Genomic DNA, 46,572 nt, shown 5'->3' on the forward strand with positions numbered 1-46,572 from the left:
CCCATGATTTGCTCCTTCCTATGCTCTAGCATATTTACTAGAGCATAGTCTATGAGAAAACTCCGGAAAAAGCAAGAGAAAAAAGAAAAGACCGCGCCAAAATCTAGTCAAGGGCCAAACACCAGCGTGACGCCGCTGGTGCGGCGTCACATCATTTTGGGGTTTTGAATTCCTGCGCGTGGGCGCGGGAATGGCCGGTTAGCTTGACCTGCCGGGTTCCCGCTTTCGCGGGAAAGACGATGGGGGCAGTGGCACGGGCGTCCCGCCCGTGCGGGTCAATGACAGGGGTTTAGGAGCATGGGCAAGATGCCCATGCCACGGTGGCACGGGCGTTCCGCCCGTGCGGCCTTGGGATGCGCAAGGTCTTGTCCGTCGAACGTTATGCGAAGGCGGATGCGTGCGTTTTTGGAAAGTGGCGGCAATCCGCCGCACGCATGAAATGCGGCAATACGTTAGTGAGCCTGGAAAACACCCCGCGTAGGGGCGGATTTCAAACCCGCCCGTACCAGACCCGCCCGTACCAGACCCGCCCGTACCAGACCCGTCACGGGGGCGGGTTTCAAACCCGCCCCTACCATTTTATCAGGGGGAGGGCTTCAGCGGTCCCGGGTTCCGGATTCGGGTCTTGGCTTATGTCCAGACTCGTTTTCGCGCGCAAGCGGTATCGCACGCCGGCGACGGGTTTCAAGGTCCGGACTGCGGATTACGGCCGCCACGTCTTCTTTCGGGGTTGCACCCGGAACAAATCCGGAACAAGAGACTGCCGCCGACACGTCTTTTTCAGTCCCCGCCGTATTCCCGGCTTGAGGGCTCAGTCTTGCGGAATCCCCAATGTTTACGCCGTCTTGTCCCCCGGAATGTCGCGGCTGCGGCGGGCGTATAATTGGTGGGCGATACTGGGCTCGAACCAGTGACCTCCGCCGTGTGAAGACGGCGCTCTAACCAGCTGAGCTAATCGCCCACAGGCTCGCCGTTATGCTAGCATAGGCCCTGCTCGAGGTTCAATCCGTCTGGAATCGTGTGGAATCGTCCTGTCTGGAATCGTCCTGTCTGGAGTCGTCCTGTCTGGAGTCGGCCTGTCTGGAGTCGGCCTGTCTGGAGTCGGCCTGTCTGGAATCGTCCTGTCTGGAATCGTCCTGTCTGGAATCGTCCGTCCGGAGTCGGCCTGTCTGGAATCGTCCGTCCGGAGTCGGCCTGTCTTTCACGGGTTTGTGTTGCCTGGCGGACATGTGGCAGGATTTTTGTTCGCATATCGTCCTGGGTGCCGCCGGGAAATATCGCAATCAGGAAGGGGAATTGACATGCCGGAGCGGGATTCGAAAGCGCAGGGCCATTTTACGTGGCGGTTTATGAAGGAAGTGTTTCGCACGACAAAGACCACGGGCGCGGTGGGGCCGAGCAGCATGGCGCTGGCGGAGGAGGTCACGGAACGCGCGCAATTGCAGCGCGCTGACGTTATCGTCGAGTTCGGGTCGGGTACGGGCGTCTTTACGGAGGTGATCGAGCGTAAGAAGAAGCCGGGCGCCTATTTCCTGGCGCTGGACGTGAATCCCGAGTTCGTAACGGCAACGCGGGAGCGGTGTCCGCAGGTGCATGTGGTGGAGGGGAGCGCGGAAGACACGGCGAAGTTCCTGCGGGAAGCCGGTTACGATCATTGTGATGTGATTGTCTCCGGGTTGCCTTGGACGCTGTTTCCGGAAGAATTGCAGGACCGGATTCTGGGCGCCGCGCATGATGTGCTGGGGCCGGGCGGGCGTTTCGTGACGTTCGCATACACGTTGAGCCCGCTGTTTCATTCGGGCAAGCGTTTTTTCAAGGGCAAGCTGCCCGCAAAGTTCCCGCGCGTGACCCGTTCGGGCGCGATCTGGAAGAATTTCCCGCCGGCGCACGTGTATATTGCCGACAAGGACTGATTCTAGAGCAGCGTTCAGCGCTCGTGGCGCTCCTTTGGCGCGGGCACGTGGGAATTCGTAATGTCCAAGAAATCCGCATTGATGGTCTGGGGCGGCTGGTTGGGGCACCAGCCGAGAGAGTGCGTCGCACTTTTCGCGGCGGAACTCGAGCGCGAGGGTTTCGAGGTTACGGTTTCGGATTCGCTGGCATCGTTTGAAGATAACGCCGAACTTGCAAGCTACAGCCTTATCGTGCCGTGCTGGACCATGGGCGAGTTGTCGGGTGCTCAGGAGAAGGGCTTGCTTGATGCGGTCCGGGCGGGAACGGGGCTCGCGGGCTGGCACGGAGGGATGTGCGACGCGTTCCGCAACAGTCCTGCGTATCAGTTCATGACGGGCGGGCAATGGGTGGAGCATCCGGGCGGTATCGTCGAGTACACGGTGAATATCGTACGGAGAGACGACCCGGTAGTGGCCGGGCTGGACGACTTTCGGATGCGTTCGGAACTGTATTACATGCACGTTGACCCTTCGAACGAGGTGTTGGCTTCGGTCACGGTGGATGGGGCGGTGTACCCGTGGATCGCCGGTTGCGTCATGCCCGCGGTCTGGAAGCGGGCCTACGGAAGGGGCCGGGTCTTTTATTCGGCGTTGGGTCACCAGGTTTCGGATTTCGACGTGCCGGAGTGCTTCGCGGTCATGAAGCGCGGCATGTTGTGGGCGAACCGCTCAGCGGAGACGGAGCAGACATCATGAAACGTGTAAGGGCCGGCATTATCGGTTGCGGCAATATCTCGGACATTTACTTCAAGGCCGGAAAACGGTTCGACAATCTCGAGATCGCGGCGTGCGCGGACCTGGTCAAGGAGCGCGCCGAGGCCAAAGCGAAGCAGCATGGCGTTCCGAAGGCGGTCCCGGTCAAGCAGCTTCTGGCGGACCCTTCGATTGAGGTCGTAGTCAATCTGACCGTACCCAAGGCGCATGCCGAGGTGGCGATGGCCGCACTGGAGGCGGGGAAACACGTATACACGGAGAAGCCGCTGGGATTGACGCGCGAAGAAGGCGGGGCGATACTGGCGCTCGCGGAGAAGAAAGGACTGCTCGTTGGTTGCGCGCCGGACACGTTTCTCGGCGCGGGCGGGCAGACGGCGCGGAAGGCGCTGGACGACGGCTGGATCGGCGCGCCGGTCGCGGCGACGGCGTTCATGCAATGTCACGGGCACGAGTCGTGGCATCCCGATCCGGAGTTCTACTACGAGTTGGGCGGCGGCCCGATGTTCGACATGGGTCCGTATTATTTAACGATGTTGGTACACCTATTCGGCCCCGTGAAACGCGTGGCGGGCTCGGCGCGCGTCACGTTTCCCGAGCGGGTCATTACCAGCGAGAAGAAATACGGCAAGCGCGTTTCCGTCGAGACGCCGACGCATGTCGCGGGAACGATCGAGTTCGCGTGCGGGGCCATTGCCGCCATGGTAACCAGTTTCGATGTCTGGCGCGCGACTCCGCCGCCGCTGGAGGTCCACGGCACCGAAGGTTCGATGCAGGTCCCGGACCCAAACTGTTTCGGCGGCGCGGTTCAGGTGTTCCGGCCCGGCGCGGATGACTGGAAGGAACTGCCGCATTCGCACATCTATGCCGACAACTCTCGGGGCCTGGGTGTGGCGGACATGGCCGCGGCCATTCGCACGGGCCGTCCGCACCGCGCGAGCGGCGCGTTGGCCTTCCACGTATTGGATGTCATGCAGGCGTTTCTTGATTCCTCTCAGAAGGGGCGCCACGTTGCGGTTCGCAGCACCTGTGCGCGCCCGGCGGCGTTGCCGCTGGGGTTGCGCCCTGGCGCGGTGGACTGACCTCGCCGAAGCGGCCGTCCGGCTGCTATACTTCCTCGAGAAACCGGCGGGGAACAGGCCATGCAGGCAGAAGACAGAATCATCCATTTTTCGGCCGAATTGATTCATGCGCCGAAGCCTCAAAAGAAGGACGTGCTGCAGGGGTTGTATTACGAACTCACTCGGACGAAGGCCGCCTATGACAGCACGGATTTCACGGTGCCGGGCCAGGCGCGGTTTTATTCCAGGCGTGATTCTAGGTCGCAGTCGATATGTTTGTTCCTGCCGGACCGCGTGCTTCTTGTGGAGGAATGGGCGGATATTCCGCTGAGCGGTTTTCTGGACAGAGTGCATGAAGTGGCCGAACGCACGCTTGCCGTGCGCGGGATCGAAAGGTATCTGGCCCATGCGTGCACTATCCGGTCTACCTTCGCGCTGACTCACTTTGACGACGCGCGCGTGTTTCTTCTCGATCATGTCTGTGGCCAGGAGGGGTTGATCGGCCCGCATTTTCAACGCCCGATTGCCGTGGGCGGGCTGCGGTTCGTGCTGCCGGAAACCCACGAGCACGACGGCATGTTGACCATACTCATCGAGTCGTGGCGACACAGCCGCAACGAAGTCTTTGTGGAGGTAAAGGGCGTATTCGGCCGCAAGGCGGTGGGGGTGGGCGAAACGCAGACCATATTGAATAGTATCCGCTCGGTTCGGACATTCATCGCGACGAATGTGTACCCCTACTTGAACCAGCACGACGTGCCGAAAGAAGCGGAGAATGAGTGAGGCGGCCATTCACCTCTGGCCGGGCCGTCCGCAGGCGCGGATATCCCCGAATCTATATGGTCATTTCGCGGAACATCTGGGCCGGTGTGTTTACGAGGGGATTTGGGTCGGTCCTTCTTCACGCGTGCCGCACGTGGACGGCGCGCGCCTGGACGTCATCGCGGCGCTCAAACAGTTGCGCGCGCCGGTGCTGCGCTGGCCGGGCGGCTGTTTCGCCAACAACTACCACTGGCGGCAGGGCGTCGGGCCTGCCGAAAAGCGGCCAGAGACCGTGAATCTCTGGTGGCGGCAGACGGAGCCGAATGCGTTCGGCACGGATGAATTCATGCGGTTCTGCCGGGCCGCGGGTGCGGAGCCGTACCTCTGCTGCAACGTCGGGACGGGCTCGCCGCGCGAGGCGCTCGAGTGGCTGGAGTACTGCAATTTTGGAGGCGACTCATCGCTTGCGCGCTTGCGCGGGGGGCGGGGTGCCGCTCCGTACTCCGTCCGTTATTGGGGCATCGGTAATGAGGCGTGGGGTTGCGGCGGCCGGTTTTCCAGCGCCGATTATGCAAAGGAATACGTGCGTTTTGCCGGTCACATGCGCGCATCCGACCCCGCTATCGAACTCGTCGCCTGCGGCGCGTCATTCGGCAACCGCGAGAATGAGGCGCTGAACGCGTGGAATCACGACTTCTGCCAGGATATGCGCCATGCCGACCTGATCGACCATTTGTCCATCCACCGGTATTTCTCGCGAGGCGGCGGAGTGTTGTTTTCCGACGCGGAATATCGGGGTGTGTTTGCCGACTTGCTCACGCTCGAACGCGACTTGACGCTCACGGAGGCGGTGCTTCGCTATTTCTACCCCGGCAAGCACGTAGGGATCGCGGTTGACGAGTGGGGGATGCGGCACCCGGAAGCGACGGTCGAGAACGGCCTGGAGCAGGCCTGCACACTGCGTGATGCGGTCGTGGCGGGGGCCGTATTGAACCTGCTCAACCGCTGGGCGCATCGGGTGACCATGGCGAATATCGCGCAGATGGTCAACGTGCTGCATTGCCTCGCCGTGACCCGGGACGCGAGCCTGTACCTGACGCCTACCTACCACGTTTTTGACATGACGCGGCGACATATGGGCGCGAGTCTCGTCACGCATGACGTCGATGCGCCGTCCTATGATGCGCATCCCGTGGGATTCGGCAATGCGCGCAGCGTATCCGCCTTGAGCGTAAGCGCCTCCGTTTCGGGAAAGCGAGTACACCTGAGCGTCGCCAATCAGACGCCGGACCGGGATGTCGAGACGGCTATCGCGGTCCACGAGGCCAGACTGGCCGGTGTTGCGGTTCGGATGCTGCACGCCGGGGACCCGCGCGCGGTCAATACGTTCGATAATCCGAAACAAGTCGTTCCCCGCAGGGTCAAAGTCGAGCCCGTCAAGCAGGAACTGGTCTTCGCGTTCCCGCGCCATTCCTTCACGGTCTTTTCCTTGACGTTGGAGTAGCTCAAAGAGGGCCTATGAGCGCCAGCCCCGCCATTTCCGTGCTGTTGCCTTTCCATAACGCTGAATCTACGCTCGACGCGGCGTTGCGTTCGATCATCGCGCAGACCTGGCGCGAACTTGAGGTGATCGCATTCGACGACGGTTCGGAAGACGGATCCGCGGCGGTGGCCGCGCGCACGGCCTCGGCAGACGCGCGCATCCGCCTGTTTCGCTCGCCTCATATCGGGATTGTCGCGGCGCTCCAGGCGAGCAGCGTCGTGGCGCGCGGCGCATTTCTCGCGCGTATGGACGCCGACGATGTGTCTCATCCACGGCGCTTCGAACTGCAAATGGCGCTGATGCGGGCCCAGCCGTCGCTGGCGGTGTGCGGTACGCGCGTGCGCATCGTGGGCGCCACGGTTGGCCCGGGCCGCCGCCGGTACGAGCGATGGATAAACCGGCTGACTTCGCCGGAAGAACTGGCGCGCGAGCTTTTTGTCGAATGCCCGATTGCGCATCCAACCTTTCTGATGCGTTGCGCGGCTTTCGAAGCCGTTGGCGGGTATGAGGATCACGGCTGGCCCGAGGATTACGACCTGCTCATGCGCTTTTTCTTGGCGGGCTTAGGAATGGGCAAGACGCCGGAGGTGTTGTTCGAATGGCGCGAACGGCCGGGACGCCTGTCCATGACGGACAAGCGCTATTCGGCCGCCTCGTTTCGTGCGCTGAAACGGCGTTATCTTTTTCAGACGTGTCTGAGCGAGGGCCGTGCTTTCTGGCAGTGGGGCGCGGGCGAAGTCGGCAAACGCTGGCTGCGCGAATGGCAGGACAGGCGCCCGGAAGCGGTCATAGATGTTCACCCGCGGAAAATCGGGCGCAATATTCATGGTTTCCGGGTCATGGCCCCGGAGCAGTTACCCTGCGCCGGTGAGGCTTTCGTAGTGGCGGCGGTGGGTGCGCGGGGTGCACGCGATGAAATTCGCCTGCAATTGGCGGGGCGCGGCTACGTGGAGTTACGGGATTTCATCTTTGTGGCCTGACGCGTGGCGACGCCGAGTAATGCGCAAGTACGCGCGGGGGATAGGAGATGCGAAGGAAGAGGGCCTGCGTCACGATCGTGGGGATTATGCGGCCCTTTTTCCCCAGTAGTCCTCCTGGCGAAGGAAGACAGGATATTGCGGCATGATGCCGCCGTTGTTTATACTGACCGCCTGTGCAAATCTCCGGGATTCGGGTAGTAAGGGGCGCGGGTGAACACGGTTTGGGACGGGCTTCCGAGTAGCGTGTAGTTCGTTGGCGCTCAGGAACAACAAAGGCCGCATGGCGCGGACTGCGGAGAGAATTATGTCCACGGCCAAGCTGATTCTGGACGGGAAGGAGTATGAATTCCCGGTTATCGAAGGCACGGAGAACGAGCGCGCCATCGACATAGCGAAGCTGCGCAGTGATACCGGGTACATCACGCACGACCCGAGTTATGGGAACACGGGCTCCTGCAAGAGTTCGATTACCTATATTGACGGAGAGCGGGGTATCCTCCGGTATCGGGGCTATCCGGTCGAGGACCTGGCGGGGAAGGTGCGTTATTCGACAGTGGCGTATCTGTTGATCCACGGCGAATTGCCCACGCGCGAACAGGCCATCGAGTGGCGCCGCCTGCTGACGCAGAACAGCTTGATTCATGAAAGCATGATCAATTTCTTCGATCATTTTCCGGTTACGGCGCACCCCATGAATATCCTGGCGTCGATGATTTCCGCCATGTCCTCGTTCTATCCCTACGACGCTGAGGACGAACAGCACGTATACCGGAATGTCGTGCGCCTGATTGGCCAAGTGAAAACGATAGCCGCGTTCGCCTTTCGAAAGTCGCGCGGCGAACCGGTGGTCTATCCGCGCATGGGTTACAGCTATCCGGCGAACTTCCTGCGCATGATGTTCGCCAGCCCCGCGGAAGATTACCGCGTCCCGAAGGTGCTCGAAGAGGCGTTGCGCGTCTTGCTCATTGTGCACGCCGATCACGAGCAGAACTGCAGTACCTCAACAGTGCGGATGGTCGGCAGCAGTCTCGCCAATATATACGCGGCGGTTTCGTCCGGAATCAACGCATTGTGGGGACGTCTGCACGGCGGCGCCAATCAGGCCGTAATCGAGATGCTTCAGAAGATCCAGGCGGACGAAGGGGGCTACAAGAAGTACATCGAGATGGCGAAAGACAAGAATTCCACCTTCCGTCTGATGGGGTTCGGGCACCGCGTCTACAAGAACTTCGATCCGCGCGCGATCATCCTGAAGAAAGCGTGCGACGACGTCTTGAACACGCTGGGTATTTCCGACCCGTTACTCGACGTTGCCAAGCATCTGGAAGATGCCGCCTTGCACGACGATTTCTTCATCGAGCGCAAGCTGTATCCCAACGTCGATTTTTACAGCGGTATTCTCTATCGCGCGATCGGCATTCCAACGGATATGTTCACGGTCATGTTTGCCATGGGACGCACGCCGGGCTGGATTGCGCACTGGCTGGAAATGCGGAATGACCCCGAGACGCGCATCCACCGCCCACGGCAGATCTACGTGGGCCTGACGGAACGCCGCTACACGCAGCGCCGCCAGATCGACTAGACGTCAGGACCTCGCGAGACAGGCGTCGGGCCGCCCGGAAGATAATCAGATTCGCGTGTCGCATCGCTTCGTTTCCGCTGTGCACTGTGGGTCTGACCGGGGCCCCGCGCTCACAATGGATGCGGCCATTCGAAATCCTCGGCGGGAGGTTCGGCGATGGGGGTCTGCGAAGGGGCGGCCGCGAGTTTGTGCCGTGCTCGCAAGGCGCGGCGCTTGCGCAGCAGGCGCTGGATGCGTTCGTGCTTGGCGTCGGTCAGAGGCATGAACAGGAAGGCGATGGCCGCGAGGATGAAGCACACGCCCACCACGGGCCCGTAGAGAATGGCAAGCCCGCGCGCCGTCTCGGGCGTCTGCTCAAACTGTCCCTCCTGGAGTCCGATGGTGCGCAGCAGGATGCCCGTGCTCGCCAGCGCGGACGCGCGCGCGAACTTCGTCATCATGGTCCAACAGCCGAAATACAAGCCCTCGCGCTGCACGCCGGTCTTCAGTTCGTCGTAGTCCACAATGTCCGCCACGAGCGACTCGAAGATGATGATCGAACCGACGAGAAACCCGCCAAGCACGGAGCCGAGGAGCATCGGCGGGAGCACCTGCCCGGGCGGCAGCAGGGGATAAATGACGACCGTCGTGAGGCCGAGCCCGAGCGCGCCCCAAAAGGCGGGCATCTTCTTGCCGTAACGGCGCGAAATCACGACCCATGCCCCAATGGAAAAACAGATGACCACCGTAAAAAGGCCGAGAATATTGATATGGATCTCCCGCTCGCTCAGGCCGAGCCGGACCTGGTAGTAGTAGATCGCGGTGGACGTGTTGATCGTTCGCCCGATGTAGGCGAGAACGTACGTGATGAGCAGGGGCAGGAACGCCCTATTCGTGGCGACCGAGCGCAAACCGCGGAGAAACCCCCGCAATTCAGCCGCGGCCGAGCCGCGTGGGGTCCGGCGGAGTCTGTCGCGCGGGTGAATGGGCCGGTCTATCTTGCGCACGCTGAGAAACGTAATCAGGCCCGTGGCCAACATGGCGATGCCGACCCAGCGGCTTGCGAGCGTACGCGAAACGCCGAGTCGTTCCTCGAAGTAGATGACGAGCAGGCCAGGCAGCAGCACGGCGACCATGAAGCCGAGCGTGCGGAAGAGCAAGCGCCAGCCGAAGAGTTCAGTGCGTTCATTGCGGTCGAACGAGACTTCGCCAGCGAGCGCGGCATGCGGCACGGCGACAATGGTCATCGACGTGTTGACGAACATGTACGCGGCCAGCAGGTACAGGAATTTGCCCGTCTGCGTGTCAATGTCGGGCCGCGAAAAGATTACGACGACACCAAGAGCCAACAGGATCGAACCCAGCAGTATGTACGGGCGGCGCTTGCCCAGGCGGGTCTGAGTGCGATCGGAGATGCCGCCCATGACCGGGTCCAGGACGGCGTCCCAGAGCATGGGCAGTGCCAGCGCAAACCCGGCGAGTTCCGCGCGCAGGCCGATCACTTTCGTGTAGAACTCAAGGAGATAAAAGACCAGCATGACCTCCGCCGCGGACATGCCCAGTTCGACCGCGCCGTAACCGGTCTTGGTGCGCAGCGACAAGCGGCGCTTGTGCGGTTTCATCGCGCACCCGGCTTCGGGAACCAGGGAAAGAACGCGCTTGTGGTTCGCTGGTACGCCCGATAGTTGTCGCCGCGCGATGCCAGAGCCTGTCGCTCGGTGTAGGGGATGCCCGTCACGCGAAACAGGAACAGGAACATGAGGACCGGTCCGAGCAGCGATACCGCGGCCCGCCAAGTGCCGAGACTGAGCAGGACATATGCCCACCAATGCAGCCACTCGAAGAAGTAGTTCGGGTGGCGGGAATAGCGCCAGAGCCCGCTGTTGCAGACTTGGCCGCGGTTGGCGGGATTCGCGCGCCACGCGGCCAATTGCCGGTCCGCGATGGACTCCCCGAGTATCGCGCCAAGGCCGGCCGCCATGCCCAGATAATGCCATGGCAGCAGATGCGGGCCGGGCTGCAGGGCCACGATTAACTGCGGAATGGAGAAAGCAGTGATGAGCGCGGCCTGCGCCAGGAAGAAAATCAGAAAATTCCGTTGGGCGTTGACGCCCCAGCGCGCGCGCAGCACGGTGTAACGTCCGTCCTCAGCGCCGTGCAGTACACGATTCACCAGGAGATACCCCGCGAGCCGAAGGCTCCAAGACCCTCCCACCACCGCGAGGGCCACGCGAAAAGGGACACTTCCAGGAGCCGCGGCAGCGTACCAGAGGGCCGTTGCGCCGACGCCTGCGGCCCAGCCGAAGTCGACGATATTCGCATTTTCCCGTGCGCGCTGCACCAGGTACAATGCGGCCATGAGCATTACGGCGCCCGCCGCCGCAACGGTAATCAGCGTAATCGAAGTCAATTACCGGCAATTCCCATCCGTGCGGCAGCGTTTCCCCAAGCGCGGCCGCATCATAAGTGCCGACAAGGCGCGCCGATTGCCTGCTATCCACCCATAAGCGACCGGCATCAATCGGCAAAGACCGGGGATGCGCCACGCCGGAACCGTCCAGCACCAGCCGCGCATTAGGCGCAGCAAGTGCGGCAGCGCATCGGCCCCAGCATACACGGTGCCGTCGGGCAGGACAAGATGGACTGCCTGAAGGCAGGCTTCGGGTGCGACTTGCGGCGCGCGGCGTGCGCGCTCTTCGGACTGGCAGGGAAGAAACTCTACGGCGCCGGGAGGCAGGCGGCGCGCCAGCCAGTCCCGGGCGGCCAAGCACAGCGGACACTCACCGTCATATATGAGGATAGCACCATCCATTTCCGATTTCGCCAGCGTTTTCAGCACCTGCAAGAACCACCATGCCTGAAGCGGCCCGTAGCCGCACCGGAACACAAGCATCTCAACGTTTGGGAGATGCCTGATGTTTGCTCTTGCGCACGTTGCGCGCAAGATTCAGTTTCGCTTGGATGGCCATGCGTTGCCGCGCGCGCCCAGGCTCTATGTCTGTAGTGGAGACTTGACGTTTTGCCTCCACGACCTCATGCACCGTGGGCACCGCTTCGCCGCCACGCATCTTTTCCCGCAAGCCGCGCATGTTTTCCGCGCACTCCCGGTCCAGTTCCGTCAGGCATTTTTCGCAGAGACGCTTGGTCACGCTGATGGCGGGCGCACCGCAGCGGCCGCAGGGGACGGAATCGCTTACGGCGGAGTTGGCGAGCCGGCCCGCGTCAATCATGCGCAAGACGCAGGACTTTTCAACCTCTGCCGCGCTGGCGACCTGCTCAACGGACAGACCCGGGGTCTCATTCAGAACGCCGCGGATGCGGTCGTAGTCGGCTTCTTCTTTCGGCATGCACGCAACGCAAATAGGCGTCTGCACCCGATTGAAAAGACGTCCACATCTCTTGCACTTATCAAGGGACATCTCGTGTTCCTCTGCTATTCGCCCTTACTATACCACGATGCGGCAAATTCGGGCGCTGGTGCTCGGGACATCAAGCACCCGGGGCGTTCCCGCGCAGTTCTTGTCCCGCCCGTGGCCGGAGCGGGCAAGCGCCCCCCGGCGCTGCTCAGTACTTCCGCGCGTGAGCGAGGACTTTTTTCAGGGCGGCTACGATGTCGCGCAGGTCTTCTTCCGTCAGTTGGGGGTGGAGCGGGAGCGAGAGTATTTCATGCGACACTTGCGTTGCATTGGGATAGTCCTCCGGCTTCATGCCCAGTGCTTCGCGATAGTACTGGTGCAGGTGCAGCCCGTGGAAGTGAACGCCCGTGCCGATGTTCTCCCGCCGCAGCGCGTACGCAATCTCGTTCCGTGTCTTCGCAAGCTTGTCCAGGCGCAAGCGGATGATGAAGAGGTGCCAGGCATGCTCGACGCCGGGGCCGGCGCCCGGCAGCACGATTTCCTCGACATCCTTCAATACTTCTCGATACATCATGGCAATACGGATGCGCGCCGCCTTGAATGCCGGGAACTTCTTGACCTGCTCCAGGCCCATCGCGGCACCGACGTTGTTCAAGACATACTTATAGCCAGGCACTATGACTTCGGGCGGCGCCGCGGCGGCGCTGCGGGAATAGCGGTCCCAGGCGGTGGCCGACATGCCGTTAGCCGCGAGCAGGCGCAAGGTCTTCTCCAACTTCTCGTCCTGCGTCGTAATCATCCCGCCTTCCATGGTGGTGATGTTCTTGATGGCGTAGAAACTGAAACAAGCCAAGTTGTCGAATGCGCCGATGGGCCGGCCCTGGTAGGCCGCGCCCAAAGCATGCGCGGCGTCTTCAATTACCGGCAGACCGTGCCGGGCCGCGATGGCGCGTATTGCTTCCATATCGCAGGGATGGCCCGCCATGTGCACGGGCATGATGACCTTGGTGCGGCCGGTGATGGCCGCTTCCAGCGACCGCGGGTCCATGTTCAGGGTCTCGGGGATGACATCGGCGAATACGATTCTGGCCCCCATATTCAGGATGGTGTTTCCCGTGGACGCCCAATTGACCGGCGAGGTAATCACCTCGTCGCCCGGCTGCACGCCCAGCGCGACCAGGCCCAGGTGCAGCGCGGCCGTACACGAGGAAACCGCGACGGCACGGGAGGCATGCACCGTCTCCGCGAAGGCGCGTTCAAACGCTGCGACCTGCGGGCCGGAGGTCAGCCAGCCGGAGCGCAGCGCCCGCAAGACCGCCTGCTCCTCTTCCGGGCCCAGACTGGGCTTGGATAGAGGGATGAACCGCGCGGCAGTGGGTTCGCCGCCTTCTTCCGCCGGAATGGACCGCAGTTGCTTCAGCCGCATGGCGTTCGAATACACCGGCGCATCGGGGTCGATCTTCTCATCTCTCAGGTGCGCGGTCACTTCGGCGATGCCCTCGTCGATGCCCAGGTTTGCGGTGAAGCCCAGCCGTTCCCGGAGTTTCGCGAAGCGGGTGCGGTAGTGGCGCAGGTCTTCATCATCGTTCGCCCGGTCGATGCGCACATCGCCGATGCTTCGCGCGACGCACTCCGCCAATTCGCCGATCCGGATATTGAGTTCGTCCACGCCGACATTGAATATTTCGCCGCTCACCTGCGCCGAGGGCGCTTCGAGCAGCAGCAGCATCGCTTGCGCCGCGTCCCGCACATGCAGGAACGGCCGCTGCTGCCGCCCGCCGCCGCGCACTTCGATGGCGCCTTTGCGCATCGCCGTGGCCACCATCTGATTGATGGCCAGGTCGAACCGCATGCGCGGAGACCAGCCAAACAACGTGGCCGCCCGCGAGATGACCGGCTCGAACGTGTCTTGGCGCATGGCCAGCAAGGCCTCTTCGGCCGCGAGTTTGGTGCGCGCAAACGTCGATACAGGCCGCGCCGCGCTCTGTTCGTCCACGATGTCGAAAACACCGTGGCCGTAGACGCTGACGGAGGAAGCGAACACGAAACGGCGCACGCCTCGCTGCAGGGCCTGCCGCGCCAGTTCGATGGTGCTCTCGACGTTGACATCGAAGGCCATGTCTTCATCCAGGTAGCAGGATGGGTCGTTTGCCAGTCCCGCGAGGTGCACGATGGCGTCCATTTCCTCGAGCAGCCCGGGATGTTCCTGGAGCCGCCGCACGTCGCCTTCCAGCACTTCGCAGCGGTCTTGCGCCGCAAGCGTCTCAACGGGCGCGCGGCCAAAGCAGAATCGGTCGAACACGCGGACCATATGACCCCGCTCGAGCAACGCCGCCACAAGATGACAGCCCAGATAGCCGGCCCCGCCGGTTACGAGAATGTGCATGGAAGGGTCTCCCACGTGGTCTTGCGCCGTTAGTATAGCAACTCCGCGGCGACCGCGGGCAATGCGGTTGGCCGCGGGCGGGATTTCTGATATCGTGATGAAGGGAAAGCATATCCAGTCAGCATGAAAGACAACATGCCGGAATCACACGAAAACCAGATGGAATTTCCCTGGGCCGGTGCGCGCGAATCCGCGCCCGCGCCGCCTGTTCCGGTTGGCGCCGCGCAGCCGCGGCAGCTCCCCGCGCAGCCGGCCCCGGCTCCGGCCGCGTCCGAAGCGGACGCGAAGGCTGCGGCGATGCGCCGCGCCGGGCAAGCGCTGCTGGACGACCTCACACAGGGCACGGGGTTGGCGATACGGCTTCACATTACGAATAACAGTTCGACGATGATGACGGTGCGGAAGCCGCCTAATGGCAAGAGCGCCTGTGTACGCCTGCACCACATGTTTCTCGATGCGCCGCCGGAAGTGCGCCGCGCTCTGATCGAGTGGGTGCGCAAACCCAAGGCGCCGCATGCAAGCGAGGTGATCGGCGCGTTCATAGAGACCCAACGCGGGAAGATCCGGCCAAAACGCAGACGGACCGTCTGGCTGCGGACGCGAGGCCGCTGTTTCAACCTGCAGCGGATTTTCGACGAGGTCAACGCGGCGCACTTTGAGGGGAAAATCACGGCGAGGATTACCTGGGGCAAACTGTCGGCATGGCCCAAGCGCTCCATTCGCTACGGGAGCTATGTGCAAGAGGACAACCTCATTCGCATTCACCCATTGCTGGACCAGGAATTTGTGCCCGAGTGTGTGGTCCGCTACGTCGTGTTCCACGAGATGCTGCACGCCCTGCTCGGCGTCGAGGAGGGTCCGGATGGCCGCCGCCGCGTACACCCGCCCGAATTCAAACGCCGCGAGGCCGCGTACCCTGATTTCGCGCGCGCTTCCGCCTGGTGCGAAGATACACGCAATTTCCGGCGCATGTCGCGTCTCAGGCGTTAGCATCCGGGCGCAGTGAGCCGCCGCAGACCGAGGCTTTGACCTATGGCGATTCTGTCGATCAAACGCTCCATTCGCGCGGGCCGCTTCCTGTTCCTCACGTTCATCGGTTTTGCCGTCGCCATGAGCGTGTCGTTCCTGCTGGCGCGGATGCAGGCCGGCACCAGTGCGCGCTCCCCCGTGCTTGCCCCCGCGAACGTCGAAAAAGCGGAGCAATTACGTCTGCTTGCGAACGAACTGACCAGCCTTGCGGAAACCTACGTGGACGAAATCGCAAAGAGCGAAAGGGCCGTCGCGCCAAGGGCGCGCCAATGGATCGGAGACGATTTCGAGGCGAGGCTGAACAGTCTTCGGTTGCAGATGGGCGAACTGGCGGCGCGCTACGCGCTGCCTGAAACGGAACTGCGTATTCTGGAAAATGCCGCGGGCCGGTTGCGGCTCATGGCGCAGCAGCCGGAGAACCTCGAACTGCGTCGTACCGGCTTGCGGGCCGCGCTGGATTGTGCAACGGCTGTCGAGCGGCAAATTGAAGAATGGGGCGCGGGCAAGTATCTGCACACGCCGCCTTTCAGGCCGCGTTTTGGTGAAGATTCGTGAATCTTCCCGGAGTGCGGCCGGTTCCCGGGCGGGGATGCCTTGTCTCGGCCCGGCGTGGCGCTTTAGAATAGCGCGCCACGTAGTGAGGCAGTGTGACAATTTCGAGTTTTGACTGTATAGTAGCCGGAAAACCTGCGTGGGCAGCCGTATCTGGCTGCCGCGCAGGGTATTCCCCGGTGCGAGGGCTCGCATGGGCACAGTAGAAGAACGAGCCGACGAGGAACTCATGGGGCTGCTGTGCCAGGGCATTGACGATGCCTTGGCCGTTCTGGTGCGGCGATATCAGAATGACGTATTCCGGTTCTGCCTGCATTACCTCAAAAACGTCGAGCAGGCGAAGGAATCGGCCCAGGAAACGTTCTTACGGATTTACACCGCGCGGAAACGCTTTGACGTCTCCCGCAAGTTCAAGCCCTGGATGCTCTGTATTGCGCGCAACCTCTGCTTGAACGAACTGAAACGTAAGAAGCCCGTAGGCATGGAGACGCTGGAGGACTACGCCAGCAGCGCCCGCGAGGATTCCGGTGCATTGGTGGAATCGCCCGTGGACGGCCCGGCGGAACTCCTGATGGCGTCGGAACGGCGCCGGTTGTTGATGGCTGCCTTGGAGCGGCTGCCAGACGAGGCGCAAGAGATAATAAAACTGCGGTTTTTTGAGCGGTTACCCGCAAGGGAGATTGCAGAAATCATAGAGAGTACGGAGGGTGCGGTGCGCACACGGCTGCATCGCCTTCTCCGCCAACTGCGTGATGAATGCGCGCACTTGCGAGAAGAAGTGTGAACGGAGCAAGCGACGCCACATATCGCGAGGCAGTGGAAACGCTGCTGGGCGGCGGAATGGACGCATCCGCGGCGGAGGCGCTCGAAGCGCGTATCCGTGACGCATCCGCCGCGGGGTGGGAAGACTACGCCAGCCTCAAGGCGCTGGGGAGTGACCTCGAGGCTATCGGGGCGGCCTTGGCCTCGCAGGCGGCGCGGGTTGATTTTGTCGAGGACGTCCAACTCTGCGTTGACCTCGAGGCTGTGGGTGATTCGTCCGTCGCCGCTTTGTCGGAAGTTGACCTCACGGAAGAGGTAGCACTGCGCGCCGGCCTGGTTTCTCTGGGCGAACGGTTCGCTGCGGCTGTGCCGCCCGTGGACCTCGTTGACGCCGTGGCACAGGCGGTCGCGGCGGAGAAGTCGAAGGCGAACGTCGTGACGCTGCGCGCCCGGGAACGCGGCCAGAGCAACCGCCGCTACGAACGCAGAAATGTCGTGGTTTGGCTTGGATTCGCGGCTGCGGCGTGCGTGCTGCTCGCCGTGACGCTGGGCGCTTTGCGGGTCTGGTTCGGTCCCGAATACGGGCAGGGCACGTTTCGGACCGCTCGGGATATGCGTCATATGCGCCCTGTCGGTCCGCTGACCCCGGACTCAGGCGGCGACGCAGGTGACGGAACGATTGCGCGGGTAGTCCCGGAACCGGTTTCCGCGTCCGCGACTACGCTCGAACCAGCCGCCGAACCGCAGCCGGAGAAGCCGGAAGCAAACCCGTACGACGCGATCACGATGGAAAACATACTGCTCGCGCGGGCCAACGCCATCAACGGCGGCGACGGGGACCGGGCTTTTCTCGCGGGGCTGGCGAGCCTTTCCCCCGAGGAAGTGCGGCGTCTGCTGGAAAAGGCAAATCTGTCGCGCGAGGCAATACTCGGCGCGGCGTTGTTTCTGCCCCCGGAAGAGGCGGTGAATTTGCTCCTGGCCAAACTGAGCCAGTCGCCCAATGACCCGTACCTGCGCTACGCATTGGCGAAGAACCTCGGCGAAATGGAAGGCGGCGCGGAGGAAGCGCGCAGGCAATTGGCGGAGTGGCGCCGTACGGACCCGAACAATGCCATGCCTTACATGATGGAGGCGGAACTGGCGTTGCGCGAAAAAGATATCGATGCGGCCCTGCTGGCGTTTGAACAGGCCGCAGGCTACGACCAGGCTTACGGATACGCGGCGGAAACCGCTAACAACAGGGTGGAAGCGCTGGTCGCGGCGGGATATGGCGGCGAAGAGGCGCGGTTACTCGCCGCGGCTACCGCGGGGTCGCAGGAATACCTGCATATACGCGAGTTGACGAAAGACCTCCTTGAGCAAGGGCGTTACTATGAATCCATAGGTGATTACGCCACCGCGGAGAGCATTTATGGGGCGGTGCGGCAGTTTGGCCAGGATGTCTGGCTGGGCGCTACGTACATCAACGAAGAACTTGCGGGCCTGGAAACGCAACACGATGCCTTGGGCAGCCTGCAGGGCCTCTATGAGGTGCTCGGAGACCCGCAAACGGCGGATGCGCTGATGCAGAGCTTCACCTTGCTCGCGCAAGCCTTTGAAGACCTTAGAACCTATATCGAGTCGTACAACTCCGTGTTTGCCTCGGGCGACATGAATTGGATCAACGTCATAACCAACCTCGTGCTTCAGCAGGGGGATCGCGCCCTTCCCGGCCTTCCGGCGCAGGAATAGGCCTCCTGCTTTGTCCAGGTGTCGGCGCAACGTTGCCACGCCGTCTGTTGCTTTCAACGTGCGCTTATTCATCCGCCGGGGCCTCATCCGCGTATTGCTGAAGTGCGGCGGCGCGAACCTTAGGCAGGCTTTCCGCTTGGATGCGCGCAACCTGCTGCACGAGCAGCGCGGGGGCGTCGTGTTCGGTCTGGACCTCGCCCGTGAGCAGGTAAGGCCCCAGCGACGTGAGCAGAGGGCCGAACTGCTGGTACGTCTCGGGGAACAGCACCGCCTCGAACGTGCCCGCCGTGTCTTCGCAGGTAAGGAATTTCATCACGCCGCGCCCGTCCTTCAGCGCGACGCGCCGCTGCGCGATGAGCCAGCCGGCGGCGGTGACGGTTTGCCCGGCGTAGTGGGGCAAGTCGATGCTGAGAACCAGTTGGTGGTCCTGGAGCCGGTTCTGGTAGTAGAGGAGGGGGTGCCGGGGTCCGGCGAGCAGGCCGAGCGCAGACCATTCAAGGTCGGTACGTTTTTTGGCGGGGTAATCGGGCACGTGGGGCGCGTTGACATTATCAGACGCTAAAAATAGATTATTTATATTTGTTTTTATTTGTTTTGCTTTTGAATACGTGGTATGCAGCTGGAGGAACTGCGCCGGGCGTGCCTGCGCAAAGCAGTCGAACGCACCCGCATCGAACAACGCCGTCGCGTCGGCATGTGCGATGCCCGTGCGCTCGTACAAATCCGCCACGCTCTCAAACGGTCCGTGCCGGCGCGCTTCGAGGACGGCCTCGACGGCAGTGTGGCTCAGGTCGCGCACTTCAATGAACCCGATACGTATGGCATCGTCTTCGACCGTGTATTCGAAGGCGCTGCGGTTGATGCAGGGGGGCCGCACCTCGATGCCGAAGCGTTTGGCCTCTTCGAGGTAGACATGGGGCGTGTAGAATCCACCCCGGTTCGTGAGCACGGCGGCGAGGAATTCGGGCGTGTAGTGGGCCTTGAGATAGGTGCAGCGGTAGGCGAGTTCGCCGTAGGTGGCGGCGTGGGCCTTGCAGTACGAGTAGGCGGCGAAACTGGCGACACGCTCCCAGATTTCCTGGGCTGTGCCCCCGGCTACGCCGTTTGCGCGGGCCTTCTCGATGAACCGTTTCATGGATTTGGCCATTTCGCGGGGGCTGCGTTTCTTGGTCATGGCGCGGCGAAGCGCGTCGGCCTCGGCGAGGCTCATCCCGGCGACGGCGCTGGCCACCTTGAGGATGTCTTCCTGGTAGAGCATGACGCCGCAGGTGTCGCGAAGCACTTCTTCGAGCGCGGGGTGGAGGTAATCGACCGCTTCGAGGCCGCGGCAGCGCGCGATGAACCGTTCCTTCATGCCGCTGCCCGCCGGACCGGGCCGGATCAGCGACAGCGCCTTGATCACCATTTCGGTATCGCGCGCGCGCACCTTGGGCAGCAGCCCGCGCATGGCGGGCGACTCGATCTGGAAGCAGCCGATGGTGTGGCCCTTGATCAGGAGTCTGGCCGTGAGCGGGTCGCGGTCGGGCACGTGTTCGAGGTCGAGTTCGACGCCGCGGTTTCCCTTGATCAAGCGGAGTGTGTCGTCGATCACCGTGAGCGAGCGGTGGCCGAGCAGGTCCATCTTGACCAGACCCAGCGCCTCGACGGGGCCCATGTCATACTGCGTGACAACGAACCCTTTCGCCGCGCGCTGCAGCGGCGTGAACCGCGTGAGCGGCTCCGGCGCGATGACCAGACCGCATGGGTGCATCGACAGGTGGCGCGGGAACTCGCCGATGCACTCGGCAATCTCGAGGATCGATCGCAGCGGCTCTTCGTCGAAGCGCAGCCCGCGGCATTCCGGGATATGCGCGGCCAGCGTGCGGATGTCGCCCGCGCCGTAATGGGGGATGCGGCGCGTCACCTCGCCGATCTCGCGATCGGTGAGCCCGTGCGCCTTCGCCGTCTCGCGCAGCGCGGAGCGCGCCTGGAACGTGTTGAACGAGGCGATCATCGCGACCCGGTCCGACCCGTAGCGGGTGTAGACGTATTCGACGACCTCGTCGCGGCGGCGCCAGCACATGTCGAGGTCGATGTCCGGGCAATCGGTGCGGTCCGGGTTCAGAAACCGCTCGAAATACAGGTCGTAATGGAACGGGTCCACACGCGTAATGCCCAGCGCATAGGCGACCGCGCTGTTCGCCGCCGAACCGCGCCCGAGGATCGGGATGCCCCGCCCGCGCGCGTATTGAACGATGTTCCACACGATCAGGAAGTACGGCGCGAAGCCGAGCCGGTCGATTACGCCCAGTTCGTAATGGAGCCGGTCCATGATCGCCGGTGTAAGCGGGCGGTAACGCGCTTTTGCGCCTTCGAAGGTCTTTTTCCACAGCGACGAGAACGGCGTTTCGCCGTCCGGCAGCGCCAGTTCCGGGAACAGCGGCTTGCCCAGGCTCAATTCGAGTTCGCACTGCTCCGCGGCCCATTCCGTGTTCAGCAGCGCATCGGGCCAGTCCGCGTAGAGCCGCTCCATCTCGTGCGGCGCGCGGAACCACGCGCCCGGCGGCGCCGCATCGCCCGGCTCGAGCGCGTCCACCGTCGTGTTGCGTCGCACCGCGCATAGCGTCTGGTGGATGCGGTAGTCGCGCGGTTCGAGAAAGTACACCGGGTTCATCGCGGCCGCGCGCAGGCCGCGGCGCTTCGCGAATGCGTGCAGCTTTTCACAGCGGTAGCGCGCCGCCGCGCCGCCGTAATGCGTCAGGGCCACGAGCGGCTTCAACCCGCGCGCCAGCAGCGCCCCGATCAGCCGCGTGTCGTCCGAGAGCACGAACAGATGCTCATCCCCGAACGGAAACGGCCACGCCGAAAGTACGCGTTCTAACGCGTCGCCGCGGTTGTCCGCGCCCCCGGACGACACATTCCCCATCCGCCCCGTTTGTTCCGCATGTCCTTTTTCCCCCAATTGCAGAACCGTCACCAAAAAGCACAACTGCCCATACCCGTCCCGGTCCCGCGCCAGCACCACGCACGGCCCCAACCTCGCGCCAAGAATGGGGGAGACCCCCGCCTCGCGCGCCGCCTGGTAAAACGGGACCGCCCCGTACAATCCGCCCGTGTCCGCCAGCGCCAACGCGCGCATCCCGTGCTCGACCGCCCGCGCTACCAGTTGGCGCACCCCGGGCGTTCCCTCCATCAACGAAAACCGGCTATGTGCCTCCAGGTGGATCATGATCCCATTATACTGTATATTTTTTCAGTATGCCATCCTGCTCGCGGTTCACCTGTCCGACGCCTGTGGCATACCGCCACCGTCGAGGGTCATCGACTGCCGCTACGCACCCGATCCCGGGTATCATCCTCCTTGACTCGCTGCTTGCGGCGGTGACGTCGCCGTTGTCTCAGACGTGACCCCGGCGCTTACTCGACTTCCAGGCGAACACAGGTGCCGCGGGTCGGGCCATGAGACCTGGCTCGGCATGCTGGCCCTGGAACGCACCGGCGTCGTGTTGCCGCAGTCCGTCAACGCTTGCGCTCCATCGGCTCCGACGGAAAGACCTGAGCGTACGCGCGAACGGCGTCGGCTTGCCCACCGGCCAGAAAAAAGCATGTGGCAAAACGGCATGGGGGATGAGAGGGGCGCACCCCCGGTCCTCCCGTTCTATCCCTTCTGGGATTTGTTCGGAGCGACTCTTCATCACACACGAAACCCGGGTCGCAGACAGGCGTTCCATGCAGGATGTTTCAAGAAAGTACACAATAAAAAACTACTGATCTTCTGGTCATCTGGAGTACGCTCCGAATTTTTATTAAGTTCATAACGCGCCTATTAACAGGATGTTATGCGCTATACGCTGAGAATGTTTCTTAGGTGCGTATATGACATGCTTCTCGTGAGGAAGGACTGCAGACATGCATTGTCTGAGCTCATGGAGGCATGCTTCAAGATGCGACAGCACAGTTGGAGAGGCTTGTTTTCGAGGTGTAATTCCCTGGGGCGAAAACTAAACATAATATATATTATCAGACGTTATGCCTGTAGGCAAGACACACCCTTCAGATGCTTTGAGCGCCGCTTAAGATTACGCCCGGCCCAGCTTGTCCCTTGAATACGACCTTCTCTCGGACCGCCTATCGCAAGGTACCGATGTCACGTGGTCTCAACGCAGACGGGGTTTGCGCTTGGGCATTTGGATGACGGTCGGCGTGGATTTCTCCCGAGGCGGCGGCGCATCGGTGAGCAGGGCCTCCAGCCTGGCGTGGATGGCGTCGAGTTCCTTGCGGTATCCGTCTTTCAGGTCTTCGATGGTTGCCTCCAGTTCGCGGACCTTGACGGCGAAGGCGTAGGCGGTCTGCAGTAGGAATGCCTGAGTATCGATGCGGCTGCTGTTGTCCTCTATCTTGCGGTACAGGGCTGCCACCTCGTCTGCTACTTTCTGGGACGTCGCAGCGTCTAGGTATTGAGCGACCGTGACGGTAATGTTGTTGATTTTGACCTTAACGTTCTTGGCGCTCACTTAAGGAACTCCCCAGTGAGGGCTTTGGTGTACTGCAGGATGCGACTCAATCTCTGCTGAAGCTCCTCGTAGATGCCCTCAAGCTTCTCGTTGCGTTTCTGGAGGACTTCGTAGTCGGGCACGGTCTGTTTCAGCGCTGAAAGTTCCTGGCCCTGACTCCAGTAGCGCCGGAGGATACCGCCGGTCTTTTGCTCTTCGGATTCGACCGATTGCCGGGACTGGGCCAAGGCCTGTTCCAAGCGGTCAATATCCGCATGAATGCGTTGGACCCGTTCTTCGATGGCGCCGCTCACCGTAGTTCCGCCTTGTGTTCTCTTTGGAGGGCTTTGAGTATTTTATCACAAGCTTTTTGCGTGTCGGCGTCGGTTAACGTGCGTTCCGCGGATTGGAACACGAAACCCAGGGCCACGCTCTTTTTTCCTGCGGGGACCGGTTTGCCCCGGTAGACGTCGAAAATATCGACACGCTCCAGTATCTTGCCGCCGGCGCGTTGGGCGGTGTCGCGCAAAGCACCGGCGGATACGGCATCGTCTACTACGACCGCCAGGTCTCGGAGAGACGGCGGGTAGGTTGGGAAAGTCTGGAACTGCGGATGCCGGGTCTTGCGCTGCAGCAGCGGTGACAGCGTAAGTTCCAATAGGTAAACGTCTTGTGGAATGTCAAACTGGCGGAGAACCTGCGGATGGAGGCGGCCGCAGCGTCCGATAATTGCGTCATGGACCGTGACGACCGCCGCCTGACCCTGCAAAAATACCTTACTCTCAAGCGGTGCGAACGTCGCTTCGGCTTGGAAGTACGCAAGGACGGTCTCTGCGACACCTTTCAAATCGTAGAAATCGGCCGGGCGTTGCGAATGACTCCAATGCTGGGCATCCGCTGCGCCGCTCAGGGCAACGCCCAGGGTTGGCGGCTCGTCAGGCAGGTCCTGGCCGGGTCTGGGGCGGTACACGGGCCCGATTTCAAACAGGGCGAGGTTGGCCGAGCCGTGGCGGACATTCAAGCCGACATTGTGGATGAGACCGGGCAACAAAGACGACCGCATGGTCGCTTGGCGTTCCGAAAGCGGGTTTTGCAGGCGAACCATGTCGAGATACGCTTCTTCGAGCCCCGCCTTGCGCACGTCGTCCTCGGAGCTGAAGGTCCAATTGCAGACTTCGGTCAGGCCGTAGCCGACAAGGAGCCGCCGGAGCCCGCCGAGGATGCGATGCTCCGGCGCGAATCGCTGTTCGACCGGCGGCACGGATGGCACCGTCGCGGGGAACTGGCCGAAACCGTGGAACCGGGCGACCTCCTCTATGAGGTCGGCCTCCTGAGCTACGTCGTGCCGCCACGTGGGCACACGCACGGCACACGCCTCGGGCGTCGTGCTGGTGATTTCAAAGCCGAGTCCGGTCAGGTAGCCGCGTTGGCTGTCCGGCGGTACCTCCGCGCCGAGGAGCGCGTTGTTGCGCGCATAGCGCAGCGTGACTTCGCGGCGTGGCAGGGGCGCCGGATACGCGTCGAGGACGCCCTGGGCGATTTCCGCGCCTGCAAGCTCCTGCATGAGCGCGGCGGCCCGGTCGATGGCGGTCCGGGCCATTTCGGGGTCGGCGCCGCGCTGGAAGCGCTGCGACGATTCGGTCATGAGCCCGAGTGCGCGCGAGGTGCGCCGGATGGAGACGGGGTCGAAGTAAGCGCTTTCGAGGAACACGGAGGCAGTCCCCTCCCCCACTTCGCTGTTTTCGCCGCCCATGATGCCGGCGACGGCCTGGGGCCGCCCGGCGTCGGCGATGACCAGCATCTGCTCGGTCAGCACGCGCGTTTCGCCATCCAGCGTGCGCATTGTTTCGCCGGCATGTGCGCGGCGGACGACTATCCGGTGCTCGGCCAGCAGATTGTAGTCGAACGCGTGGAGGGGGTGTCCGGTTTCGAGCAGAACATAGTTCGTTACATCGACCACGTTGTTGATGGGACGCTGGCCCGCAGCCAGCAGCCGCTTGCACATCCAGGCGGGCGACGGCCCGATCGTCACGTTCCGGAGTACGCGCCCAATGTATCGCGGACAGAGGTCCGGCGCATCATTTGTAACGGAAGAGTATTTCGATGCAGGCTCGCCAGATTCGCGGAGGCTGATTTGCGGCAGACGCAGTGGCGTGCCGTAGCGAGCGGCCAATTCGCGCGCGACGCCAATCATGCTGGCCCAGTCGCCCCGGTTTGGCAATACTTCAATCTCGAAGATTACGTCATCGAGACCGAGATAGGGTTTGGCGTCTCTGCCGACGGGGATGTCCGGGTCCATGATGATCAGACCGGAATGGTCCTCGCCGAGGCCGAGTTCATCGGCGGCGCACATCATGCCGTAGGATTCGACACCGCGCATCTTGCGTTTGGAAATTTCAAAGCCGCCCGCCAGTTTCGCGCCGACAATGGCCGTGGGCACCTTGTCGCCGGCTTTCATGTTCTTCGCGCCGCAGATGATTTGAAGCGGCTCGCCCTGACCCACGTCCGTCTTGCACACGACGAGATTGTCCGCGTTTGGGTGTTGTTCGATAGACAGGATCTGTCCGACATAGACCTGGGTGATGTCCGCGCCGGGCCGTTCGATGGCCTCGATTTCGAGGCCGAGCATGGTCATGTCTCGGGCGAGCTGGTCCGGGTCGACTGCAATGTCCACATATTCTTTCAGCCAGTTTAGAGAGATGCGCATGGTCAGAACTGCTCCAGGAATCGCACGTCGTTTTCGTAGAGGTAACTGATGCTGCTGATGGCGTGGCGCAGCATGGCGATCCGGTCTACGCCCATACCGAAGGCGAAGCCGGTGTAGGTTTCGTAGTCGTAATTGGCATAGCGGAACACGTTGGGGTGCACCATGCCGCAGCCGAGGATTTCGAGCCAGCCGCTGTGCTTGCAGACGCGGCATCCGGTGCCCCTGCAAACCGAACACGAGATGTCCATCTCGGCGGATGGCTCGGTGAACGGGAAGAAGTGAGGCCGGAAACGGGTCTTGGTTTCGGGGCCAAAAAAGCGGCGGACGAACAAGGCGAGAGAACCCTTGAGGTCAGCAAAGGTGACATGCCGGTCGACGAGCAGCCCCTCGATCTGGTTGAACATGGGGCTATGACTTGCGTCATTGTCGACGCGATAGGTGCGCCCCGGCACCACGATGGCGACGGGCGGTTTCGTGCGTTCCATGACCCGCATCTGCACGGGCGATGTGTGCGTGCGCAGGACCACCCCCGGCTTGATGAAGAATGTGTCGTGGCTGTCTCGAGCGGGATGGTCGGGCGGCGTGTTCAGGCTGTCGAAATTGTAGTATTCCGTCTCAACATCCGGGCCGGCGGCGACCTGGAAACCCAATTCCGTAAATATTTCAACGATATCGTCGACCACCTGATTGATTACATGCATATGGCCGCGGCGCGGACGCCGTCCCGGCAGGGACAGATCCACGGCCTCGCCTGCGGCGCGCGCGGCAATCTCCCGTGCATCGAGTTCCTGTTTGCGCGCCTCCAAAGCGTCCGTGACGGCCTGCTTGGACTCATTGATGGCCTTGCCGAGCGCGGGCCGGTCCTCTGGAGCGGCTTCGCTCAGAATCCGCATCAACTCCGCGAAACGGCCCTTGCGCCCAAGGTACCGTACGCGTGTCTCCTCAAGGGCGCGCAAGTCCTCCAGCGTGGCGATTTCGTTGATGGCCGTTTGACGTACCGCCTCACAATCCACGTTCATGCTGGTCCCTTCAGTTCTTGGCCTCAGCGCCTATAAATAACGCCGTGCCTATGCGCACCTGCGTCGCGCCTTCCTCGACTGCGACCTCGAAATCGTCCGACATGCCCATGGACCGCTCGGGCAGTTCCAGCCGGTCCGCCAGCAGGCGCAGACCGCCGAAGACACGCCGCAACTCCGGTTCCGGCGCGCCCAGGGGCGCCATGGTCATCAGACCTTCCACCTTAAGGCGGTCGAGCGAGGCCATGTGTTTCAAGACCGTCTTGACGGCATCGGGCGCAAAACCGTGCTTCTGCGCCTCGCCGGAGACGTTCACCTCAATAAGCACGCTGAGCCTGCGGTCCTGTTCGAGGCACCGCTGCTGCAAGGCATCGGCCAATTCGGTCCGGTCTACGGCATCCACGGTATCGAACAATTCCACGACGTCCCGCGCCTTGCGGCGCTGCACGGCACCGATCATATGCCAGTGCACCGCGCTGCTTTCCAGCGCGGCAATCTTGGGGCGCGCCATCTCGACGCGGTTTTCACCCAGATCGTCGACGCCAAGCGCTACCAGTGCGCGGATTTCATCCACGCCGACGGTCTTCGTGACCGCGACCATGCGAATGCTGTCCGAAGGCCGGTTCGCGCGGCTTGCGGCCTCCGCAATCCGGGCGCGTACGGCAGCCAGATTTCGTGCAATGCTCTCAGGCGCAACACTCACGGCGCGGTCTTCTTCCAGGCGGAGCATATCCCGCGCCGCCTGTATACCGGGTTTCCCGCCCGTTCCAGCCGGGACGTCCCCGTCGCGCGGCAGTCACGGCGACTCCGCGGAATCTTGGTCGAGCAGGCGCAAACGCGTCTCCTCGTCCGTTTCGCGCAGCACCGCCTTCTTCTCGGACGTGGACAGGGGAATCCCTGCTTGCTGCTTGTACTCGATAATGAGCCGCGATGCCTCGTCCCAGAAGGCGCTGCTCTGCCAGCGGGCATGTTCGAGAAGGGCAATGGCCTCGAGATGGCGCCCTTCTTCCGCCAGTTTCAGCGCCTCAATCCGGTAGACGCGTCCCACCGCAAAGGATTCGTTCATTTCGCCGTAAATGGCTTTCGCCTTGTCATACGCCTGGAAAGCCAGCTGGCGCTTCTCTTGCCTGGTTTCGGGGTCTTCCGCGGCGCGCGCATCGGCCAGGATACGGTCGCCTTCCTGTTCTTCGAGGAGTGCTTCATTGCGCTTGATGAAGCGCGGCGCGACGATGTTGTCGGGAAACCGGCGGAGATAATCGCGCCAGCCGCGCAACGCGTCGCGGTACTGTCTGTTCAGTTCCATGCACTGGTAGAGCTGGCGGGGCACCCACCGTTCGTGCGGCAGGCGCGTGGCCTGCGTGAGGTATCTGACCGCATTGGCATAGTCGTGCAGCTTATTGCGGAAGTGAGCGAAGCCTTGTTCAAAATAGAGCTTGTATTCGCGCGGGTTGTTCCGGATGCCGTCATCGAGATAGTCCACCGCCATGTAATAGTACCGCTCCTTCTCGCCCGCGAGCACGTTATGCGCAGCCAGCCACTGCTTGTCCTGGGGTTTGGTCTCCCCCATGCCCGCCGTCAGGTTGTAGGCGAGATGCCATGCGCCGACGAGGTACGCGTCGACGAATTTGGGGTCGAGCATGACGGTCGTCTTCATGAGCGGCAGCATGCGGTGCGTCATGCCCATGTGCCAGTACTTGTCCACTTGCAGCCAGACAAAATTCGCGGCGATCTTCCGGAAGCCAAAGAAGAGATTGAACAGGTTTACACCGGAACTCTGGGCCTCCGCGATGTCCACATCGCGCGCGAAAGCGAGTTGACCCGCGCTTAGATAGCGGTGGAAATCTTCACGCGCTTCCTGCAGCAGCGGGCTTGTCGCCAGCCCCCAGACTACGCCCTCCGGGTCGCCTTCGCCCATCAGCCGGACAAGTGCCGCTTCGCTTTCAGGTGCGTTCGGGTCGCCGCCCAGTTCGCCTCGTGTGGCCGCGAGTACGCGGGAGAAGAGCTCCCGGTCTCTCGGTTTTCCCGATGCAATAGCGGGATCAGATAACGCGGCGACCATGCCGGAGCCCAAAGCGCCCGCAAAACCCGTTGGGGCGGGCAAGACGGCGGCGCTACCGACGGCATCCGCCGTGATGGCGAGCGCCCGCGTGCCCGTGTTCCATTGCTCCGCAGGCCTTCCTTGGGCGTCCTGGCCGACGAGATACACCTCGGCGGTGACGCCGTCGAGCCATCGATAGAACCGCTCCGATTCGCGCAGATGCCGCAGACGGGTCCCTTGGATTGAACCCAGGGCCAGCAGGGCGATCAGGCCGGCGATTAGACCAATATGAGCCAGTCGATGCGGCATGACTTCAGATTTCCTTGCGGCGGTAGAAGAGATAGGCCAACAAGAAACCCGATGCGGCATAAACCAGACCGTACATAATGAGTTGCGGTATGAGGTCGATGGTCGGCGGGTCGTTCGGCGGCTTGTCCAGTATCTGCATTTTCAGGTCGTATTCCTGCAGGTTGGGCAAGACGCGGTACAGGCTTTCAGCAAGTCCGCCCACCAATTTTTCGATGGAAAATGCGTCGTAGAGGTCGCGGAGGCCTTCGAACCCGGCCCAGCCCTTCCAGCCGGAGCGCACCCCCACGTCCTTCAGGTATTCCGTCAGGCTTCCGGTGATCCAGACGAACAGGCCGCCGATGGTGGGCAGCACGGCGGATGTGGACGTGCACGAAATGGCGAACGTGAACGCGGATACGATGAGGAACTCGAAGTACGTGAAAAAAATGGACCAGAGGAGCAGCGTGGGCATGACGCCCTGGCGGAAATATAAGAGCATGAAGAACAAGGCGCCCATGAGGCCCAGATTAATCAGCACAATAAGTTGTACGCCCACGAACTTGCCCAGCAGATACTGGAACCTGCGCACGGGCTTGGAGAGGATCGTGTAGACCACACGGTTTTCCAACTCGGTCGGCACCGCCGATGCGGAGACGAAAATGGTTATGAGTACGCCGAAAATCGATATGGAAGTGACGCAGATGTCCTTGACCAGCTTTAGTGAGGGGTCTTTTTCCACGTCGCCCACAGTCGTCGGGTTCAGGAACGCGCCCATAAAGCTCGACCCGAAGATGACAAGCAAGCTCAGGATAAGAAAGCCGACAAGGGTCTTCTTGCGAATACCTTCGCGGTAGGTATACCTGGCGATGGTCCAGGGTCCGCGCAGCGAGGCAAGGAGCCCGCCTGCTGAAGTTCTTGCTACGCCGTTCATACCGTTGCCTTCCTTATGGCCGCTTCCGCCGCGCCCACAACGCGGACAAAGAGCTCTTCGAGCGTTTCCCGCCGCGGCGCGACGCTGAGCAGGCGCAGACCCGCTGCCTTGCACCGGTCCAGGGCCTCATAGAGATGGGCCTCATCGGGCACGCGCAGCTTGACGCGGTCTGCCACCTTGTCTTCCACCGTAAAGCCCGCATTCTCCAGCATTTTCACGCCCTGCTCGCCACCCGAGACGAGGATAGTCACCTCGCGGTCCGTCAGCAGTTCGTGAATCGGTCCCTGGGTCTGGAGCACGCCACCGCTCAGGATGCCGATGCGGTCGCTGATGAGTTCCACTTCGAGCAGTTCGTGACTGCTGATGAGCAGCGTCTTGCCCTCGTCGCGCAGGCGAGCCAGAATGTCCCGGATTTCCTTGCGTGCAATCGGGTCCAGGCCGGTGGTCGGTTCGTCCAGGATCAGAATCTGCGGGTCGCTGATGAGGGCCTGCGCGAGGCCGATACGCTGTCGCATGCCCTTCGAGTAGCCACGCAGAAGACGCTTGCGCGCGTAAGTCATGCCAACCGTTTCCATGACGGCGTCAATGCGTTTTTCGAGGTCCTTGCCGCCGAGGCCGTAGAGTTGGCCGTAAAACCGCAGGATTTCCTCACCTTTCAGGAAATCGGGATAATATGCGCCCTCAGGCAGATAGCCAATGTTCTGGCGGACTTTGCGGGAAGTGATTGCCTCCGTGCCGAGAATCTTGATCTGGCCTGACGTGGGAAAAATCAGGCCGAGCAACAGCTTGATGGTGGTCGTCTTGCCGGAGCCGTTTGGGCCAAGATAGCCGTAGATTTCCCCGCTGTGGACGGCCAGGTTCAGGTCCTTGAGGGCGGCCACATCCTGGCTGCCGAAGGCCCCTTCGTAGGTCTTGCTCAAGTTGAAAGTCTCAATAATAACCGACACGGCCGCATGCCTCTCGTTCTTGGTTGCTGGGACGTGCCAGCCGGAACCCACCGGCTCCGGCGCCGTCATACCCCGAGAACCAGGCCAAGCCGCGAAAGACCTGGCCAAGAAAACGATGATAACAGGAGAATCACAGTCTAATCAAAAGCAGGTGCCTCAGTGGTTTGCGCGCCTGCACCAGCTTTCTCTTGTTCCACCCAGGCGATGAGATCGGCTGCGTCAGGCATCGTGCCGTCCCACGATCGGACGGCGACGCCATTGCGGACGAACGAGAGCCGTGGCGGTTCGCGGTCGATGTAGGTAACAAAGGTAAGGAAGTCGTTGCCGAGACTGAACGTAGGGAACAGGGCGCCGGTTGTGATGCGAAACTCATCGACCGTACCCGGTTCCGGCTCGTAACAGAGGCCCAGCAGCGGGGGCAGCACGTCGGGGCGCAACGTGTATTCGTTCAGCGTGGGCACGCTGGCCATGCAATGTTCGCAGGTGGCGCTCAATAGGGCCACCAGATACGTGCCGCGTCCGAGATGGTACTGCTGTCCTGTCTCGTCTTCGAACTCAAATTGGGCAAATGGCCGTGCAGGGGACGCGGTTTCCACGGGGTCCGCTCCCTGACCTTGCGCCTGCTCCCGCGGCGGCTTGACGCCGGGCATTCCCGCATAGAGTTCCAGATAAGACGTGCCAAGAGCCGCTGCTGCCACAAGCAGCGTGGCGACGCCCGCATCCAGTGCCTGGAACGCGGCAGCGGGCCCGCTATCCTGACGCCGGAATCCCAGCCACGCCCAGGCGGTGCAAGCCATTAATCCGAGATTCTTTGCCGTTGAGACGCCGGGGCTCATGCGGAGTTCACCCATACAGCCGCAGTCCTTGAGCCCGTGAAAGGCCCACGCATACAGGATCAAGCCGGTAAAAGCGAGCAGCACGAGTTGCACCACGGCCAATACCAGCGTGCGCGGACGCAAGCCAACGAGCATAGCCGCGCCAAGGGCGATTTCGAGCGTGATGAAGAACAGTGCGGCCGGCCCGAGCAAAGCCTTGTTCTCGAGAACGTGGTATTCGTGTATTTGCACGGCGAACAGCGCAGGGTGCTGGACCTTTAACAGCGCGGTAAACACGAAGAAAGCTCCGAGCAGCAACTCGACGGGACGGGCGGTAATTTGCAGCAAGCGTGACATCAGATGGCGGTCTCCAACTGCTTATGACTTAACGATTGGGAACAATACAAAGGGAACACCGAAGCATCGGCCGTTATGCGGGATGCGGCGCGCCGGAGAGGCGGCGTCAGAAGTCCCATCGGAAACCCGCGCCTACGGAAGTGCCCCATTCGTCCAAACCGGTGAGCCCCGGGTCGTTATCATAGTCCAGCCGCAAGTTGAGGCGAAGCTTCAACCGCTCCGTAAGGGGAAACACCAACGAAGTCTCGGACCGCGCCCGGAAATCGCCGATATCTGTCGCGCTGGGATAGACGGCGATGTCGCTGTCAAAAGCGCCGGTCTTGAAGATTGCGCGGGAGTAACGCAGCCGGAGCGCTGCGTTGAGTTCCTTCTCGGAATTCTTCTCGTCCCGCCGTGGAAACCGCATTTGCCCCTGGTCTTCGAGCGCGCTGCCATCCCAATCCTCATAGGCTGCGCCCAGCCCGGCAAAGCCATGCAACGAGTCCCCGCCATTGCCCCAGAGCATGTCCTGTATGCCCAAGGTCAACTGGGCGCGCAGGCCGAGCCCGGCGCTCGTGTCACGCTCGGCATCCCCGCGCACAAACGGCCCCATACCGGCCGCACCGCCGCGCCACCATTCCAGGGAGCCTTCGGCGAGACTCGGGAAGTAGCCGGAATCGTCGCGTCCGACGAGTACATGCCCGCTGAGGCTCTGCCCCTCCGTTTCTCGTTGAAGGTCGACACGTCCAACGAGGTCCGTGCTTGTGCGCGATGTGTCGCGCCACTGCAAAGCGGTCTCGACGCCGACCTGTGTGACGGCATCTGGCGCGGAACCGGGCGGCGTTTCCGGAGTCGAGGGAATGGGCAATGCCTCCACGACATCCGCAAGGGCCAGCGGGGTGGCCGCGCCGCCGTTAATCGGCACGACCTGCTGTTCTTCCGGGGACCTTCTGAACTTGCCGTAGATTACCTCGCCGTTCGTCAGCGTAATGACCAGATTGGCGTCTGTGGTCAGGCCTTGCAGCGTGTCCATGGGTACCATCAGTTGCCCGGCCAGGGACGTGCGGAAAACAAGGGTCCCCTCGACAATACGGACCACGTTTCCGGACAGCGTTTCCTGTTCGTTTAGCGCTACGACGTCGGCGCCGGCGCGAATCGCTACCAGGAAGCCTGCCACTCCAATAAATAGGCTTCCGCGCATGAGTTACACTCCACTTAGATCTTACTGCGGGATCAGCCGGGATGCAAGAACGGGGAGACCGCAACGTTCCAAGGACAGAAGAGGCGCGGCAGACCAAGAGGCCAAATGACGCGCAAGTCTCAGATGGGACTGTGCTGCCCGGTGTCGACGTTGCCGGGTGCCGGGCGTGCGCGAACAGGCGCCGCGGCCGTGGCCGCGGGCTGCGTGGCTTCGGGCTCGTTCTCTTGATCTTGACCGGTCACATAGGTGTAGGCGGTGTCGCACATTCCGAAGAGCACGTAGGTGGCGGCAACGGGGAAGAGCACGATGGCGGGCGATATCGTGATAGCGTAATGGATAATCGCCATTGCGTAGGCGATGATGCCGAGGGCCATGAAGGCGTGGCGCGGTGCCAGGATGAAGGACTTCATCTTGTCCTTGGGGTACCGGACCGTGCTGACCATGAGCCAGGCCATCAGGAGCGTGAGCGCGCCGACGGCGTAGTAGTCGAAATTCGATTTGATGAACCCGAAAAACCGCAGGAAGAGCACGAAGGCGGCTACGGTAGCGCCCGCGGCGGGCGACGGCAGCCCCACGAACGATTCGCGCCGGTCGGCCTGGTAGACGTTGAACCGGGCCAGCCGCAACGCAGCGCAGATAACGTAGATAATCGCCACAAATGCGCCGGTCTTCCCCACGAAAGAACCTTCCTTCGGCGCGTGTTGCAGGTAGACGGCAAACACAAGCACGGCGGGGGCCACGCCGAACGAGACGAGATCGCACAGGCTGTCCAGTTGCTTCCCGAATTCGGAGACACTTCGGGTGAGGCGCGCCACGGTGCCGTCGAGCATGTCGAAAATGATGGCCGTGAGAATCAGATAAGCGGCACGTTCATATTCATTGCCGATGCTCGCAAAGATGCTGGCGGTGCCCAGGTAGAGGCTGAACGTCGTCATTGCGCTCGCCAGCACGTTGATGGGCCGACGGCGTATCCGCAGTTTGCGTTTGCTCTTTTTCCGGAGGTTTTTCATCGTGTGCGAGCCACTATCGTAAGGCCTGCCCGGACCTCAGCCCTAAGCTTAACACAAATCCGCGTTTCAGGCGGCAAATACAGTTCCGTTCGCGAGCCAAACCGGATCATGCCGAACTTCTCGCCCGTGCGGAGCGGCGTGCCCGGCGTTACAGGACACACGATGCGGCGTGCGACAGCGCCGGATATCTGCCGCACGGTCATCGGCCCCGCCGGGGTATCGAGGTAGACCGCGTTCGCCTCGTTTGCATCACCGGCCGCCGGCTTCATGGCGAGGTGAAACTTGCCGGGCGTGTAACGCGTCTCGCGGACCACGCCGTTGTATGGCGCCCGGTTCACATGCACGTTGAACAAGGAAAGAAAAATGGCGACACGCTTGCACGGGCCTGCGTAATGGGGGGATTCCGGCAGTTCATCAATGGCCACCACGACGCCGTCCGCGGGCGCGACGATCTCGTCATTTTTGGCCGTGACCGTGCGCGGAAAATCGCGGAAGAAGAGCACAACGGCAAGACCGGCAGCGAGGACCAGCGCGCCTATCCACTGGAGGCCGGCGGGCCAGAATACGGCGGTCAGCACGGCACCCGCCGCAAGCAAAGGCGCGTAAAAACGCGCGCCCTCCCGCCAGCCACTGAAAGGTCTGTTCACATCAACCGCCTTTCTTTCATGCTCACGTATCTTCCGTCGCCAAACACGACATGGTCAAGGACGTCAATGCCAAGCTTGGCGCCCGCCTCGCACAATAACCGGGTCAACTCGATGTCCGTGCCGCTGGGCTCGGGTTCGCCGCTCGGATGGTTGTGGCAGACAATGATGGCGGCGGCGTTCTCGCGCACGGCCTGCCGGAACACCTCGCGTGGTCCGGCGCTGGTGCTGTCGAGACCGCCCCGCGATATGTCCGCCACCTTGAGCACATCGTTCTTCCTGTTGAGTAGCACGCTCTTGAACTGTTCCGTCTCACAATCCTTGAACTCCAGCATCAACAGGTCGGCCACGTCTTGCGCGGACCGGATACGCTTGACGGCGGGCCGCTGGTAGGCGGCGAGGCGCTTGCCCAATTCAAGCGCCGCCTTGAGTTCAATGGCCTTGACCCTGCCAACGCCTTTGACCCTTTGAATGACCTCCAACGAGGCGTTGCTCAGGTTGCGCAGGTCTCCAAGATCGGCCAGGACGCGTTCCGCGAGGGCTACGGCGCCCGCTTCGCGCGTGCCGGTGCGGAACAGGACGGCGATCAGCTCCGCGTCGCGCAGCGCCTCCGCACCGAGGCGCGCGAGGCGCTCCCGGGGGCGGTCCTCCTCGGGCATGCTGCGTACCGCGGTAGAGTATGGCGTCTGGCTCATGGTCGATTGCTTATGTCCTCGTGACAGTCAAGTCTAACATAAGCGCGCGCCGCTCTGTCGACAGCCCGGTCACGGCATCATCCCGCGCGCCACGCGCGGGATGCCCGCCAGGTCATTTATGAATCCGACTGCCCGGAACCCGGCCTGTTCGAGCAGCGCGGCGGCCGTGTCGCGTTGACGCTCGCCGACCTCGAAGGCGAGCAGGCCGCCCGGCTTGAGGCGACCGGGCGCGCCCGACACGATGCGGCGGGTAATATCAAGTCCGTCCGGGCCGCCAAGCACGGCGCGCGGGTCTTCGTGCAAGCGGATGACCGGCGGCAGGAGCGGCCAATCGGCCGACTCGACATAGGGTGGGTTCGCTACGATAACGTCAAAGGGACCGTCGCCAGGTTGCAGGGCCTCGAACAGGTCGCCTTGGCGGGTCTGCAGCGCTACGCCGTTTCGTCTGGCGTTTGCCTCCGCAACTTGCACCGCGTAGGGGGCGATATCTGTCGCGACCACGCGGCAGCGCGGCGCATGGTGCGCGACCGCGATAGCCACGCAGCCGGTGCCCGTGCAGAGGTCGAGTGCGTCGGCGGTCTTGTTGCCGAGATAGTGCAGGGCGGTTTCAACCAGGTGTTCGGTCTCGGGGCGCGGCACGAGCACGGGCGGCTGAACAGAAAACGGCAACGAGAAGAACTCCCATTCGCCGGTGATGTACGCAATGGGTTCCGCGTTCATGCGGCGCGCGACACAGGATTCAAAACCCTTCGGGTCGACGAGGTCTCTCGAGCGCGCGAGCACTTGGGCGCGACGCATCCCGAGCGCGTGCGCAAGCAAGATTTCAGCGTCAAGTCGCGGAGTCTCCGTCACCGGGGCAAGGCGTCGCGCGGCGTTTCCCAGAAGGTCCGAAACCCGTTGTGGGCCAGCAGGACTCATACCGGCGCGGCGAGTTTGGCTGCACGGTCCGCCGCGACGAGAGCATTAATGATGGTTTGAAGTTCGCCCTCGATGACGCGGTCGAGATTGTGTTGCGTGAAGTTGATGCGGTGGTCCGTGACCCGGTTCTGCGGAAAATTGTACGTGCGGACTTTCTCGCTGCGGTCGCCGCTGCGCACCTGGCTGCGGCGTGTCTCTGAACGGGCCGCGGCCTCTTCCTCTTCTTTGAGGGCCAACAGCCGCGAGCGCAGCACCTTGAGCGCCTTCGCCTTGTTCTTGTGCTGCGATTTCTCGTCCTGGATTGTGATGACGATGCCAGTGGGCTTGTGGGTGAGCCGCACGGCGGAATCAGTCGTGTTGACGCTCTGGCCGCCGGGGCCTGAGGAACGGTAGACGTCGAAGTGGACCTCTTCGGGATTGATGACGACGTCCACTTCCTCCGCTTCCGGGAGAACGGCCACCGTGACGGCGGAAGTGTGAATACGCCCTTGCGCCTCGGTCTGGGGCACGCGCTGCACGCGGTGTACGCCTCCCTCCCACTTCATCTGACTGTAGACCTTGTCGCCGGTGATCTGGAAGCAGATTTCCTTGTAACCGCCCAATTCCGTGGGGCTGGCGCTGATGGTTTCCACTTTCCAGCCCCTGGATTCCGCGTAGCGCGAATACATGCGGAACAGATCGCCCACAAACAGGCCCGCTTCTTCCCCGCCGGTACCCGCCCGGATTTCAAGGATTGTATTCTTGTCGTCGTTGGGATCCTGCGGGACTAGCAGCAGTTTGATCTGTTGTTCGAGACCCGCCACGGACGCAGTGAGCAGTTCCTTTTCTTCCTCGGCCAGTTGACGGAGTTCCTCGTCTTTCTCCTCGCGCAGCAGTCGCTCCGCCTCTTCCAGACGCCTTTCTTCCGCATCGAAGCGGCGGAAACACCGTACAAGTTCGCTGATCTGCGCCTGGGCCTTGGCGAGGCGGCGGTAAGACTCCGGATTCACGGCCACTTCAGGCGTGGCCATGCTTTGAGTCAGGCGGTCGTACTCCGCCGCGACCGCGAGGAGTTTATCCCGCGTGATGGTGTCCATGGGACGGGAACGTCACTTGGTGCCGGCATACTTCTTCTGGAACCGTTCCACGCGGCCTTCGCTGTCCACGAACTTCTGCTTGCCCGTGTAGAAGGGGTGGCACGCCGAGCAGATTTCCACGTTGATGGCCTTTTTCGTGGAACGTGTCTTAAAGGTGTTGCCGCAGGCGCACCGCACGGTCGTTTCTACGTATTCGGGGTGAATACCCTTTTTCACAGTTGCATCTCCCTATGCCGATCCACACAAAAAACCGGGGCTGCAACACACTTGCCACACCACCCCGAGCATCGGTGTTTCGTCACTTATGTTAATACCGGTGATTCTAGCGTAAGTGCGCTGTCCGAAGCAACTTGAACTGCAGAAAAACGATAACTCGCCGAACTGGCAGATGGCTCAACTCGCCGTCGCGCCCTGTTCGAGTACGCCTTTGCGCGCGAGGTACATGTTGGCCGCGTCCGCATAGGCCTTGACCGCGGCCACAACAATATCCGTATCGACGCCTTTGCCCCGGAAGTCCTTGCCCCCGAAATTGACGGTGACGTAGGCTTCGCCGAGGGCATCCTTGCCGGGCGTGGTGGCGCGAATCTCGAATTGTTCGAGCCGGCCGGCGACTTTCATCAGTTTCTCGACTGCGCGGAACGCCGCGTCGACTGAGCCGTCGCCGGTTGCGGTTTCGGCCAGCGGCTTGTTCCCTTTCACCATCTTGACATAGGCCAATGCAGGGTCGCCGCCGGACGTGCGCACCTGATCCAACTGGAAGACCTGGAAGGCTTGATCATAGGTGGATACAATCAGCATAACAAGGTCTTCGTCGTAGATCTCTTTCTTCTTCTCGGTAAGCGCAATGAATTTCTCGTAGAGTTTCTGCAAGTCATTGGCGTTTAATGCGTAACCGAGTTCTTCGCAGCGCTTGGCCAGCCCGGCGCGCCCGGAATGCTTGCCAAGCACGAGTTGGCTCTGGTGCAGGCCGACCGTTGCGGGCGTCATGATCTCGTAGGTGCGTGCGTTCGCAATCACGCCGTGTTGATGAATGCCCGATTCGTGGGCGAACGCGTTGCGCCCGACTATCGGCTTGTTGTACGGGATGGCCATGCCGGTGATCTTGCTGAGCAGGGTACTCGACGGCACGATTTCCGGCGTGACGATTCCGCATTCGAACGGATAGGTGTCGTGGCGCACGTGAGAGGACATCACGAATTCTTCGAGCGAGGTATTGCCCGCGCGCTCGCCAATTCCACTGACGGTGCATTCGACCTGCCGCGCCCCGCCCGCGACAGCCGCCAGCGCGTTCGCCACCGCCAGCCCCAGGTCGTTGTGGTTGTGCGACGAGAAGATGACCTGACCCGCACGGGGCACGTCCTTGGTTTTTCCAATGACGTACTCGAACATCTCCTTGATCTCGCCGGGCGTTGTGTAGCCCACCGTGTCCGGCAGATTGATCACGTCCGCGCCCGCCTCGATGGCCGCCCTGGTCAGTGCGACGAGGAAATCCCAATCCGAACGCGTTGCGTCCTCCGCGGAGAATTCGACGCGCGGTGGCACGAGCTTCTTCGCCAGCGACACGGCTTCGTGAGTTGCTTCAAGGACTTGCTCGCGAGTCATGCGCAGTTTGTGTTTCAGGTGGATGTCGGACGACGCGATGAAGGTGTGCAGCGTGGGTTTTTCCGCGGGTTCCAGGGCCTGCGCGGCGCGCTCGATATCCTGCGGCAGCGCGCGGGCCAGCGCGGCGACACGGCATGCCTTGATTTCCGACGCCACCTTGCGGACGCCCTCGAACTCCTGCGCCGACGCGATAGGGAATCCCGCCTCGATGGTGTCGACGCCCAAGCGTTCGAGTTGCCGCGCCATGCGGATTTTCTCGTGTTCATGCATGCTCATGCCGGGCGACTGTTCGCCGTCCCGCAGCGTAGTGTCAAAAATCTCCACTCGAATCGACATCTGGGGTTTCCTTATCGCGCGTGTTGTGCGGCCCGCCCGGCCTAGACCAGACGGGGCGGACACTGCGTCCGCCCCGAATGCATAACACCGCTCATTGCCAAAAGTCTACCAGAAGAAGCCTATTTTGTTCAAAAACAGGCTGCGCCCAAGGGGCCCGCGACGAAAGGTCGCAACGCGGCCGCTTGCCTGCTAATATTGCGCGAATTTGGGAAAGGAATCCTTCATGCAGGGTGCGTGCAACGGAATGTTGTTGACGTTGACGGTCTTGAGCGGGCTCGCGGCGGGCGATGCGATCGACGGCGCGGCATGGTTGCGCGACCCGGTGTTCGCGGGCGTGGAAATCATCGACCTGTTCCACAAGGAAGACGCGGACGGGCCGAAATTGCGCGGTCCCCGGAATGTGCATACGCTCTTCCGCAAAGAGGTCGTTCTGAAGGAACGTCCTGAACGCGCCACGATTGCCTTTTCGGCGGACGACTATGCGAAACTCTATATAAACGGGCAATTCGTGGTTCAGGGGCCCGAACCGGGTTATCCCTTCGCATATCCTTATTGCCTTGTCGATGTTACAGGCTTTTTCGACGCCGGTGTCAACTGTGTGGGCGCGCATGTGTTTTATCAAGGCCTCCTCAATCGCGTGTGGTGCAGCGCCGACAACAGGTCCGGATTTCTGCTTGCGCTCGCGGTGCGCTATCCGGACGGCCGCGAGGAACGGTTTGTAACGGAGCCGTCGTGGCGCTGCCTCAGGCTGGAGGCGTTTCCCGGCGAACGCGCTATCGGCTATGACACGCAGTTCGCGGAAGACATCGACATGCGGCGCATGCCCGTCGGCTGGCAGGCGGCGGGATTCAACGATAGCGGCTGGGCCACGCCCATGACCGGGGCCCAAGACCATGTTTTCGTGCGGCAGGTAACACCCCCGCTCCAGGTTACAAAGGTCACGGCCGCTGTAGAAAAGGAGACCGGGGCCGGTCATTATTTCTACGACTTCGGGCGCGAGATTGTGGGGCACACGCGCATCCGGGTGCGCGGCCCGGCGGGGCATGTAATTGCGGTGCGCCATGGAGAAGAACTCAGCGCGCCCGAGACCGTCCGTTATGAGATGCGCGCGAAGTGCGTCTATGAAGAGTTTCCTGTCCTTTCCGGCGGCGAGGACGTTATTGAATTCTACGACTACAAGGCGTTCCGGTACCTGGAGATTCTCAATGCCCCGGTTCCGCCGGAGGTCTGGGTCGAGGTGCGGCATCATCGCTTCGACGCCGCGGCGGCGACCCTCGACGCGGGCGGTCATGTGCTCGAACAGATCTGGAACTTGTGCAAGAACGGCGTCGAGATGGGTTCGCAGGGCGGGTTCTTGGACTGCCCCAGCCGCGAGAAGGGTCAGTACCTCGGCGACGGCGTGATTGCCGCGCGTTCGCAGATGTGGCTGACGGGCGACCTGTCGCTGACCGGCAAATTTCTCCTCGATTTCCATTATTCGCAACGCATTTGCCCAGGCATGATGGCGGTCGCGCCCGGGAGTTTCATGCAGGAAATCGCCGAGTATTCGCTGCAATGGCCGTTGTTGCTGGAGCAGCACTTTCTGCGCAGTGGCGACCGGGAGTTCCTGACGCTCATGGTGGATCGGGCCTTTCCAGGCCTGTTCGGCTATTTTGCCGGATATGAAGATGAAAGCGGGCTGCTTTCGCGCATGAAAGAGAAATGGGTTCTGGTGGATTGGCCCAAGAACCTCCGTGACGATTACGACTATGAATATGCGGAACACAGAGCAAATACGGTTCTAAATGCCTTCTATTACGGTGCATTGAACACAGCGGCGCGGCTCGCACGGGAAACTGGCCGCGACGCGGCGCCGTACGAAGCGAAGGCGGCGCGCGTGGCGCAGGCATTTGCGCAAAGGCTGGCCGACCCGGCCACGGGCCTCTACGTGGACGCGCCGGGTTCCAAGCATAGTTCGCTGCACGCGAATGCCATTCCCCTCGCGTTTGGTTTGACGGCGGGCGCGAATCCCGAGGCAATGCTCAACCTGATCCGCCAGAAGCGGCTGAGCTGCGGTGTCTATATCGCAGCCTATGTAATAGAAGCGTGTTTCAAGAATAACGCCCCGGACCTGGGGTACGCCCTGATCACGTCCGGCGATGAACGCTCGTGGCTAGAGATGCTGCGGAATGGCGCCACGGCTTGCATGGAGGCGTGGGGCCCCGACCAGAAATGGAATACCAGCTGGTGTCATCCGTGGAGCAGCAGTCCGATATATTTGATTGTTGAGAACGTCTTCGGCCTGAGTCCGGGCGCGCCCGGTTGGAGTACAATACGTTTCGCGCCACCGCGCATTCCGGATTTGCCGGCCGCGCAGCTGACCGTGCCGCATCCGGCGGGCCGGATCACTGTGCAATACACGCCGGTGACGGGCTATACTATCACGGGTCCGGCGGGTGTGGCCATCGAGACCACGGAACCAGAAGGAGCCGCAATTACGGTGAAAAACACGGCATTGCAAGCCTCGTCACGCTTGCAGGACAGCGACCTCGACATCCTCGAAGGAGCGGGCTGGGCGGAACGCGTGGGTGACGGGACCGGGGTGTGGGTTTCCGTGGCGCGACAGATGCTCTACGTGATTGAAGGGCAGTGCACGGTCTGGCAGGCGCGCTGCTCGACCGCGGCCGCTGGAATTGGTTCCGAACTGAGCAGCATGAAAACGCCGCTGGGCTGGCATCGTGTGCAAAAGAAGGTCGGCGACGGAGCGCCTTGGGGGCAGGAGTTCAAAAGCCGGCAGGCCACGAACAGGACGTGGCAACCGGGCGAGGAAACAAAAGACGACATGGTCTTGACGCGCGTTCTGGTCCTGGAAGGACTCGAAGAGGGGAAGAACCGGGGCAAGAACGGGGCGGGCGTGTGCGTCGATTCAACGGCGCGCGGCATATACATCCACGGGACCAACGGTGAGGCGGAGATAGGCACGCCGGCCTCCCACGGCTGCGTCCGGTTGACGAACGACGATGTGATCGAGTGCTTCACGCGGGTGCCTGAGGGCACACCGGTCTTGATCACGGAGTAATCGGGCGGGAACAGGGAACCGAAAGACCGGCTTACGATGCAGTCTCCGCTACATCCCCGCTCGTGTGCGCGCCCGGTGTCGGATCAATGCCAGTTCCTGCTCGTCCGCCGAAGACCGGGCCCCGGTGCAGAAGGGGGCCGTCTCTCAAGGATACGTCACTTCCAGGACGAGGGACGTGATTCTGATGGAGACTGCGCCAGAATTCCGTATCCGTATCGTATTCTCTCCGCTCCTCAGTGCGCCGAACGGGTCGTTTCCGGCGGCAACCAATTCGGGCAGCCGCCCGCGCGTCGCCAGTTCCTCATGGGCGCTTGGATACATCATCTTCTGAATGCCGTTCGGACAAAGCAGGTACGTCGTGATTGCGTCCGGGCACTCGGCGGCGTGTTTCTCGACCATCGCCATGGACAGATCGTCGCGCCAGAGCAGATTTGTGCCGTCGTTATTGAAGAGGAGCCGCCTCTGAAGCTCTTCCGCGGCTGAAGCATGCGCCAGAGTCAGAAGCAGCACCGGGACGAGGCCGAAAACAAGACCTGTGTTTCGCCGCCGTGTCTGCATGATGCTGTTCTCCCCCGCCCTCTCGCGGTCCTGCCGGTGACGCCGCTATTCGACCGGAATTGACAGCGTCTCCCCGGCAAGTCTGGCGAAGTCGAGGACGCGTTCGCCGGGCGTGCCTTCGTCGATATCGGCCATAACGATATCGCATGGACTCAGTTCCGTGCGAATACGGACCAGGTCGGCCCGGAGCGCCTCGACCGGCTTTGCGGTGAGGTCCATAGGCGTGTACATCACGGCACGGCGCGCATGCGGGCACAGCGCGCGGATGCGCGGGAAAGTGGACTCCAGCCCCATGTCGACATAGCCGAGATTGGGGATGGTGGCGTAGTGGCCGATGTGCGGGTCGACGTTCCACGCGCAGTTATGAATGCCGAAAGCCGGAAAAGCCGCCGCAATCCGCGCGTCATAGGGCAGGATGTGCTCCGCGTACAGCCCAGGAGAGACCATGTTGACAACACAATTGCTGAGGGTTGCGTGCTCGACGAGGAAGCCGCTTTCGCGCTGCCGGGCATAGAGCGTACGCATGCCCTGGATCATGGTTTCTGCAATGACTTCGAAAAGATGATGTGCCAGCGGCGCGTCGGCGAGCAAGTCGCTGAAGATTTCCGCGCCGCGAAGGCGGAATGCCGTGTTCAGCACCCCCTGCCAGTTGACATACCCGGAAACCACGCCGCATTCGCGGGCAATCACGTCTATTTGCTCGAACAATTGACGGCCCGCCTCGGATTCTTCAAGGGAAACGGGCCGAAGGGATGCGATTTCGCGGGGCGTCAGGAACGCGTGTTCCGCGGCGGGCCAGTTGTCGGCGGCGTAACGGCAGGGAACGCGGAACAACCGCGCCACAAACGTGGCGCCGTGTACGCCGTCAATGGTCATGGCTGGCGCGCCGTCGCCGGTGCCGCTGAACGGAATTCCGGGGAACGCGCGGCGCAGTTCGCGGCGCATCCGTGCCAGCGTTTCCCCGCGATAGACGGGGTCGAGGTGCCATCGTTCCGAGAAGTCGATACCGCAACGGGCTCGAAACCAGCGGGGCGTGAAACCGAATTCGACACGCACGGGCGGTTCCGCGCCCGTGCAGGGCGCACGGGTCGCGGGCGCGGCGGGCGCGATGTAACTGCGCAAGGTCTTCATGGTTTCGGGCACGCAGCGCACTCCCTGTTGTCATCTACAAGGGCTGGCAAATATCGTACAGGCAAGATGGGGCACGGGCAAGGCCTCCGGCGCAGCATGCGCTCATCTATTGCATTGCGCTTCGAAAATGCATAATCTCATGAAAGAACCGGGTCGCAGCGGCCGAACTTTCGGGGAACAGGCCTCATGTATGAGGCATTGAATTGTGGCTTTTTTGTATTCCATACGGTCTTTGTCCTGTTTGTCCTGTCCGGATGGTTGTGGCGGCTGACACGCCCGTGTCACCTTGCGGCATGCATCCTGACGGCTTTTTCCTGGGGCGTGCTCGGGCTGCGCTATGGTTTCGGGTACTGTCCCTTCACGGACTGGCACTGGCGTGTCCGGGTGCAACTGGGCGAGGGCGATATGCCGCGTTCGTACCTCAAATTCCTCCTCGACAAGATCACCGGCCTGGACTTCGACGCCGGTCTCGTGGACACGTCCGCCATCGTCGTGTTTGCTGTCGTGAGCGCGATTTCCTTGATATGTTGCGTCCGAGATTGGCGGCGAAAGCAGAATAGTCATGTCACTGGAGACTGCCCGTGATGGTTGAAACGCGAGACAGCTGGCCAAAGCGAGTCGAAGACGTTGAGCACCTCGAGGAACTCCTGAGCCGCCCCACCGACGGCGTCATTGAGACTATGGCGCGTCTGCAAGGCGACATCGTCGTGCTCGGCGCCGGCGGGAAGATGGGCCCGTCGCTGGCGCGCATGGCGCGGCGCGCATCGGACACCGCGGGCGTGAAACGGCGGGTCACCGGTGTGGCGCGGTTTTCGTCGCCGGAGACAGTGACCCGTCTCGAACGGCATGGCGTCGAGACGCTTCGCTGTGACCTGCTGGATGAAGATGCTCTGGACTCTTTGCCCGACGCGGAGAACGTCGTTTTCATGGCGGGCATGAAATTCGGCGCGACGTGCAACGAGCCGCTTACGTGGGCCACGAATTGCCTGCTACCCGCAATGGTTGCGCAGCGATATCGCAAAAGCCGGATCGTGGCCTTCTCCACGGGAAATGTCTACGGCCTCAGCCCGCTGGAACGGGGCGGCTCGGTCGAGACCGGCGCGCTGCGGCCCGAAGGCGAATACGCCATGAGCTGCGTGGGCCGTGAACGGCTGCTTACATATTGCAGCACGGCGCTTGGCGTGCCGATGGCCATTCTCCGCCTCAATTATGCGTGCGAGATGCGCTACGGCGTCTTGCTCGATATCGCGTCGCGCGTCTTCCGGGCAGAACCTGTCGACCTCACGATGGGATACTTCAACGCGATCTGGCAGGGCGATGCGAACTCCTATGCCCTGCAGGCGCTGGGCCAGACCGCCACGCCTCCGCTGGTGTTGAACGTCACGGGAACGGAAATCCTGTCCGTGCGCGACGTAGCGTTGCGTTTCGCATCATTGCTCGGCGGGCCGGCGCGTTTCTGCGGCGGGCCCGCGCCTGACGCGCTGCTCAGCAACGCATCGTGCTGCCACACCCTGCTGGGGCCGCCGCAAACACCCATTGCGCGCGTCATCGAATGGGTGGCGGAGTGGGTGCGCAGCGGCGGGCCCATGCTGAACAAGCCCACGCATTTCGAGGTGCGCGACGGCAAGTTCTGATGCCCGCGCCGCTTTTCTCAGGAATGAGACGCCGTTATACTTGCCGTTACCGGGAGGATGGCCGGGCGTGCCGCCACACTTGGACACAGCCATTCAAAGCGCGCTGACGGAAGGCGGGGTGATTCCCGCGCATCCGCTGGCGCTGAGCGGAAACCGCTGCCTGGACGAGCGGCGCCAGCGCGCATTGACCCGCTACTATATTGCTGCGGGCGCGACCGGCCTGGCGGTCGGCGTGCATACGACGCAGTTTGCCATTCGCGACCCCAGGATAGGCCTGTTTGCGCCCGTGCTCGCACTGGCCGCCGAAGAAATGGACCGCGCGGATGCGGGCCGCGCGGCGCCGCTGGTGCGCATCGGCGGCATCTGCGGAAGGACGGACCAGGCCGTACACGAGGCCGGGTTGTTGCATTCGCTGGGGTACCACGCCGGTCTGCTCAGCCTGGGCGCCTTGCGCGATGCGGACTTGGACGCTTTGCTCGACCACTGCCGCGCCGTGGCCGAGGTGGTCCCGGTCATGGGGTTCTATCTGCAGCCGTCCGTTGGCGGGCGCGTTCTGCCCCACACGTTCTGGCGGCGCTTCACGGAGATCGAGAACGTCGTGGCCATCAAGATCGCTCCGTTCAATCGCTATCAAACGCTGGACGTCGTGCGCGCTGTTGCCGAGGCAGGCCGAGATGACATAGCGCTGTACACTGGCAACGACGATAATATCCTCATCGATTTGGTGACTCCTTATCGCTGTGCCACAGGAGCGCGCGTGGTGGAGCGCC

Annotated in this window: 40 protein-coding genes and 1 tRNA gene; 15 read left to right on the forward strand and 26 right to left on the reverse strand. The window is 62.2% G+C overall.

Annotated features, from left to right (window positions below; all coding sequences use genetic code 11):
• Positions 1–884 precede the first annotated feature (884 nt).
• Positions 885–961: transfer RNA gene (locus tag KA184_06955), tRNA-Val, on the reverse strand.
• A 340-nt stretch (positions 962–1,301) separates the two neighbouring features.
• Here KA184_06955 and KA184_06960 point away from each other — a divergent pair.
• From KA184_06960 to KA184_06990, 7 genes are all read left to right on the forward strand, one after another.
• A complete protein-coding gene (locus KA184_06960) occupies positions 1,302–1,913 on the forward strand; it encodes a methyltransferase domain-containing protein (GenBank protein MBP8129307.1) in 612 nt (203 codons plus the stop codon).
• An 81-nt stretch (positions 1,914–1,994) separates the two neighbouring features.
• Positions 1,995–2,648, forward strand: coding sequence for a ThuA domain-containing protein (locus tag KA184_06965; GenBank protein MBP8129308.1), 654 nt, complete (start codon positions 1,995–1,997; stop codon positions 2,646–2,648).
• Positions 2,645–3,745, forward strand: coding sequence for a Gfo/Idh/MocA family oxidoreductase (locus KA184_06970; GenBank protein ID MBP8129309.1), 1,101 nt, complete (start codon positions 2,645–2,647; stop codon positions 3,743–3,745). The genes KA184_06965 and KA184_06970 overlap by 4 nt, the downstream gene beginning before the upstream one ends.
• Positions 3,746–3,805: 60 nt before the next feature.
• Positions 3,806–4,507, forward strand: a complete 702-nt coding sequence (locus KA184_06975; protein ID MBP8129310.1) for a hypothetical protein — start codon at positions 3,806–3,808, stop codon at positions 4,505–4,507.
• Positions 4,500–5,990, forward strand: a complete 1,491-nt coding sequence (locus KA184_06980; GenBank protein MBP8129311.1) for an alpha-N-arabinofuranosidase — start codon at positions 4,500–4,502, stop codon at positions 5,988–5,990. The genes KA184_06975 and KA184_06980 overlap by 8 nt, the downstream gene beginning before the upstream one ends.
• 14 nt (positions 5,991–6,004) lie before the next feature.
• The gene (locus KA184_06985; GenBank protein MBP8129312.1) at positions 6,005–7,009 is read left to right on the forward strand and encodes a glycosyltransferase; all 1,005 of its coding nucleotides are present in this window, start codon (positions 6,005–6,007) and stop codon (positions 7,007–7,009) included.
• Positions 7,010–7,310: 301 nt separating this feature from the next.
• On the forward strand, positions 7,311–8,594 hold the full coding sequence (locus KA184_06990; GenBank protein MBP8129313.1) for a citrate synthase: 1,284 nt from the start codon (positions 7,311–7,313) through the stop codon (positions 8,592–8,594).
• 110 nt (positions 8,595–8,704) lie between these two features.
• On the opposite strand, the gene KA184_06995 is transcribed toward KA184_06990, so the two are convergent.
• From KA184_06995 to KA184_07015, 5 genes are all read right to left on the reverse strand, one after another.
• Positions 8,705–10,195 (reverse strand): MFS transporter, encoded by a 1,491-nt coding sequence (locus KA184_06995; protein ID MBP8129314.1) that lies wholly within the window; start codon positions 10,193–10,195, stop codon positions 8,705–8,707.
• Positions 10,192–10,938 carry a DUF1295 domain-containing protein gene (locus KA184_07000; GenBank protein MBP8129315.1) on the reverse strand — a complete coding sequence of 249 codons (747 nt, stop codon included), beginning with the start codon at positions 10,936–10,938 and terminating at the stop codon, positions 10,192–10,194. The genes KA184_06995 and KA184_07000 overlap by 4 nt, the downstream gene beginning before the upstream one ends.
• A gap of 45 nt (positions 10,939–10,983) precedes the next feature.
• Complete coding sequence (locus tag KA184_07005; protein ID MBP8129316.1) at positions 10,984–11,460, reverse strand: DUF393 domain-containing protein; 477 nt, start codon at positions 11,458–11,460, stop codon at positions 10,984–10,986.
• Between the two features lie 7 nt (positions 11,461–11,467).
• Positions 11,468–11,920: a hypothetical protein gene (locus KA184_07010; GenBank protein ID MBP8129317.1), complete on the reverse strand. Its 453-nt coding sequence runs from the start codon at positions 11,918–11,920 to the stop codon at positions 11,468–11,470.
• A 217-nt stretch (positions 11,921–12,137) separates the two neighbouring features.
• Entirely contained in the window at positions 12,138–14,315 is a 2,178-nt protein-coding gene (locus KA184_07015; GenBank protein MBP8129318.1) for an aminotransferase class I/II-fold pyridoxal phosphate-dependent enzyme, read from the reverse strand.
• A 135-nt stretch (positions 14,316–14,450) separates the two neighbouring features.
• Between KA184_07015 and KA184_07020 the strand changes: the two genes are divergently transcribed.
• The 4 genes from KA184_07020 to KA184_07035 all read left to right on the forward strand — a co-directional run bounded on the left by KA184_07020 (position 14,451) and on the right by KA184_07035 (position 18,389).
• Complete coding sequence (locus tag KA184_07020; GenBank protein ID MBP8129319.1) at positions 14,451–15,305, forward strand: hypothetical protein; 855 nt, start codon at positions 14,451–14,453, stop codon at positions 15,303–15,305.
• Between the two features lie 42 nt (positions 15,306–15,347).
• Positions 15,348–15,899 carry a hypothetical protein gene (locus KA184_07025; protein MBP8129320.1) on the forward strand — a complete coding sequence of 184 codons (552 nt, stop codon included), beginning with the start codon at positions 15,348–15,350 and terminating at the stop codon, positions 15,897–15,899.
• A gap of 190 nt (positions 15,900–16,089) precedes the next feature.
• Complete coding sequence (locus KA184_07030; protein MBP8129321.1) at positions 16,090–16,680, forward strand: sigma-70 family RNA polymerase sigma factor; 591 nt, start codon at positions 16,090–16,092, stop codon at positions 16,678–16,680.
• The gene (locus KA184_07035) at positions 16,677–18,389 is read left to right on the forward strand and encodes a hypothetical protein (GenBank protein MBP8129322.1); all 1,713 of its coding nucleotides are present in this window, start codon (positions 16,677–16,679) and stop codon (positions 18,387–18,389) included. Before KA184_07030 ends, KA184_07035 begins: the two co-directional genes overlap by 4 nt.
• A gap of 64 nt (positions 18,390–18,453) precedes the next feature.
• Here the strand turns inward: KA184_07035 and KA184_07040 are convergent, their stop codons facing one another.
• The 18 genes from KA184_07040 to KA184_07125 all read right to left on the reverse strand — a co-directional run bounded on the left by KA184_07040 (position 18,454) and on the right by KA184_07125 (position 39,421).
• Complete coding sequence (locus KA184_07040) at positions 18,454–21,597, reverse strand: DNA polymerase III subunit alpha (protein MBP8129323.1); 3,144 nt, start codon at positions 21,595–21,597, stop codon at positions 18,454–18,456.
• A gap of 928 nt (positions 21,598–22,525) precedes the next feature.
• A complete protein-coding gene (locus KA184_07045; GenBank protein MBP8129324.1) occupies positions 22,526–22,882 on the reverse strand; it encodes a hypothetical protein in 357 nt (118 codons plus the stop codon).
• The gene (locus tag KA184_07050; GenBank protein MBP8129325.1) at positions 22,879–23,175 is read right to left on the reverse strand and encodes a hypothetical protein; all 297 of its coding nucleotides are present in this window, start codon (positions 23,173–23,175) and stop codon (positions 22,879–22,881) included. Before KA184_07050 ends, KA184_07045 begins: the two co-directional genes overlap by 4 nt.
• Positions 23,172–25,568 (reverse strand): phenylalanine--tRNA ligase subunit beta, encoded by a 2,397-nt coding sequence (locus tag KA184_07055; GenBank protein MBP8129326.1) that lies wholly within the window; start codon positions 25,566–25,568, stop codon positions 23,172–23,174. Before KA184_07055 ends, KA184_07050 begins: the two co-directional genes overlap by 4 nt.
• Before the next feature lie 2 nt (positions 25,569–25,570).
• Complete coding sequence (gene pheS / locus KA184_07060; protein MBP8129327.1) at positions 25,571–26,587, reverse strand: phenylalanine--tRNA ligase subunit alpha; 1,017 nt, start codon at positions 26,585–26,587, stop codon at positions 25,571–25,573.
• A 10-nt stretch (positions 26,588–26,597) separates the two neighbouring features.
• A complete protein-coding gene (locus KA184_07065) occupies positions 26,598–27,314 on the reverse strand; it encodes a YggS family pyridoxal phosphate-dependent enzyme (GenBank protein ID MBP8129328.1) in 717 nt (238 codons plus the stop codon).
• A 66-nt stretch (positions 27,315–27,380) separates the two neighbouring features.
• Complete coding sequence (locus tag KA184_07070) at positions 27,381–28,931, reverse strand: hypothetical protein (protein MBP8129329.1); 1,551 nt, start codon at positions 28,929–28,931, stop codon at positions 27,381–27,383.
• Positions 28,932–28,935: 4 nt separating this feature from the next.
• Positions 28,936–29,841: an ABC transporter permease gene (locus KA184_07075; GenBank protein ID MBP8129330.1), complete on the reverse strand. Its 906-nt coding sequence runs from the start codon at positions 29,839–29,841 to the stop codon at positions 28,936–28,938.
• On the reverse strand, positions 29,838–30,857 hold the full coding sequence (locus KA184_07080; protein MBP8129331.1) for an ABC transporter ATP-binding protein: 1,020 nt from the start codon (positions 30,855–30,857) through the stop codon (positions 29,838–29,840). Before KA184_07080 ends, KA184_07075 begins: the two co-directional genes overlap by 4 nt.
• A 68-nt stretch (positions 30,858–30,925) precedes the next feature.
• Positions 30,926–31,960 (reverse strand): hypothetical protein, encoded by a 1,035-nt coding sequence (locus KA184_07085; GenBank protein ID MBP8129332.1) that lies wholly within the window; start codon positions 31,958–31,960, stop codon positions 30,926–30,928.
• Between the two features lie 106 nt (positions 31,961–32,066).
• Positions 32,067–33,140 (reverse strand): DUF481 domain-containing protein, encoded by a 1,074-nt coding sequence (locus KA184_07090; GenBank protein ID MBP8129333.1) that lies wholly within the window; start codon positions 33,138–33,140, stop codon positions 32,067–32,069.
• A gap of 119 nt (positions 33,141–33,259) precedes the next feature.
• Positions 33,260–34,150: a CDP-diacylglycerol--serine O-phosphatidyltransferase gene (gene pssA / locus KA184_07095; GenBank protein MBP8129334.1), complete on the reverse strand. Its 891-nt coding sequence runs from the start codon at positions 34,148–34,150 to the stop codon at positions 33,260–33,262.
• The gene (locus tag KA184_07100) at positions 34,147–34,797 is read right to left on the reverse strand and encodes a phosphatidylserine decarboxylase family protein (GenBank protein ID MBP8129335.1); all 651 of its coding nucleotides are present in this window, start codon (positions 34,795–34,797) and stop codon (positions 34,147–34,149) included. The genes pssA and KA184_07100 overlap by 4 nt, the downstream gene beginning before the upstream one ends.
• Entirely contained in the window at positions 34,794–35,489 is a 696-nt protein-coding gene (radC, locus tag KA184_07105) for a DNA repair protein RadC (GenBank protein MBP8129336.1), read from the reverse strand. Before radC ends, KA184_07100 begins: the two co-directional genes overlap by 4 nt.
• A gap of 69 nt (positions 35,490–35,558) precedes the next feature.
• Positions 35,559–36,341, reverse strand: coding sequence for a peptide chain release factor N(5)-glutamine methyltransferase (gene prmC, locus KA184_07110; protein MBP8129337.1), 783 nt, complete (start codon positions 36,339–36,341; stop codon positions 35,559–35,561).
• 62 nt (positions 36,342–36,403) lie between these two features.
• Positions 36,404–37,483 carry a peptide chain release factor 1 gene (gene prfA / locus KA184_07115; GenBank protein ID MBP8129338.1) on the reverse strand — a complete coding sequence of 360 codons (1,080 nt, stop codon included), beginning with the start codon at positions 37,481–37,483 and terminating at the stop codon, positions 36,404–36,406.
• A 12-nt stretch (positions 37,484–37,495) separates the two neighbouring features.
• On the reverse strand, positions 37,496–37,699 hold the full coding sequence (rpmE, locus tag KA184_07120) for a 50S ribosomal protein L31 (protein MBP8129339.1): 204 nt from the start codon (positions 37,697–37,699) through the stop codon (positions 37,496–37,498).
• A gap of 177 nt (positions 37,700–37,876) precedes the next feature.
• Positions 37,877–39,421: a 2-isopropylmalate synthase gene (locus KA184_07125; GenBank protein ID MBP8129340.1), complete on the reverse strand. Its 1,545-nt coding sequence runs from the start codon at positions 39,419–39,421 to the stop codon at positions 37,877–37,879.
• A gap of 223 nt (positions 39,422–39,644) precedes the next feature.
• On the opposite strand from KA184_07125, the gene KA184_07130 reads away from it, so the two are divergent.
• Positions 39,645–42,479 (forward strand): family 78 glycoside hydrolase catalytic domain, encoded by a 2,835-nt coding sequence (locus tag KA184_07130; GenBank protein MBP8129341.1) that lies wholly within the window; start codon positions 39,645–39,647, stop codon positions 42,477–42,479.
• A 144-nt stretch (positions 42,480–42,623) separates the two neighbouring features.
• On the opposite strand, the gene KA184_07135 is transcribed toward KA184_07130, so the two are convergent.
• Both KA184_07135 and KA184_07140 read right to left on the reverse strand, forming a co-directional pair.
• Entirely contained in the window at positions 42,624–43,037 is a 414-nt protein-coding gene (locus KA184_07135; GenBank protein ID MBP8129342.1) for a hypothetical protein, read from the reverse strand.
• A 45-nt stretch (positions 43,038–43,082) separates the two neighbouring features.
• The gene (locus KA184_07140; GenBank protein ID MBP8129343.1) at positions 43,083–44,180 is read right to left on the reverse strand and encodes a hypothetical protein; all 1,098 of its coding nucleotides are present in this window, start codon (positions 44,178–44,180) and stop codon (positions 43,083–43,085) included.
• Between the two features lie 174 nt (positions 44,181–44,354).
• On the opposite strand from KA184_07140, the gene KA184_07145 reads away from it, so the two are divergent.
• From KA184_07145 to KA184_07155, 3 genes are all read left to right on the forward strand, one after another.
• Positions 44,355–44,753 (forward strand): DUF2784 domain-containing protein, encoded by a 399-nt coding sequence (locus KA184_07145; protein MBP8129344.1) that lies wholly within the window; start codon positions 44,355–44,357, stop codon positions 44,751–44,753.
• Entirely contained in the window at positions 44,753–45,802 is a 1,050-nt protein-coding gene (locus KA184_07150; GenBank protein ID MBP8129345.1) for an NAD-dependent epimerase/dehydratase family protein, read from the forward strand. The genes KA184_07145 and KA184_07150 overlap by 1 nt, the downstream gene beginning before the upstream one ends.
• A gap of 67 nt (positions 45,803–45,869) precedes the next feature.
• A partial coding sequence (locus tag KA184_07155; protein MBP8129346.1) for a dihydrodipicolinate synthase family protein occupies positions 45,870–46,572 on the forward strand: 703 nt, incomplete at its 3' end.

This window comes from Candidatus Hydrogenedentota bacterium (assembly GCA_018005585.1).
Taxonomy (GTDB): Bacteria; Hydrogenedentota; Hydrogenedentia; order Hydrogenedentales; family JAGMZX01; genus JAGMZX01.

Excerpts from the sequence above, each read along its gene's own strand:
- pssA (MBP8129334.1), bottom strand. The coding sequence starts at position 34,150 with ATGAAAAACCTCCGGAAAAAGAGCAAACGCAAACTGCGGATACGCCGT.
- KA184_07000 (MBP8129315.1), bottom strand. The coding sequence starts at position 10,938 with ATGCTCATGGCCGCATTGTACCTGGTGCAGCGCGCACGGGAAAATGCG.
- KA184_07085 (MBP8129332.1), bottom strand. The coding sequence starts at position 31,960 with ATGTCACGCTTGCTGCAAATTACCGCCCGTCCCGTCGAGTTGCTGCTC.
- KA184_07015 (MBP8129318.1), bottom strand. The coding sequence starts at position 14,315 with ATGCACATTCTCGTAACCGGCGGGGCCGGCTATCTGGGCTGTCATCTT.
- KA184_07125 (MBP8129340.1), bottom strand. The coding sequence starts at position 39,421 with ATGTCGATTCGAGTGGAGATTTTTGACACTACGCTGCGGGACGGCGAA.
- KA184_06995 (MBP8129314.1), bottom strand. The coding sequence starts at position 10,195 with ATGAAACCGCACAAGCGCCGCTTGTCGCTGCGCACCAAGACCGGTTAC.
- KA184_06970 (MBP8129309.1), top strand. The coding sequence starts at position 2,645 with ATGAAACGTGTAAGGGCCGGCATTATCGGTTGCGGCAATATCTCGGAC.
- prfA (MBP8129338.1), bottom strand. The coding sequence starts at position 37,483 with ATGGACACCATCACGCGGGATAAACTCCTCGCGGTCGCGGCGGAGTAC.
- KA184_07080 (MBP8129331.1), bottom strand. The coding sequence starts at position 30,857 with ATGACGGCGCCGGAGCCGGTGGGTTCCGGCTGGCACGTCCCAGCAACC.
- KA184_07075 (MBP8129330.1), bottom strand. The coding sequence starts at position 29,841 with ATGAACGGCGTAGCAAGAACTTCAGCAGGCGGGCTCCTTGCCTCGCTG.
- KA184_07135 (MBP8129342.1), bottom strand. The coding sequence starts at position 43,037 with ATGCAGACACGGCGGCGAAACACAGGTCTTGTTTTCGGCCTCGTCCCG.
- KA184_07030 (MBP8129321.1), top strand. The coding sequence starts at position 16,090 with ATGGGCACAGTAGAAGAACGAGCCGACGAGGAACTCATGGGGCTGCTG.
- KA184_07070 (MBP8129329.1), bottom strand. The coding sequence starts at position 28,931 with ATGCCGCATCGACTGGCTCATATTGGTCTAATCGCCGGCCTGATCGCC.
- KA184_06980 (MBP8129311.1), top strand. The coding sequence starts at position 4,500 with ATGAGTGAGGCGGCCATTCACCTCTGGCCGGGCCGTCCGCAGGCGCGG.
- KA184_07025 (MBP8129320.1), top strand. The coding sequence starts at position 15,348 with ATGGCGATTCTGTCGATCAAACGCTCCATTCGCGCGGGCCGCTTCCTG.
- KA184_07145 (MBP8129344.1), top strand. The coding sequence starts at position 44,355 with ATGTATGAGGCATTGAATTGTGGCTTTTTTGTATTCCATACGGTCTTT.
- KA184_07020 (MBP8129319.1), top strand. The coding sequence starts at position 14,451 with ATGCCGGAATCACACGAAAACCAGATGGAATTTCCCTGGGCCGGTGCG.
- KA184_07040 (MBP8129323.1), bottom strand. The coding sequence starts at position 21,597 with ATGATCCACCTGGAGGCACATAGCCGGTTTTCGTTGATGGAGGGAACG.
- KA184_07010 (MBP8129317.1), bottom strand. The coding sequence starts at position 11,920 with ATGCCGAAAGAAGAAGCCGACTACGACCGCATCCGCGGCGTTCTGAAT.
- KA184_07065 (MBP8129328.1), bottom strand. The coding sequence starts at position 27,314 with ATGCTCCGCCTGGAAGAAGACCGCGCCGTGAGTGTTGCGCCTGAGAGC.
- KA184_06975 (MBP8129310.1), top strand. The coding sequence starts at position 3,806 with ATGCAGGCAGAAGACAGAATCATCCATTTTTCGGCCGAATTGATTCAT.
- KA184_07090 (MBP8129333.1), bottom strand. The coding sequence starts at position 33,140 with ATGCGCGGAAGCCTATTTATTGGAGTGGCAGGCTTCCTGGTAGCGATT.
- pheS (MBP8129327.1), bottom strand. The coding sequence starts at position 26,587 with ATGAACGTGGATTGTGAGGCGGTACGTCAAACGGCCATCAACGAAATC.
- KA184_07055 (MBP8129326.1), bottom strand. The coding sequence starts at position 25,568 with ATGCGCATCTCTCTAAACTGGCTGAAAGAATATGTGGACATTGCAGTC.
- KA184_06965 (MBP8129308.1), top strand. The coding sequence starts at position 1,995 with ATGGTCTGGGGCGGCTGGTTGGGGCACCAGCCGAGAGAGTGCGTCGCA.
- KA184_06960 (MBP8129307.1), top strand. The coding sequence starts at position 1,302 with ATGCCGGAGCGGGATTCGAAAGCGCAGGGCCATTTTACGTGGCGGTTT.
- radC (MBP8129336.1), bottom strand. The coding sequence starts at position 35,489 with ATGAGCCAGACGCCATACTCTACCGCGGTACGCAGCATGCCCGAGGAG.
- KA184_07150 (MBP8129345.1), top strand. The coding sequence starts at position 44,753 with ATGGTTGAAACGCGAGACAGCTGGCCAAAGCGAGTCGAAGACGTTGAG.
- KA184_07130 (MBP8129341.1), top strand. The coding sequence starts at position 39,645 with ATGCAGGGTGCGTGCAACGGAATGTTGTTGACGTTGACGGTCTTGAGC.
- KA184_06985 (MBP8129312.1), top strand. The coding sequence starts at position 6,005 with ATGAGCGCCAGCCCCGCCATTTCCGTGCTGTTGCCTTTCCATAACGCT.